A 57,671-nucleotide genomic window follows, 5' to 3' on the forward strand; every position below is an offset into this window, starting at 1 on the left:
GTACTCTTCTTTGACAACATCCGCATCGGAACTGCAGGAGCCACCCTCGCAGACATGACATCCGAAGCAACCGAACATAGCTGTTTGGATGTGGTAGGGAAGCAATCTCACTACTTTATGCAGAGCCTAGTTAAGAAGCTATAAGCATTAGTATGAATAATCAATACAAAAGGAATAGAAGCTAAAAAATCACTTTGACTTTCATAATTTATTTAACTATTCGCCTAATTTCTTAATCATTAAGTATATATATTTTCCTTTTGTAAACTATCGTCTTTTTTACACTAGTTATGCAGGCACTTTATATAACATCTCTATAATTTAAAGCTCTACCATTATTTTTATGAACATAACCTATATATCAGATTACGATGCATCAGATGTGAACAACTGGTCAGGACTAGGACATTTCATTTCAAAAGCCTTATCCAATCAGGAAGCAAAACTGGATTTCATCAATCAGCATAAGAGGAATCTAGGTTTTATGATAAATTCAAGGAAATTAATATATAAGGTATTAGGTAAAAGTTTAGACCTGTCGAGAGAGCCAGAGGTCGTTAAAAAAGTATCAGCGCAAACAAGCAAACTGATAAAGCCTAATACAAATGTCATATTTTCACCTAGTTCAATTCCGGTTGCACTCCTGGAAACAACTAAACCAAAAGTTTTTTACACAGACGCAACTTTTGCCGGAATGATTGGATTCTATGAAGGTTTTTCAAAATTAGATCCTAAAGCCGTCGTAAAGGCAAATTTCCTTGAGCAACAGGCAATGGATTCTGCTCAATTAATTATTTATTCATCTGATTGGGCTGCACAATCTGCAATCCAACATTATAATGTGAATCCTTCCAAAATTAAGATTGTCCCGTTTGGGGCTAACATTGATAGCGAGAGGAGTTGGGAAGATGTAAAAGCAATAACTAATAGTAAGAACCGTACAGAGTGTAATTTATTATTTATTGGTGTAGATTGGAAGCGCAAGGGTGGTGATGTAGCAATAAAAATTACAGAACTATTGAATAATATGGGTTTAAAAACAAGGCTGCATCTAGTTGGCAACAATAATATTCCTGAGCAGAGTTTACCCGAGTATATAACTAATCACGGCTTCATTAGTAAAGCTTCAGAGATTGGGAGAGATAAATTAACTGAGTTATTCATAAATAGCCATTTTCTGCTTTTACCTACAAAGGCTGATTGCACGCCTATTGTTTTCTCAGAGGCAAACTCATTTGGTTTACCAGTCATTTCTACAACTGTGGGAGGAATTCCTACAATTATCACAGAAAATGTTAATGGTAAGACGTTCTCACCTAATTCTGGTACACAAGAATGGAGCAACTACATCTATTCTTCCTTTAATAATCACACAAGATATAACGATTTATGCTTATCCTCTTATGGTGAATACCAAAAGAGACTAAACTGGAAAAAGGCTGGGAAAGAAATAATGGGTTATCTAAAACTATTATAGGTAATTGATAATCCTGTTTATATAGCGTCGTTAAGAATATATTTTTATCTTATTCAAGATCTAATTAGCTTCTTGATAGACACAAATATCTTTACTTTCCTCACTATACTTACAGCTATACCAATAACTAACAATGAAAACAAGAAGGCTGATAGTATGTGGTAATATAATGTCTATACCATAAAAAGAGGTTAACACAAGGGCTATAATATACAGAAATCCCACCTTGCAATATTCGTACTTCCTCATCAAATAAAATTTAGTAGCAAATCCTAGATAGAAAAGAAATACAGCAAGCGTACCAATTATACCAAAATGTACGACAAATATTGACCAAGATATATCTGAAGTGCTAACTTGAGCGATCTCTCCATACTCGCTAGCAACACCAATATTAAAGGATAGTTCGTGCACTAACCATGAATCTTCTGTAAGAAAGCCAAATCCGAACAGAGATTTATCAGTACTCTCTAAAGCGTAATAAAAGCGCTCAAGGAAATGAAGTCTCCTAAATTCAGTAGTAGAGATGTCTGAAGAGCTAATCGAATATAAGTAGCTTGGTGTGATATCTTTTGGAGGCTCTAAAAGTTCCAATAGACCTTCTGAAAATCGATTATCAAAATAGACATCAATACCAAAGGACAAGGAAAATAAGCTCAACCCATACAACGCAAAGCTTTTAAGCCTGAGCTTGTTTGATATTAAAAGATATATAAAGTAACAACACACCAGCGTAAGCAAGAGATTCCTATGCTGTGACAATATGATTACTAAAATATTTACCCCAAGCAGGATGTTGTGAAACCTTAAATTTAATTGAGATTTACAAAGTAGTAGTAAAAAAATTGACGGCACAACAAAAAAAGGGAGATTGTAAAAACGGAGAAGCCCTACCGCTTCAACAGTCCCCTCAACAGGGGCTCCATTCAATAAAGTGCGGCCAAGGAAGGGCTGTAGACAATATAACACCGAAGCTAAAGTAGTAAAATAGACAAGTAACCTTATTACTTTAGAAAAATCAGTTTTCGGCAGTTGCAAAAAAGGGAACAGAAGGATGAAGAACAGATAGTTCCTTAAAACCCTTATCGTTACTTGACGTTCTACCCCAACATAATGAATGCTATATAAGGCTAGAAAGACCAAAATAAAAGTAAATACAACTACCTCCTTATTTCTCTCCCAATATTTCTTAGTGATATAAATCTGGGGTGCAATTATAATGAGTGATATTGCATATATGAGAGCCCAATCATAGGTTTTAGATATACCCAAAGCAGGAAGAACCATGTAATTTTCAGGGATGATCTGAAAACCACCAGTAACAAGGCAAAAAACTAACAAAAATGATAAATATCTTTTTGAGGATTCCCAATAAAAATATATTGCTAATAATGTAGAGATAAGGCCTATCATGCTACAGTTATTTTGTTTCAGAAGTTATTATCATCATTAAGTAAATTTTCTTGGTTCCTTATACTTTTAATATAGCTAACAGCTCCGCTGAAACTCTCGTTTACCTTTGCAAATAGGATGCTTAATGTGATATTTTCCTTTTTAAGGAAATACATGAAAAGAAACGCTATAAGTAATTCCGTTAAAAAGTAAGTGAAAGATATACCTACAGTTCCGCCAAGATAGCCTCCAAGGAAATTCATCGCAATGCCGATCAAAGCACCGGAGAAAATCACTTTTTTAAAAATTAGGTCCATATTCAAATTTACCATTATATGTATACCTAAGAATTGGCTAAAAACTATCACGAAGGGTACGAATGACAACACTCTAAGTATATTAATTGCTTCGCTAAATTGTTTGCCAAATATAATACCTACCAAAACTGGCGCCAGTAAACAACCTAGTAAACAAGCGATGAATGCCAAAGTCAGCACAATTGGCATAGTAAATTGTACAACTCTCAAGCCTTCATCCTTAGAAACCCTAAATCTTTGACCAATGAAGGGAAATAAAGCCTGCGAAAAAGGCATACTTATACATGCTTGAATAAGTACCATAATTTTTAATGCTGCTGAAAGTTGCCCAACCGCCTCTTCATCCTCAAGAAATCCTATAATCAATATATTTGATGTGGAGTACAAGCTGATGATAACAAATGATATAAAGATTGCTTGACTACTTTTTATCCTTTCTTTGATTTTATCGAATGTAACTCTTATAATTTTTATTTGGTACCTATGATGTATCTGATAAAAGGCTACACAACCGATAATTATTTGAGAGAGGCTCAGAAACAAAGGGTACAATACATAATCGGCCTTTACTTTAACCATTGATAATATGGCAATGGTGAATATAATTTTAGAAGCAATATTGTAATAAGCGAGTAAATGGTTATCCTGGAAACCTTGGTACAGCCAAGATGGTATAAGTACAACCGAAAAACATAGTAATACGGAAGATATACTAACAAATAGTTCTTGTCTCATTTGAGGTACAAAGTAAACTAGCACTCCATAAGCAACCAGACTTATGGCAAGAAGCAGAACTTTACTATAAAAGACTTCCGAACATAGTTGATTTAGCAGTTTTGGATCATCTTTGACTTGGACAACGTCTCTTGTCGCCGATGTATCGAACCCGAAACTAGTTAACAACATACAATACCCTACAAAAGCACCAACAAAATTTATTATGCCAAACTTTTCAGGACCTACAATTCGTGTAAAGAAAGGAATACTTATTAAGGGCAATGCGTAATTAGAAATCTGAACAACTAGTAGAGATACTATGTTACTACCGAGCTTTTTAATAGATTCATTGGTCGAACTTTTTGTTGTTATCACGTTATATAGCTCTTTACTAATCCTGATTTATAATTTAATTCCTCACACAAAAAACTGGATGTTAATGGATTAGCGTTATCCCATTATTTCTAACGTTGACGGTCAGGGTTTAAGCCCTTTATAACAGATATTCTTCAACCATTACTTTTTAGAATATTAGAGCTGCTAACAAAAATGAAATATAATAGCTCTTTGGAATGCGCTATTCTGAACATTCATCAGGATCGCCTATGAGCATAATTGTTTTTATATTTACCTTCAACAGAATAGCCGTATCCATAACCATAACTCTCCTTAAAAAATCCTCTTACTTTGACGCCATTAAAAACAATTGCTAAGTTTTTTATAGGCTGAGTTCTAGTAACCAGTTCTAGACGCTGAACAATGCTTTTAGGCGTATAGGCATGCCTGACAATGAAAAGAGTTATATCGCAAAACTCCGCAAGTAAATAAGCGTCTGTTACCAGACTAGCGGGTGGAGAGTCTAAAATGATGTAATCGAACTCGGCCTCAAGTAAGTCAAACAGAGTCTCCAATCTCCCGTTCAATAATAGTTCGGAGTTATCCCCAATATTCGTTCCTGCAGGAATCAAAATTAAATTAGCGAGATCTGTTTCTTTAATAATTTTAGCTATTTCTATTTCGCTATTTAAATAGTCTGTTATTCCTTCCTCATTAAGAGAATCAAATAATGTAGTGGCATTTGGATTTCTAAGATCCATATCCAATAGCGCTACTCTTTTACCTGATAAAGCTAGACTATATGCCAAATTGGAACTTACATAGCTCTTACCTTCACCAGGAATACTGGAAGTAACCAATATTTTCTTCTTGCTGAAGGTCCTTCCATAAAGCCCCAAAGTTGTTCTCATATGCCTAAACTGCTCAATAACATAGGCATCAGGTTTCTCAAAAACCTTAGATTTTCGTTTACTTATATTAGACAATTCAGCTACTATAGGAGCCTTGATAAAATTTTCAACTTCCGACCTATATAATATTTTACCTGACAGTAATTCTTTTCCAGTAATTAAGACCACCCCAGTTAGGATTGCCATACCAAAAGCAATAATATATACCAAATTTGGCTTTGGACTTACTGGCCAAAGAGAAGATTCTGCTACATCGATTACCCTACTATCAGTAGTGATAGGAGCAAAAGACAAGGCTGTTTCTTCTCTCTTTTGGAGTAGGAAAGTATACACACTATTCTTGATTTCTAATTGCCTGGTTATATCTAAGAGTTCTCTCTCATTTTCAGGAATAATCTGTAACGCAGTGTTATATTTACTTCTCGTATTCAATAAGTTCGAACGTGTCGCTAACAAATTTTCCCGCTGACTTTGGATGTTCTCTAAAATACTTGGCCGAATTTTCTCAATTTCATCATAGATTGAGACTACTAGTGGATTGTTTTCACCTGTTGTTTTCCTCAGTCGCTGATACTGTATTTCAGAGTCATATAGCTTCTGAAGCAATTGAGATAGAACTGGATCATTGATGCCCAGTGTTGCTGGAACAATACTTGACGTATTGTTTTTGGAAATAACATAGTCCTCTACTTTATTCAGTACTGCTAGCTGAATAGTAATGTCTTCCATCTTGCGAGCATTATCGCCTACATTTTGCAAAAAGACTTTCCCCTGCTCACTCAGGTCCACAATACCCTTTGTGGACTTATATTTCTGTACATGACTTTCTAAGAGTCCTAGTTCTTTCTCCACAACCTTGATTCTTTCTTCAATGAATTTCAATGTATTTAAAGCCAATGTATTCCTATCTGTTACTGCAGTTTGATGATATATATAAATTAACTGATTAAGGATATTTTCGCCACGCTGAGGCACATTATCCTTTATGGTTAAATTGACTACAGTAGACAGTTTGCTGGCTGGGGAAACACTGAGATTATGAAGTATGGCATCAGTTACTAATTGCGGGTGCAAAAGCTGAACATATAATATGTTTGAAGTCTTATACTGTTGATTTGGGTTCATCAAAAACTGCATCTCTCCATAAGGAGTCTGGACCCATTTATTAATTGGATAGACTTCTTTATCTAGTGTTACTTTATTAGATTTATGATTAAAACCTAAAGAAATTTTTGAGGGTTGATCGGCATTTACAGGTAATTTATAAGGGTTCTTAAGCTTGATGCTAACTGGTGATGATAAGTAGGCAGATATAGGTTTTATATTGCCTTCTTCATACATAACCGCATATAAACCCAGATCCTCTACAACCTTCTTCATTAGGGCTCGGGACTGAATAACCTCGATCTCATTCTCCACAATTTTCTTAGAGGTGAACATATTGATGGATTCGGTCATGCGTGGATCATCAACACCTTTATTCTCATCTTTAATGATCAGAGAAGCCGTTGACTCGTACATTGGCGAAGTGTACCTTAAATATCCATAAGCTAATAGTAGAGAAATGACAAGTAAAGCAACAAATACGGGCCAATATGGGAGATACCGATGCTTTAACTCAACTATTAAATTTCTTCCGTTATCATGTAGCTGGTTATCCATATTTGAAACAGAATATTAAAATTATCTGGTTAAGCGGTCGAGTGCAATAACCCCAAAAGACAGAGCGCTAAATACAATAGGCAGCCATTGTGTTGTCCAACTGGCACTGGCAACCTTTGTCTTGTTCGGTTCTACATAAATTATGTCATTTGACTTAAGGTAGTAGTGTGGGGAGGTAAATAATTCGTTTGAGGTAAGATCGATTCGAGTTATTTTCTTCTTACCATTTTCTTCTCTGATAAGTAAAACGTTGTCACGTTTAGCGTATACTGTTAGATCTCCAGCTAGCCCCAATGCTTCGAGTAGTGTTACTTTCTCATTTGGTATGTTTATTACAGATGGTCTTGCAACCTCACCTAATACCGATATTCTATAATTCAAATAACGAATATTTACAATAGGGTCAACAAGCAGCTGTTGCTTGGAAAGTTCAGCTGTTATAAATTCTTTAAGCTCTTTTTTAGACAAACCAGCTGCCCTAATATTCCCCAAGAATGGAAATTGTATAAAGCCATCTTCGTCTACTAAATACCCAGAAGCTTGTGCCATACTGCCAGACACAGTCGAAGCCTGTGTAACTAGCATATTTGGGCTATTAAATATTAAGGTAGCCTCAGGATTACGACTATTAACTGAAATACTTAGTAAATCCCCTTGCTGTACTATAGACTCTAAATTCCCGGTTGCCAAGGCAAATTCAGAGGCTGTTAAGTCATTGAAGTAAACTGCACCTCGGGTACTTACACACGATTGGGAAAGCACTAAGACACTAATTAGCGATATTAGTGTCAGCATTGCAGGGTGTTTCATAATATATGTTGTAAAATAGAGGCTCGTAAAAATCAGTAGGTAATTAAGAAAGAGAATTCATGAGAATATAGGTGTAAATAATCTTTTTTTATATCCACTTTTACTAAATAAATATCATAAATGTTTTAATAAAAATAAGAATCATTAAAAACATAGATATTAATTCTCCCTGGTTTCAAGAACTAGTAATGTATCTACAACATAGTCATTTCATCGACGAAAGGAGTTTGAAAGAAGATTTGGGCGGGTGTCAGATTTCTAAATAATCTTACATGAATTGTGCAGGCATACAAATTCAGTTTATCACAGCATACTGCCCAATTAGTTTACGGTATTCATGCAAATAATTATTGACACAGGAGTTTAGAGAATATTCTGTTTGATTTAAGTCTACAGTTCGAGATATAAATTCTTGAATTTTATTCGCCTTGTACATATTAAATATCCGAATGATGGCATCAACGCAACTCTGCACATCTCCACTTGTAAATAGCAGGCCCCCGGCTGTTTTACGTATAATCTCTTCTGGTCCATCAATATCTGATGTAAGAACAGGTATACCTGCTGCTAATCCTTCCAATATAGTCAGTCCAAAACCCTCGTACCTTGAAGGCTGCACTAATAAATGATAATCTGACAAATTGGAATATAACCACTCTCTCTTTTTTTCCCCATTGAAATTTACACTTTTTTGTATACCTAATTCCTGACAAAGTCCCTTCAAGTATGATAAGGATTCTCCTTTTCCTATAAAATCAACTGACAAATTGATTTTATGCTCTTTTCGTAGCTTCGATACGGCATGTAATAATATGTCCTGCCCTTTATTCTGATAATTGAGGCGACTAACTTGAACTAACTTAAAAGGTCCATCATCTGCTAGAATATAACTTATCCTGCGTCTAAACGCCTGGAAATTTATGCCATTATAAATTGTTTTAATTGATCCTGAACATTTAGCTATAACATCATTGTAGACAGCATCCGAAATAGCTACCACAAGATCATAATGGTGATAAAAATCCACCGGAATTCCCATTGCATGAATTGTATATATAATCTTCGGTCCCTTTACTTTTATCAATTTCCCCATTTTAGAATCGTGACAATGAACAATATCAGGCTTTAACTTGTAAAGTAAGATATTCAGACTCAATAGGTATAAGGGATTATGACTTCCAATCGGGCGCTGAATTAAATAAAGTTTTATCTTCGGATTTATAAGTTTTAATATCTCATTATTCCAGTCGTTATTAACTATTATTAACACAACATCATTATTAACACACATTCTATTTACTAATTCTAAAGTAAGAATCTCAGCGCCACCAGTTTGCAAACCAAAAATACAATGGGCTATCTTCATAATAATCTAGTTTAAGAATAACATGCTAATATTATAAATTATATAGCAACACAGTTTATCATTAAACCGGAGCTAGCAAAGTAAAAGCAGAACTAGTCTCACTAAAACTAAATAAGTGGCTTAGTATTTCTTTTACTCAAAAAAGTAAGTGAATATTGTCCTGAATACTTACGCAAAGTCCTTATAGACTTCTGAGCTAGGTGTTTTGGCAATCTTATTATTGAGAAGAACAGTAGCGGCAAATTCTTCACCTTTTTAATGGACTGAGTATGACTCCATTCTTCAACGGGATGATATTTCCCAAACCACTTATAATTAAAAACCTTGATTTGATCAAGACTAAGGAGATGTGTTAAAAAAATAAGATCATAATTACTATACCTTAGATGTAATGCTGTCCTTTCTACTTCCTGTAAACTGAAATTACTGCTAAGATTACCAGCTGTTCCTTCTAGATAGTATCCAAGATGCTTATTCAACTTTAAAAGTTGAAATTTCTGAGCAGATCTTATTTGAAAATCCAAATCTGCTACAAGTTTAAACTGTTCATCGAAATACCCTATTGAATCATGCAGGTTTCTCCGCCACATTGGAAATGGGCCAATATGATGATTACGAAAAAATGATTTATCATAACGACTAAACCTTGGCGCAGTCACCCTAAGACCTGTTGTCGAACCGTATTCATTAACAACGGTAAAATCACCGTACACTATTGCTGCTTCCTTGTTATTATCTAAGGCTACTTTCTGATCTTCAATAGCAGTTGGGAGCCGAACATCATCTACATTCCATATCGTTAAGAATTCACCCTTAGATTTATGTATTGCCCTATTCCAAGAGCTATAAAGAGGTTCTCTCGTTACTTTTATATGCTCAATTTCAATTCCGGGGTTTCTGAAATTCGCTAGGATGTTTAACTCCGCTTCAGATGGATCATTGTGGACTAATATTATTTCACATTCCTCTACATTACTTATTCTCTCCAAGTGATTCAGGAAGGCAACCAAATATTTTTCACATCTGAATAATGATGTGATTATAGAGACTTTAACTTTATGCATAATCAAGGACTTATTATATAGTAAAAATCAACAGATAAGAGTTACCAGGCTAACGGAATTATATCTCAAATTAAATCAAAGGATATATTCAATTTTATTGCAGAGCATAAAATCGACATACGATTTTATTATACTTCTACAGCCGTAAAAAGTTTAAAAAATAATTATAATTATCCTAAATTTTAAATTTCTGTTTACTTCTCTTATATGGGGCTCCATCAGTAATATTATTAAACCTCAATAGTTATCAGTATTCAATTTTAAATCTTAAACACAAGTTGTATGAGAGGAACAGATATGATACTATAAAAACTAATCCTATTTCTAGACAATTGTTTATCAAACTATCAAACAAATCAAATAAAAATAAGTATAATACAATATATTTTATATTAACCAGGCTTTGTTATAGACTGCTCTATATATATCGTATTGAAACGAACACTATACGATACCAATATATGACTACGCCATTATTTACTATATAGAAATTTATATATAATAAAGCTGTATTAATTTAACATTTATATATATAGAATAATTAATGAAGAATATAATCTGTTCGAATATCGAAAATGTTAGTAAAGCTAGGGAAATTAAGAATTTATAGGCATTCAATATAAGAATATCTAAATGATAAGCATCATAATTCCAACCTATAACCGAATAGACGCACTAAAAAGATGCGTTAATAGTTTGAGAAACCAGTTATATGATGGCATGGAAGTCGTTATTATAGATGATTTCTCACAAGATTCCACAAAAACTTATCTGAAATCATTAAAAGACCATTCAAACTTCATAAAAATCATTTTTAATAAAGAAAACCGGGGTGTAAATTTTAGTAGGAATAGAGGCATAGAAGCTGCAAGCAAAAAATTTATCCTATTTCTAGATAGTGATGATGAATTGGTACCTGGTGGACTATCTTTAATAGCCGAGAGTATTAACAGCTTTAAAGAAGTTAATCATTTCCTGTTTTTAGTATCATATCGTAGTCAGGAATATAAAACTATGATAGAGCCTACTTATGTTGAGTATAGAGATTGGATTACTGGAGAGCTAAAGGGAGACTTTACTCATGTTGTCCGAAGTGAGATAATGAAGCAATACCTGTTTTATGAAAGGTTCAGAATGTTTGAATTTTTGAATTGGTACAGAGTTTTCAGGACTACATCACCTCAATTAATTATACCACATGTAACTACAAAAATAGAATTGAATAGAAGTGATAGTCTTACTTCGAATACTCAATTAACAAATAAATCCATAATAAGCAATACTTTTGATGCACAAAGCTTGTATTATCAGCTCTATCGATTTGATATACAACATTATAACCCGGGCATGCTAACGTATGGTCTATTAAAAACAATTCTACTTGGTATTGCTTCTAATAAGAAAGAGGAGTGCAATACCCTTATCTCTTACGCTGAGAAGGCACATATAAAACTGTTAGGGCAGTTCCTTACGCTATTACCTTCCTTTTTAATAAGAAGATCAATAATCACATATTCACAAATTAAAAAGTCTATCGCTTTTTCTACTACATTTTAGAGATGCTTCAAGTTAGAACTGTCTGTCATTGGTTAATGACAGACAGTTCTAACTTCTCCCCTACTAGGTGGTATGGAAAGGCCCTTTGTTGATGAAAGAGGAGGTCAAAAGCAATTACAATACCTCACGCTTGGTTTTCTAAAGTATCTTTAGACGGTATTCTAAAATTTCTTCAGCCTATGCAGGTTAAGTAAGCATGGGGTCTTGACACCACTGAATTTGGTCAACCGGGATGAAAGGCATAGGTCCCCCACATAGATGCTCACCACCTTGCCCTGCTTTCACCTAGTCATAGAACTCTGTTAGGCAGTCTTCAGCAACCCAGGCTAAGCCAGCAACAGAACGAGAAAGCGGTGCTGTCAGATCTTCATATTGCTTTAATGCATCCAACTAATACTATTCAACTTTTAAAACGCACTATAGCTAGCCTGCATGCTCGTGTTTGAATTTAATTTATTAAAATCTTTTATTAACAAATCAACTTACTTAGAACCATCTAATCACATAAATTAGTAATAAATATTATAAAAATAGTCAAACATTAATCAATAAAACCAGTATAATTATCTAAAGTAAATATATGTTAAGAGTGATGTATAAATTCCTTTCTGAATCGAATGAGCGGTTTTAAAAAAAAAATTTATGATAAATAAATTTGCTTGTGCATTAAAATATGTCGTAGCTAATATTTTAATGCTTTTAGGCTACGTTGAGAGGGCTAAGATAAAGGCGCTTCGCGGCGATCATATACTTTCTCTATACTTTCATAAGCCATCTAAGGAAGAATTTGAGAAATGCCTGAAATGGCTTAGAAAGAATGGGTTTCAGTTCTTGAGTACAACTGATCTTAAGAAGATAATTGATAGAGAATCATCTTTCCCCAAAGGAGCTGTCGTTCTGACTGTGGACGATGGGTGGCTTAGCAACGTGGATAACATAGTGAAAACAGCTGAAACGTATCAAGTGCCTGTAACAATATTCGTATCGACAGAACCAATTGAAAATGGAGCCTACTGGTGGTCTTACTTACAGGAAGCTCACAGGCAAAAACTAACTGATTTGCCTATAAAAACACTCAAACAATTACCAAATATTGAGCGCTTGTCTCTAATTAACGAGTTTAAAAAAAAAACTCATCTTCAGAGAGAGGCAATGACAATAGCACAAATCCAAAAAATCTCATCTTCACCATGGATTACTATTGGAGGACATACCGTATCACATCCTATACTAACTAATTGTAGTTATGAACAAGTATACAATGAGTTAATGATCTCTAAGGAGAAACTTGAGTCTTGGACCGGAAAAAATATTGATTACTTCGCATACCCTAATGGGAATTACTCCGAACGTGAGATTCATATTTTACAGTTGCAGGGCTATAAAATGGCATTTACCGTAAATCCTAAACACTTAACCCCACACAGGTTGCACAAAGAATTTGAACTTCCTCGGATCGAAGTGATTGAAAGTGCTTCATTCCCTGAAACAATCTGTCGAATGATGGGTGTATGGGAACCACTTATGCAAAGATTAAGAAGAGTAGTTATAGGACAACCTCAAAATTACCAGAAACCGGTGAAGTCGTTTTAATAAACACTCGTTTATAATTGCGCGTAAACATAATAACTCTATCAATTATAAAGCTAATTCTTTACAAGGCGAACTAAAGGGGCACAGCGAACTCTAGCCTCTAAGACTATCTCTAAAGAACAGTCCGAATCCCATATCTTAAAAGGACCATGATAATTCCAGAATATACGCAGGAAAAATCAAAATTAGATTGTTTACAATCCAATGAAATTGGCAGTATAGATCTTCTGGTAGGTAATGATGTCATGCTCCTCTTGGCAAACGTAAATTTTATCGCTGAATGGAATCAGTTATACTCAGTCTGCCCGTGGGCTACAATATTTCAAACATATGATTTCGTGGCTTCTTGGTACAAGCATTATTCGGATAGACATACTCCTATTGTGGTGTTGTCACGCTATCGGGGCAGGTTGACTGGACTTTTGCCCTTAGCTCAAGGTGTAAATGAGCTTGGCATAGCTGGTGCTGGCGGTCACGATGCTTACTATCATTTGTGGCTTTCTACACCCTTACATGGAGAGATATTTATTCAAGCTGCTTTAAAGACATTGCTTAATCGTTTCCCTAACCAAGATATCACACTCAAATATATACCGCAAAATGTGCCAATGGGTTGGATAGAGAAGTCTGATTATTGGAAAAAGAACAGTGTAATAAGAAACTTTAGACGCCCCCTTCTGAATCTAATAAATCTAGATAGGGGGCAGGTTCTTAGCAAAAGGAGCTTCAAAGAAAGGTATAATCGTCTTAAGAAGCTTGGAGAAGTTAAGTTTGAACTGATTAAGGACCCTGATGTATTGGATGTGGTTATGGATCAATTAGCAGATCAATTTGATATCAGAAAGGCTGCTACGCTAAATATTATGCCTTTCAAAGATGACCCAGCAAAAAAAAAATTCTTGCTGGATCTTATTAAAAAAAATGTCTTAATAGCAGCTGTACTAAAATTAAATGGAAACATTATTTCAGGTATAACAGCTACAACAAGTCGCGCTGGATGGTCGCACGGTGCAGGTATAAACACCTATTCACCTGCTTATGGTCGCTATTCCCCGGCATACGTGATTTTGAAGTTACTTAGCATTGCGCTCAAAGACGCTGGTGTAACTATGTTTGATATAACTCCAGGGGGACATACCTATAAGGAGGCGCATGCCGATGAGTATGACACATTGATCGAACTCCGTCTGACTAGCAAGTATAAGGCACTATATTTGAAAAACTTTTATAAAATCAAAGCATTGGTTAAATCTGTAATCGAAAAGAATGGGTTAGATGCGAGGCAACTTAGAAATACTATGAGCACTAAATATATAATGAAGAAAGAGAGCCTCTTACTCTTCCTAAATATAAGCTCACTAAGCAAGTCTGCAATACCCCATGCAGCCAAAGTAACCCAAATTGTCCTTGATGAGCACTTACTCCCAACAAATTTGGGAGTTAAACAAGATTGCTTAAAAGACATTTTACTCTTTAACCCGAATGGATCTGACATAACCCGTTGGGAATTCATGAAAAAAGTCATGAAACATTACGAGGCAGGATTTATATCATATACTTATTGCGAAAACAATCAACTTCTGTGTCTAGTCTGGCTCGCACCACAACATTTAAGAAGTAGAGAGATTAATGATGAAGTAGAAATCAAAAGCTTGCCATCTGATTCTGCTATACTTTGTAATATCTATTGTCATTCTAAGGTAACTGAGAAGCTTGCTCCCTTTATTAAGAAAGTAGCTGATAAGATCTTGACATCATCACCTAATAAAACCATCTATTTATTGGAGAACCTTGACATTCACCCAAAATAGCAAAGGGGTAAAATTATATTCTGCACCATAAACACCTCGATACTTATGATTCAAACACAAACCCATGAAAATCTAAGTACAGTATCAACTCCATTTCAGAAGATGGTATATACACCAGAAGAGTGTAGCCAAACTGACATTGAAATATTGGTAGGAACAGTAGCATTAGATGCATTAGAAGATGTGTGCTTTACTGCACAATGGGAGCAACTATGTAATGATTGTGAATGGGGAACCGTCTTTCAGAGTAAAGGTTTCGTGTCAGTATGGTATACCCTGTACCAAAATCAATATATTCCGATTATTTTAAGATCTTTTCAAGATGGCAAGCTGACAGGATTGCTAACTGTGACAAAAAAAAAAGGCTGCAACACGATTCATGTCGCTGGGGTAAGGGATGCGCATTATCAAGTATGGTTAGCAGATAAAGACTTTGGAGACGCATTTATCAAAAATGCTATTAAAGCTTTGCGCCGTGAATTTCCTTCCCACGAAATAACTTTTTACAACACTCCTCCTCAAACTCCGCTTAAGTGGGCCACACAAGATCCTGCCTGGAGGTGCCACTGTACTATCCGTGCATTTAGACGCCCTTTGATGGACTTTCGTGATCCTAGTATTATGAACGTTATCAATTCAAAGCGCTTTAGAAAAAGGTATAACCAACTCAAAAAAACTGGCAATTTTGAATTCGAGCATGTAACTACAATCGAAAGGTTTTCTCAGGTGCTCGATGTATTGGCAGATCAGTTTGATTTTAGAAAAGCTGCCAAATACAACTGGCTGGAGTTCAGAGTAGACCCCTTTAAGAAAAAGTTTTTACTCAAATTGTTCGAGTTAGGAATTTTGCATGTAACGCTCTTAACTCTAAATGGAAATATTATCGCATCGATTATTGATACAATTGGTAATAACAAGTGGATCCATGGAAGTGAAATTGCTACTCACTGTTGCAGACATGCAAAATATTCCCCAGGAATTTTAAACTTCTTACTGCTAGGACAAGAGCTTCTACGTAAGGGTTATCACATTTATGACCTTACACCTGGGAATGATCCTTATAAAGAGAGGCTATCTAACGCTTACGATTATGTGCATGAACTAAAAATCACAGGGGCATGGCAAACTTATTTTAATAATAAAATTGTTTTACCGCTTAGAGCAATTACAAAGAATACATTAATTAGAAGCAATCTATCGTCCAAAGAAATTAGGGACAAAGCACGTCTTCTGCATTACCACTTAAAAACTGTAAAACCTAAGGCCCTCGTATCAGAAGTATTTTCTAATATAGTTTCAGTAAGTGCGGGTGCAATTACTATACCTGATTACAAAACCCATCTCCTGCCAGAAATAAAATCTAATAATTTAAGCGACTTACTTAATTACGAGCCCAGTAAAGGTGAAAAAAGCAGGTGGGCTTTTATAGCTGATGCCATGCATAGATTTGAAAAAGAAGAAATTTCTTTCACCCTTAGCCGCAACGGGAAACTTTTATTTTGCTGTTGGTTATCCAAGCATCATACTCTTCAAAATTTTGAACTACCTGATGGGAGTGCCGTTTTAAGTGGCTTATACTATAAGAATACAGTGACAATGGAGCTTAAAGAGATACTAGGTAATGTAGCGAGCCTTATAGTTGACCCAACAAAAACCCATACCGTATTTTTGGCTACAAAATAATCCTAACTATCATGGTTGAAGAAAAAATATAAAGTCCTTATTTCACACCAATGTCGGATGAATATTTGAGTATGTGTAAATTTATTGTTTAACCTCGCAGTATCTTTTCGTTATCATCATACCTTAGGACAACTCCCTAAGTCTTCTCTTTATTCTCCTAACTACTCAATAGTTATCCTCCTCATTCTAAGTGGATATAATTCTATAAAGATATAGAAGATTATTGTACATATAAAATATTATATATCTTACAAAATACACTACTCACTAATAAATTCAATACGTTTACCATATTTTTATAAAATATTAAAACAACTAATAATTTTATAATTTAACAAATATTTTTTTTGATAATAACACACTTTTTTCACCACCCTAATATTATACTTTTCGTATTAAAAATATAAATAGTACTAAACTTTCCATTCTTTAGTAACTGTATAATTTTTAGGCTATGGCAAATAAATACATTACCCTTTTTAAGGGTGTTAACCTTGTCGGAGATTACCTTTTACTTAACCTAATTTTGTATGGGTGCTTATACATGGCATACCCCAATACCATACTATTTCAGGATCATGATTTCAGAGTAATAGTCCTCTTGCTTAACCTTTCGTGGTTCTTCTGTTCTAATGTATTTGGGGTTTATGACAATATTCTAAAACGTGATGCACTCCCTACCATTACAGCTAATGTGGCCACTATTGGGCTGAATGCTACTATCGTATTATCTATTAAACTGGTGCTCCCGAACCTTGAAATACCCTTTCTCATATTAGTCAGCTTTTTGATCATCTTCTCGGTTGCTGCCATGGCTTGGCGGACATCATTTCTGATGCTGCGCAAGTACAGCCGTAAGTTCTGGATCAAACAAAGCAAAATGATCATTATTGGTGCCAGTCCATCCGGTATTGATCTCTACAACTATATAGTTGACAATCCCCAAATGGGATATGATATCCAAGGCATTTTCGATGATGAGGCTCCGGCAAATGCACCCCATCTAAATTACTTGGGTGCCATAGATTATTCTGTAGAGTACTGCCGTGCTAATGGCATACAAGAAATATATTGTGCCCTGCCGCCACAGCAAAAGACAACCATTGAATGGCTCCTTGAGCAGGCAGACAAGCATATGTTCCGTTTCAGGATTGTTCCAGACCTGAGTGGGCCTTTCTCAAAAAATCTCCAGGTGCAACTCTATGGCTATACCCCAGTTCTTATCCACCGACAGGAACCGCTCGATGATGTTGCCAACGAAGTTGTAAAAAGGGCCTTTGATATTCTGTTCTCCTCATTGGTGGTCATTTTCCTGCTTAGTTGGTTAGTGCCGCTTATGACCATCATTATAAAGCTTGATTCAAAGGGACCTGTATTCTTTAAGCAACTTCGCTCCGGGCGGAATAATAAGCCATTCTATTGTTATAAGTTTAGAAGTATGGCACCGAACAAGGACTCTGATTTAATGCAGGCGAGCAAAAATGACATGCGTATCACCCGAGTAGGCAAGTTTATACGGCGCACCAGTATAGATGAACTGCCGCAGTTCTTCAATGTATTGTTGGGCGACATGTCAGTTGTAGGTCCTCGTCCTCATATGCTCAAGCATACCGAAGATTACTCCCTGCTAATCAACAATTACATGGTGCGGCATTTCCTGACACCTGGTATTACCGGCTGGGCTCAAGTCAACGGCCATAGGGGCGAGACGAAAGAAACTGCTTCTATGATTAATCGTGTACAAGCAGACCTTTGGTATCTTGAGCACTGGAGTTTGCTACTGGATCTTAAAATAGTTTATCTTACCCTCTGGAAGATGATTAACAAAGACGAAAACGCTTATTGATTAAACCACTACTACACCTCCCGCTATAGTTTTAAGTCCTACTTAATTCCCTCATTCCCGTATTACCCCATGTGAATACAAGGGTACTATGAGCATTCCGGAAACAAACGGCATTTTTGCGGCGCATTACTTACTGAAAGAACAACTAAGTTCGGGGAGAATTGAAGAGGTCTGGAAGGCAGAAGACTGGACGGCGGAGGGGGCTCCTGTAACGCTGAGACTGTATGCACCTCATATCCGGCTCGATCATCATAGCCTGGAGCTGCTGCAGCGGGAACAGGAAGAGCGGGCTTCACTGCAACACCCGCATTTGCTTATTCCTTCGCATTTCGGCGTACACCAAGGTATACCTTTTGATGCCGCACCGCTGCAGACACAGCACACCCTGTCGCAGGCTGCTCCGCTACCGGAGAGAGAAGTTGCCCGACTGATTTACCAGGTGGGCAGTGCTTTGGAGTACCTGCACACGAGGCAGCCCGCTTTGCCACACCGACAGATCAACCCGGCCAATATTATGGTGGATGCTCAGGGGAATTATCTCCTGGCTGTACCGGCCTTTAGCAGCCAGTTGCGCACTCTCCTGCACCGCGCTACCGGTACGCCGCTGGCCCAGGGCACCGCCTATGCCGCACCGGAGATGTTTGGTCCCCACCCGAAGCACTCTGCTGCGAGTGATATTTTTGCACTCGGCGTGAGTTTGTACGAGCTGTGCACCGGTGAAACGCCCTGGCTGGGCAACGGCGGTCTAAGCCTAAGCCAGGGAGCGGAAATTCCGATCATTTCAGCGCCCTATTCCCGCATACTGAGCAACCTGGTGCGCGCCTGCCTGCATCCTGACCCTGAGAAAAGGCCTACGGCAAAGGTACTCGTTGAAGAGGCGAATTATTTTCTGGAACACGGCGACTGGAAGTCCTACGGCACTTTTGGCAATGTGACGGCAGAGTCGATCGTTTATAAACAAAGGACCTGGCTATGGCCGACCATACTTTTCCTGCTGCTGATAACTGCGCTGGGCGCCGCCTATTACTTCTTAGTATGGAATAAACCCGGTAAGGACCTAGCTGCTGATACTGATGTAACTACCAGTCTACCAGTCATGCCCGCCATTACTGATTCGTCAGTAGCTGATAGTACGCCAGCAGCGGCCGGCAGCATACCGAAAGAGGTAAGGCCGGACACACTAACCAGGAGGCAGCCCAGCCAGCAGCCACAAACTAATCCGCCTCAGGCCAGTTCGCCCAAAACACGAGCTCCTTCAGCCATAAAACCCGCTCCGTCACGCCCGGTACGGCCTGCCTACCCGCAGCCAACCAGCCTGGAAGGTTACCTGAACGGCTTGCTTAACCAGGAAATACCGCTGGAGGTGCGTGACAGGTGGCGAACGCCCATTAAAAAATACTTCTCTCCGGATGCCATCATCTACGCCCGTATGCACGACGCTCCTTTAGGTAGCTTTGGTGTCGGTGAGTTTATTGACATTCTTTTGAGCACAGAAGAGGGAAACAGTATTGTCATTGACAAGATCATCTACGATCCAGAGGAAGAAGGCGCAATAGACGAGATCAATGTGAGCATCATGGCTACTCAATAATTTCTTATACTAAGGTGCAAGGCCTTTGGCTTTTTAAGGATTTTTTATAATATTTAAAAAGCCATATATTTTGTGTCTTATGTTTGGAACTCTCCTCAACCTGCAATGGAAGCAGGCCCGCCGGTCGCCGGCTTACGAGAAAAGCCTGGTAGTTAAGATTATACTCGGGTTTTTCATCATCTATTTTGCGCTCATCTTCATTGCGCTTGGCTTTTTTAGCCATAAAATACTCGCCGAGGTTTACCCGGACCAAAGCCCTGTTGCCTCCTTTAACAGCTTCCTGCTCTTTTACTTTTTAATAGACCTGGTTTCGCGCTTCATGCTGCAAGATCTGCCGGTGCTGGCCATTCAGCCATTCCTGCACCTGCCCGTGAAACGGAACAAGCTGGTGCATTTCGTGCTGCTGCGCTCTATACCCAGTGTGTTCAATCTGCTCATGCTGCTGGTTTTCGTACCGTTCATGCTGCGTGCAGTGGTGCCCGTGCACGGCATAGGTATAGCGCTGGTCTGGCTGGCTTCCCTCCTTCTACTCACGTTCATCAACAATTTCATACTCATCTACTTCAAGCGGCAGCTTACCTCAAACCCGAAGATCACGCTACTGCTTGCATTAGTAGTTGGTGGCCTCATGCTGCTCGACTACTTGCAGGTGCTGTCACTGCGTCAGGTTTCTATGGTGGCCTTTGGTGCCTTGCTGCAGCAACCCTGGCTCATAATCCTGCCTTTGCTGATGCTGGTGGGCGTATACCTGCTTAACTACCGGTTTCTGATGCAGCACCTTTATCCGGAAGAGATCTATGTCAAAAGAGTAGCCACGGTGGAAGGCAGTGACATGGCGTTCCTGAACAAGTTTGGCGATACCGGAAAGTTGATCGCACTGGAGTTGAAACTGATCTGGCGCCACAAACGGCCGAAGTCCATGGTGATGATATCGGCCTTCCTGCTGTTTTACGGTCTTATTTTCTATACCAACAAGGTATACCTCGAGGGCTGGGGCATGCTTATCTTTGTGGGTATTTTCGTGACGGGCGCCCCGATGTTCAACTACGGCCAGTTTGTGCCGGCCTGGCAAAGCGCCCACTACGACGCCCTGCTCACCAGACCGATTTCAACTTACCAGTATGTGAAAGCAAAGTACCTCATGTTTGTGCCTTCTATCCTGCTGGTGACCGTCCTTACGCTCCCCTATGCCTTGTTCGGCACGAAAGTGCTTCTCATTAACCTGGCCAGCTGCGTGTTCAACATTGGCGTGAACTCTATTGTCGTGCTATACTTTGCAGCGCTTAACAAGGAGCGACTCGACCTGAGCAATGGTTCTGCCTTTAACTGGCAAGGCGTGGGAGCCTCCAAGTTTGTGATGATGCTGCCGATGGTCCTGGGACCGGTTGCGATCTTCCTGCCTTTCTCTTTTATGGACATCCCGCAGTGGGGTATTTTCGCGCTTGCCTTTACTGGTGCGTTGGGAATCGTTTTCCACCGCCAGCTGCTTCGCAAGATGGCCAAACGACTCGAAGACAGAAAGTATACCCTGGCTGCAGGCTACAGACAGCATTAACCAGCTCCACAATCAAAAGACGAAAACATCAGCTATACCTGAAAAGAAATGAATATGATAATTGAAGTAAAAGATCTTGTAAAGGCCTACAGCGACACCACGGTCGTGAACATACAATCCTTGCACGTGGCAGCCGGCGAAACCATTGGTTTGGTAGGGAACAACGGGGCCGGCAAAACCACCCTGTTCCGGATGCTGCTGGACCTGGTGCGCCCCACTGACGGCGTTGTTACCTCAAAAAGTATACCTGTAGCCCACAACGATGCCTGGAAATACTATACTGGTTCGCACCTCGACGAGGGATTTCTGATAGACTACCTGACGCCGGAAGAATACTTTAAATTTATCGGCGACCTGCACGGCCTGTCCACCGGCGACATTCAGGAGCGTTTGCAGCCGTTTATGGATCTGTTTAATGGGGAGATACTGCAGCAGCGCAAGTACATCCGCGACTTCTCGAAGGGAAACCAGAAAAAAGTAGGTATAGCCGCGGCCGCACTCTCGCATCCCGAGCTCCTGATCCTCGACGAGCCCTTTGCCAACCTCGACCCCAGCTCCCAGATCAGGCTCAAAAACCTGCTGCGCAGTCTCCACGAACAGCACGGCATGACCCTGCTTATCTCCAGTCACGACCTCAGCCACGTCACCGAGGTATGCGAGCGCATCGTCATTCTGGAGAAAGGCCAGATCGTGCAGGATATGCAAACGACCCAAGACACCCTGCAGGCTTTGGAAGCCTACTTCACGGTATAGCTATACCGCATCACCTCAGGTATAAAAGCCACCAGTTTAGTTTCTGGTGGCTTTTGCTTTTTAAAACAAGCTGATCCGGAAGCTTATCGCCCTAATAGAAAACTTTACGATTAAGCTTACAGTACTATAACGCAGGTAAGTTTTAGTTTAACTAACCAGGTATACCTAAGCGATCTTCTTCCATGAAAGCGTACCTTCTTGTTCTCTTTCTCTTGTTGAGCTTATTCCCTGCCCTGGCGCAGCAGCCTGTCAATTCCCGCGAACGGGAGGTGGTGTTCCGCTCTGTGAATCTAATCCCGATGGACAAAGAACAGGTGCTCGAGAACCAGACGGTGGTCGTGAAAGACGGCAAGATAAGCGCCATTGGCAGCAATGGCAAAGTGAAGCACAGCAAGAATGCACTGATCGTGGACGGCAGAGGGAAGTACCTGATGCCCGGTCTGGCCGAAATGCACGCGCACGTCCCTCCTGTCGATGACCTGGAGCCGATGAAGGAAGTGTTGCAACTGTTCGCGCTGCACGGCATCACCACGATCCGGGGGATGCTCGGGCACCCGCGCCACCTGGAACTGCGCAGCAAACTGCAATCAGGCGAGTTGATCGGTCCCCGTTTCTATACCTCTGGTCCGTCGCTAAATGGCAACAGCGTCAAAACTCCCGAAGCGGGTACCGCGATGGTCAGGCAGCAGAAGCAGGCGGGCTACGATTTCCTGAAGCTTCACCCCGGCCTCAACAACGAGACATTTGCCGCCATCGCCCGCACCGCCAACCAGGAAAAGATGCCCTTTGCCGGCCACGTATCCTATGATGTTGGGGTTTGGCGGGCCATTGAGGCGGGATATGCGTCCATCGACCATATGGATGGTTTCATTGAAAGCCTGGTACCGGAACTGGACGCTATACCTGAGCAGGAGGCCGGACTCTTTGCCATGTACATCAGCGACCAGGCAGATACCACCCGTATACCGAAACTAATGGCTGCTTTGCGCGAAAAGAACATCTGGATAGTACCTACACAGGCACTTGCCGAGCGCTGGATGTCGCCGGCTGAGTCGCCTGAGACTTTGGGTAGCAAACCGGAAATGCGATACATGAACCCCAAAACAGTACAAAACTGGATTGCCTCCAAACAGAAACTAATGGCCGACCCGCGCTACGACGCCGAGTCCATGGGCAGGTATGTGGACCTCCGCCGCAAGCTCATCAAAGCCTGCAACGACAACGGGGTGGGACTGCTGCTGGGCTGCGACGCCCCACAGGTGTTCAATGTGCCCGGCATCTCCACGCATCAGGAGCTGGAATACCTGGTAGCGGCAGGGCTCAGCCCCTACGAGGCCCTCCGGACAGGAACTGTCAACGTGGGCAAATACTTTAAGCGCGACGATATAGGCGTGCTGAAAGTGGGGGCTGCGGCGGACCTGTTGCTGCTCCACGGCAATCCGCTCAAGGATATTTCCCAAACCCAGCGTATAGCAGGTATCGTGATCGGACAAACCTATCTGCCAGAAGCCTACATTAAACAGGAACTGAAGAAAATGGAGAAAGCAAAATAAAGAACGGCGCTATAACCAAATGCCTCCTGACCTGTTAGGAATCCGATACTTTAAAAAAATTCTAACCACATTATTAACCGCAAACCTATGAAATTAAAATCCATACTTATGCTGGCAGGCCTGCTGCTGATGCTATCAGCGCAAGCCCAGCAAACGAAGAGCACTGACCGCATTGAAACCGAAAAAGGACCGCTCACCATACAGCCTGTCCTGCATGGCACGCTGGCGCTTACATGGGGCGGGAAAACGATTTACGTTGATCCCTACGGCGGAGCGGAAGTATTTAAAGGTATAGCAGCCCCCGACCTGATCCTGATCACCGACATCCACCCAGACCACCTCGACCTGAAAACGCTGGAGGCGATCAACACGGACAAAGCCACCTTTGTAGTGCCGCAGGCCGTGGCCGATAAGCTGCCTGACAACCTGAAGAAGCGGGTTGTGGTGATCGGCAACAACGACCATACCGAGCAGCACGGCATTTCCATTGCAGCGCTGCCCATGTACAACCTGCCCGAAACCGAAGACTCCCGCCACCCCAAAGGTCGTGGCAACGGCTATGTGCTGGAATTCGCTGACAAAACCGTATACCTGTCAGGAGACACGGAAGACATCCCGGAGATGCGTGCGCTCCGCAACATCGATGTGGCCTTCGTTTGCATGAACCTGCCCTATACCATGGACATTGACCAGGCTGCCGCTGCGGTGCTAGAATTCAAGCCGACCATCGTATACCCTTACCATTACCGGGGTCAGGACGGACTGAGCGATGTGGAAGCTTTTAAGCGAAAGGTGAACGAAGGAGATAAAAACATTGAGGTACGCCTGCGCAACTGGTACCCGGAGAACAATAAGAAATAGACCAAAGCGACTGTATACCCTACATGCACGACTTCAGGCTGTACATTGAATACATTGCCCGTGCCATCGAAGCGATTGGCGTCCTGATCATTGCGATCGGGGCGGCCATTGCGCTCTTTCATTTCATATTTCCGCTGCAGCACAACTCCCGACGCTCGTACAAAGTGCTCCGCCACGAGCTCGGCAAGTCCATCCTGCTCGGGCTGGAGATTTTGGTTGCCGCCGATATCATCGCGACCGTGGTCACAGAGGCCACCATGGAACGCGTTCTCACGCTTGCATTGATCGTGCTGATCCGTACTTTTCTGAGCCTGTCGCTGCAGGTAGAACTCGAAGGCCGCTTTCCCTGGCAGCACAGAAAGCCTGAAGCAGAACCTCCCTTGAGCACCCCACAAAATACCCCTTAACCATACCTGGTATACCTGTTAAAATAGGGCTGAGCTTTCACAACGGTTCCCGTCGCTCTGACCCACCACGTGGCTCCATTCCCTCGATCTTTGCTCTTTGCATGGCAAACCGGTAACGGGCCACATGACAAAATCAGACAAAATCGCTCTTCTTATACCTGGGAGGATGATCCTCTAACTCAGCTCTGATCATCAGGATTGACCAACGCAGCAAGCCGGATTTCGGAAGATACTCTGCATAGAAGCGACGGTATCAAATCGTCATCACCACTTTATCGGGCGTGTCTTAAAGAGCTTCCTGTTACGCTTTCACCACTAGCACTCAGAACTTTAACCCGTTGGCGTATGTTACCCGTGCATGAAAAGCCAATGCGCCTGCCCGATTGGCAGCGCAACAGGCAGCACCTTTGAGAGCTGTTTTGGCAATAAAAAATAAACTTTTGAAGTTAGTGTAAAAAGGTTTGTGGATTTACAGCATAAAATCAACTATTCGACTTTCTCAAAAAAATATTATTTTTATATTTACCGCAATTCAACTTTTACCATTATTCCAAAAAACATGAAAGCATTCTTTCTTTCCTTATTGATTGTGCTGACCACAGCGGCACCAGCAGTGCAGGCACAGGGAACGGCTAAAAATGAGAACAAGTCGGCCACCCCGCTAACCGGCCAGTTTAACGATCTCAAAAGCAAGTCCAACTCCTACATGGAAGGCAACAGAGAGTATAAAGTGGTGAATGTCGCCCTGCTTAACTCATTCTGGCAAAGCGTGCAGGCTACGATCAAAGACGTGGAGCAGAAGCAGATCAAAGACCTGAACGCAACCCGTCAGGATCTGGAAACGGCGCAGGCACGCATCACGGAGCAGGAAAAGGAAATTGAGGCCCTCAAGCTGGACAACGCTCAAAAAGACGCTGCCGTGCAGCAAAGCGAAGACGCGGTGAACAACCTGCATGTGCTGGGCATTCCGATCCACAAACAGATTTATGTGATCATCAATACGGCCATTATCGCCCTGCTCCTGATTGCGCTCGGCGTGGTGTACACGCAGTTTAAGAGCAGCAAGAAGGTGACAGACCAGAAGAAGAAAGAGTTTGACGATATCGACCGCGAGTTTGCTGAGTTCAAGAAGAATGCCCGTGAGCGCGAGATCAAGATCAAGCGTGAGCTGCAAACGGAGATGAACCTGGTGGCGGAACTGAACGACCAGGTTGCCGCCCTGCAAAAGAAAGCACACGTGTAAGCGAATTCTTAAAACCACCAATACGCATAACAGGCTGCCCTGACCACGGGGCGGCCTGTTTTTTTATGGCCATAGGTGATCGTAGAACTTCTTTCTGCGCTTAGGTTTTCTATCCCTGCCATACATGTAGTACACAAAGTAACCCACACCATAAAGGATGAGCACGCATGCAATGATAATGACCTCCATGCCCTTTATACGAAACGATCAGGAAAGTCGGCTATCTGTTCTTAGTACCAAAGCAGCTATCACGGCTATCCTCTTCTGCGGCAGTTGCAGGTTTTACAAATCGGTACTGCACCAATAGGTGCTTAAATAGCCTAGGCCCATTGCCAGCCAACCCACCCAGCTGCCAAAATTGATCGGGTTTACCCTAAACCATGCAGTTAGCAGCATATTTTGTGCTCAATACTCTCCCATTTCTGCAGACTCAACGTATATAAGACAAATTTTTTTTTATATACTCCAATAACCCGATTTAGCTAACCAGGCGCTTGCTTATGTTCAGTGTCAGTCCACCATTTTTTGACAACAGCAGGCATAGGTCCCGGTTGGCTATACCTTACAGTGCAGGGTAAGCCAGCTGCGTATGCTCCTCGGCTACCCGAGTTACTGAATACCTGATTGTCATTGCGCTTTAAATAAATTCTGTGATTCACTAATTGAGATCATTATGAAGAACACCTTTACACTCATCTTATTCATGCTATTCGTGCTTGGCGCCACAGGTGCCTGGGCGCAGCAGCGACAAGTCAGCGGACGGGTAACCGCCTCCGACACAGGCCAGGGACTGCCCGGCGTCAGTGTGACCATAAAAGGCACCACCACCGGCACGCCAACCGACGCTGAAGGCAACTACCAGATCCAGGTGCCGGACAACAATGCTGTCCTCGTTTTTCGCTTTCTGGGCTACCAGACAAGAGAAGTGCCCGTGGGTAGTCAGGCTACCGTTAATGTGACACTGAATCTCGATGCACAGGAACTAGGCGAAGTGATGGTGACAGCGCTGGGTATCACCCGCGAGAAAAAGGCGCTGGGCTATGCCGCGCAGCAGGTGCAGGCGGAGGAGTTGACGCAGCACCGACAGCCCAATGTGCTCAACGCCATGCAGGGCAAGGTGGCAGGTGCCGTCATTTCCAGTACAGGTGGCGCACCAGGTCAGGGCACCAACATCCAGATTCGCGGCATCAACTCCATTGACCCCACACGGCCCAGCCAACCGCTCTTCGTCATTGACGGCGTGCTGATGGACAACTCCACCTCCACTTTCGGGCAAGGCGCCGAGCTCCGGGGCATGAGCAACCGCCTGGCCGACATCAACCCGGACGACATCGCGAGTATCAACGTGCTGAAGGGCGGCGCAGCCACAGCGCTCTACGGCCTTCGCGGCGCGAACGGCGTCGTGGTCATCACCACGAAACGAGGGGAGGCGGGTGCCTTGCGGGTGAGTTTGACCAGCACGGCCGGCATAGAGGAAGTAAACAAATTCCCGAAGACGCAGGACACCTATACCCAGGGCTACACCGGCGTATACGACCCTACCAGCTTCTGGCCCTCATGGGGACCAACAGTGGAAGAGGCAAGGCGCTTAGACCCGACACACCCCGAGAAACTCTACAAACATTTTGAGGACGCCTATGAAAGGGGCCACCAGTTCCGGAACTCGCTGTCTTTCTCAGGCGGCAACGAGACCATCACCTACCTCTCCTCCCTCTCCCACCTGAAGCACGAAGGCGTGCTGCCTTTCACGGATTTCGAAAACTTCTCCGCCCGTCTGAACACCGATGTGAAGCTGAGCGACAAAGTGCGGACAGGCGCCAACTTCAGCTTCTCTAAGTCCGGTGGCATGCGCTACAATGCCGACCGCTTCAATGAGATGCTCAGTTACTGGTCGCCGCGCTGGGACGTGGAGGATTACAAAAAGCCGGACGGCACTATGCAGAGCTACGGCAACGACAACGCGATTTATGCGGCCTCCACTAACCAGATGGAAGACGACGTGAACCGTTTCATCGGCAGCGTGCACCTGGGCTATGCCCCTCTCAAATGGCTGGACCTGAGCTACCGCATCGGGCTGGACAGCTATACCGATGACCGCACCCGCACCGCACCGGGAGAACGCGGTTTTCCCGACGAACGGGTGCTGGAAGACAACGGATTGGGTTTCGTGTATGAGTATACCACCAAATTCCGGTCCATCAACTCCAACTTCATCGCCACCGCGACAACTGGCTTTGGAGAAAATTTCAATGCGACGTTCCGCCTGGGCCACGAGCTCTACGATGAGCAGGTGAGAAGCTTTGGGGTAGAGGGCGATGAGCTGACCGTGTTCGACTTTTTTGACCTGCGCAACGCGCGTGCGCTCACACCCAGGGACGACCAGTCAGAGTATAGACTAATGGGCGTTTTCGGGGAGGCCTCTATTGATTACCGGGACTTCCTCTTCCTGACGCTGACAGGCCGAAACGACATCACCTCGACACTTAGCAAGTCCAACAACTCCTTCTTCTATCCTTCTGCCAGTCTGAGCTACGTGTTCTCGGAGCATTTTGAATTGCCGGCCTTCATCAACCAGAGCAAGCTGCGGGTGTCCTATGCCCAGATCGGCAAGGATGCACCCCGCTACTCCACCTCATCCGGTTTCTCACCCTACACAGGGTTCCCGACGGGCTTCACCGGCTATACGCGCAGTGCGCTGCTCGGCAACGTAGACCTAAAGCCCGAATTCACGAACACATTCGAGACTGGTCTTGAAATGGCCTTTCTGGACAACCGCCTCGGCTTCGACTTCACGTACTACTACTCGCTGAGCAAAGACCAGATCCTGCCGATCGATGTGGCCGCCTCCACGGGCTTCGTGCGGGCCGCTGTGAACTCCGGGAAAATGCGCAACAAAGGGGTAGAGATTGTGCTGAACGCGACTCCTGTCAGGTCGAATGACTTCAGTTGGGACACCAAAGTGATTTTCTCTGCCAACCGTAACAAGATCCTGAGCATACGTGAGGGCTTGGAGGAGATTCCGTACGCCTCCCAGTTCGGTTACCTGAGTTCTACCGTTACCATGAAACTGATACCCGGGCAGCCCTACGGCAACATTTACGGATCCAGCTGGCAGCGCTACTACGGCCCCGGAGAAGAGGAAGATCCCCTGTTCATTGACGAGGACAGACCCTTGCTGATAGGTCCGGATGGCTTTCCGGTGCGGGCACCGCTCTCCAAGCAGAAGATCCTGGGTAACTCCCAGCCTGACTGGATCGGTGGCTTCACCAACACCTTCACCTACAAAGGCCTGAGCCTGACAGCCCTGCTGGATGCCCGCGTGGGACACGAGAAGTACAACCAGATGGGTAACTTCTTCTCTGCCTTCGGCATTGCCGACTATACCGAGAACCGCAACGAGACCAAGGTGTTTGAGGGTGTGCTGGCCGACGGCACGCCCAACACCAAGCAGGTATGGCTGGGCCAGGGTATAGGTCCGGATGGCGTCAACTACGGCGATGGCTACTACCGACGCTTCCACCGGGGCGTGTCAGAGGAGTTCGTGGAAGATGCCTCGTGGGTTCGCCTGCGCTCTCTGACGCTCAGCTACGCCCTGCCCGGCCAGTGGTTTGAGGATATCTTCATCCGCAACGCCTCCGTCTCCCTGACTGGCAACAACCTGTGGCTATCCACAGACTACTCAGGATTTGACCCGGAAAACAGCTCCAACCCGAGCGGCAGTAACGTGGACGGGTTCGCTGGTTTCACCTATCCGGCCGTGAGAAGCTACCTGTTCACCCTGAACCTTGGGTTCTAAAAAGAGAAAGACATTATGAAAAAGATAGTTAGATACGCACTCGCCTTTACCATGCTGGGCGCTGCGATGGGTTTACAAAGCTGTGAAGACTACTTTGATCTGAATGATAACCCGAACCTGGTTCCTGTTGCGCCACTCAGTGCGCTGCTCTCCACCACCACCCACAAGACTGGCCTGAACAGCCAGCGGGTGGCTGCCACTACCTCCTTCTTTGTGCAGTATCTGGCCAGCCCCACAGCAGGCAGTGGTACCGACACTTACCAGGTAACGGACTATACCGGCACCTGGGATGCGCTATACCTGGCCATGGCCGACATCTACGACATGAGGCAGAAAGGAATAGAGGAAGGCGCCTCGGACTATGTGGGCGTGGCCAACGTCCTGATGTCCTATCACCTGAGTTTGGTGAGTGATCTTTGGGGAGATGCCCCATATTCAGAGGGCTTCGACAATAGTACCCTGACGCCTGGTTTCGACACGGAGGAAGAGCTGTATGCCGAGGCGCTGCGTCTGCTCGACGAAGGTATAGCCGAACTCCAGAAAACCGATTCCAAGGTGGTGCTCGACGATGACAACGACCTGATCCATGGCGGCGACAAGGATGCGTGGATCAAGACAGCCAATGCCTTGAAAGCCAGACTGCTCAACAAGGTAAGCAAGCAACCGTCCTACAACCCGGCCGCTGTGCTGAGCGCGGTGGAGAACTCCTACAAATCCAACGCTGACGATGCCGAAATGGCCGTGTTCGCACTTCGCAACCCCTGGGCTGAAGTGGCACGAAGCAATGCCTCTCTCATACTGGGCGGTTGGCTTTCAGAGCAGCTCGTCGACCATCTCAACGGCAAAACCTATGGCGTGGTGGACCCCCGCATCTCCCGCATCACCGACCGTACGGTAACTGGCACCTACGTGGGTACTCCGAACGGCGTAGGCAACGTGGGCCCGGCTAACAACACGATAAAGGACGAGGTATACATTTCGCGTAACTCCCCTTTGACCGGCGAAGCATCTCCACTAACCATTGTCTCCTATGCTGAAATGAAATTCGTTGAGGCGGAGGCTGCATTCCGCGCCGGTGACAGACAGCGAGCCTATACCGCCTACCTGGAAGGTATACGTGCCCACATGGACAAGCTCGAAGTGCCGGTCGCTGAACGGGACGCTTACCTGAGCAACCCCGCGGTGGGTGTGGGCGCCGCCAACCTAACGCTTGACCTGATCTTTAAAGAGAAGTATGTGGTGACGTACCTCAACCCCGAGGCCTGGAACGATGCCAGACGCTACAATTACCAGTACGCTAACTTCACGCTACCTGCCAACGCGGCGCTGCCTACCTATATCCGCAGGCTGGCCTACCCGCAGGGAGAGACCAGCAAGAACCCAAATACCCCGGATTCGCCTGTCTTGTCGGAACCACTCTGGTGGGACCAGTAGAGTTTAGGAGTTTGAGAATTTAGAAGTGATTAAACTTTCTGACTGTAGTAGTAACAAAAGCAGCAGCTGATCGGGGTGGATCGGCTGCTGCTTTTTTTGCTAGTTAACCGAAGAGACCTGAATGACTATGCAATGCAGGTATAATAGGTAGTGTGCTTGCTGTATGAAATATTTTAATAGCCACTTCCTAAGTCATAGAGCAACAATTACATACAAAATCTCTATATTTAGTGGCTATACCGCTATAGGTATAGCAGCAACTTACCTTCCACTCTTATACCTGAATAATGAGCAAATACGGTCTGCACGGAAAACTAGAAGCAACAGTCGGTAACGGCTCGCAACTTGCCGAGATCCTCTTAGGAGCTTCTAGACTGGTTTCAAAGGCGAAAGGCTGCCGGCTATACCTGGTAAGCCAGGAAAGTACCGGCTCTGATGCCGTATGGGTAACCGAGGTTTGGGACAGCAAAGAAGACCACGACAATTCCCTGCAGGTGCCCGGTGTGAAAGAGTTGATCGCGCAGGCCATGCCCCTGCTGGCCGGCAGACCCGAGAAAGGACAGGAACTGGAAGTGCTGGGTGGATTTGTTTCTAAGTAAACCTTGCCAATAGTTCATGAAATTATTTCTACTGTCACTTATCCTTAATCTCATACTAGCAGGCTTTTGCACTGCCCAGGTTAAACCAACCGCTACCGTTTATACAGGTGTTGGCTTGAAGGGCGGCTCCAGTGCCTCATGGTTCAGTTTCGACCCTTCTCAGAACCAAGGTTGGGCAACCGGATACACAGCAGGCCTGATATTGAAGCATGCGGTACGGGTGAACGAGAATGAGCCCATGATGGGGGTACAGGTGGAGCTAAATTGGGTGCAGCGTGGTTGGTCAGATAAAATCGACTCTACCACCAAGTATACCCGGAGACTCCATTACCTCGAGCTACCTTTTATGACGCATGCCATGTGGGGGCATAAAAACACCAAAATAATAGCCAACCTTGGCCCGTCCATCAGTTACCTTGTCTCGAGCCGCGACAGCATACAATCGATCTCAGACTTGGAGCATAATAGCTATTATCAAAAAGAGATTGAAAAGCCCTGGCTTGCGGGCCTCGCTTTGGGGGTGGGTCTGCAGCGTACCACCGCAATCGGCACTTTTCAATTGGAAGCAAGAATTACCCAGAGCCTGAACAGCATTATGACGAAGAGACAACAGGTGCTCTCCGCCTCCAATACCAATATCACAGTCACCGCGGCCTATTTGCTGGAGCTCCGCCCCAAATAAGGGAGCATTTAATTTCTCAATGGATGGTTTGACTGTCATATACCAACCATACCCAGCACATACACCAAGCTCGGTTGTGCCTTGCTCACCTCATGTACAAGCCCGTTGACGGTAATGTAAATTATAGATGATTGACATTAACCTTGAATCCAAAGTCATCCAAAGGTTTATTGTAACTAATAAACAGGACAGGTACTTAACCTTTATAAAGAAAGAAAAGACACGGCATAAGTTTGTTAATGAACTAGCTCATTTCAGCTCCCAGCTTAAAGACTTTGAAGAAATTAAAGGAAATGAATGGAAAGCGATAGAGAACGCTTTAGCCAATTTAGGAAACCCTAATGACTGTTATGTCATCTCAGAAAGCAGCAGAATGGACGGTAAAAGAATGAGTATAAAAGAAGCTCCCACTGAGGTAATTGGAAATGGAATGGGAACATTATTAGTATTCGGTGACGCAAGCCAAGTATACTATGAAGGAGAAGGACCTGGCGATAGATGGATTAGCAAAAAGAAACTGTAAAACCACTTCTGGCAAAAAGGTATAAAAATCAAACTCCGCTTTTATACTAACCATTAATACCTTTAAAAAATCAAGCTATACCTAACAATCTGTACTATGGAGAAAATATCGAAAAAGACCATCCTGATAAGTTTGGTTTATAGCTGCTTGTAGCTAATTGGAAGTGCCTTATTATACCACGAGAACAATGGCAAAATCATTATCACCATCTCCGCGGTGGTTGTGATTGCCAGGATCAGTTCTCAGATAAATAAAGACGGAAAGGAAAGTTCTGGATCATGTGAGCGGTAGTAAGGAAAAGCTAGTCCCAAGAGGGCTGCCAGTTTGGAAGCACGCTGTGTCCATGTTGGAAGAACAGGTATTCCCAAGTGAACCTCATAACAACCACTCCTTATCAGACAAGCCATATTCAGTACCTCCGAACTGGCTTTAGTCCGTAGCAGCGCATCCCTGCCAGCGCATAAGTTGCAAAAATTGCGGCAGCGCTTGCAACCTATGTTACAGAAATTGAATCCTCTTGATAACAGCTATACCTAAACTGGGTTAGCTGCCTCAAACTTCAAGAGACTCAATCGATGCCAAAAAGCAAATTGACCCGGCTGCTCATCACGTTTTTCTTCCTGCTCACATGCAGCGTCTCCTTCGGACAAGGTCTTCAGATAAGCGGCACTGTCAGAAGCGCTGCCCGGCATGAGGCTATACCTTACGTGAACATCGGTATCAAGAAGAAAAACATCGGCACTGCTACCAGGCCGGACGGCAGCTTCAAAATCACGCTGAAAGAGGAGAACCGGCAGGACACGCTCACCTTTTCGGCCATTGGCTACAAGGAGCTTTCATTGCCTGTTGCCTCTATCCTCTCCGGCTCCATGACCGTGTTTGAACTCACGGAAAAACGACGGCACTGCGTGAAGTGGTCATCAGCAGCAAGGCGACTAAGATCAAAAAATTTGGTACCACATCGCGCAATCCGTTCCTGTACGGCTCCGCGGAAACGGTTCACTCGGACGATATTTCGGAACTAGGCAAGTTCATCCACCTCAACAATAAGACTTCCGAGATTCTTTCTGCCACGGTATACCTGCGCAGCATCAAGCGTGATTCGGCTTCCTTTCGCATCAATCTCTACAAAAACACAGCAGGTATGCCGGGAGAGCGCCTGATCGAAAAAAGCATCATTAGCCGACTGCCACTTACCCAGGGCTGGGTCACAATACCACTTGAGCACTATGGCCTGGTGGTGGACGAAGACTTCTTTTTAGGTATAGAATACCTTCCCCAATACAGCAACCACGAAAAGTATATTTTCAGTTACGGCGCTGCATTGGGCGGCAGCTTCTATTCCCGGAAGGCCAGCCTAGGAGACTGGGAGAAAGCCATCGGCGGCCGCCTGGCAGCCTATGTAACGGTGAGGCAATAACGGGTCCGGCTATACCTGCATCCCATGAAAAGAAACACCGTCCTCTTCGCTGCGATTTGCCTGTTATCACTGCTTTTAAGTAAACCAACGCTGGGGCAGCACTTGCCGGATCCAAACAGACAGGTGATTCAATTCTCGGGTATGGTCTATGCGAGTGACAGCCTGACGGCTTTGGAAGGCGTAGCGGTATATGTGGCGGGCACCACAAGAGGCACTTACACACGCAAAAGCGGTTATTTTTCGATGCCTGTCCTGACAGGCGATACGGTGGTATTTGGTGCCCTGGGTTACGAAAAGCTATACCTGACAGTACCTGCTGAGGCAGCGGAAAACCGGCTGACGCTCAAAATTGTGCTCCAAAGAAAAGAGAATAAACTGCCGACTGTGGACGTGATGCCCTGGGCAACGGAATATGATCTGAGGCAAGCCGTGCTGCGCACCAAACTCCCCGCGGAGCCCAAAGATCAACTCCCCGTTATACCTGAACCCTACGTTTACAAATCGGTCACGGAAATGCCGGCCATGGATGCTGACGCGAACTTCAGGTATGGGCAGAGTATACAGTTGCAGCAACGGGAGGCCCGGATTAGAGTGCCGGACATTTTGAAGGTTTTCTCTATCCCGATCAAATATTATTAGGCGCGTCTCTAACAGCTCTTAAACAAGAAACTCTCCCATAGCGGGAGAGTTTTCGTGGTCGTCAGCAAACGACAAATACATTTTAAAACTTTTCAGGTATAGCCTGGGCTTCCTGCTTCTCGAGGTTAAAGAGCGCGCTCAGGCCTTCCAGAAGGGCTTCGGACTCACCACGCTGACAGGCGGCTTTCAGCTCCAGGGCTGGCAGCTTCACAATCTTGTTGAGGATGTTTTTAGTGATCGCCTCTACCAGTTCTCGCTGGTCATCGCCCAGCTTTTTGGTATAGCGGGCAAGCTCCTGCTGCCGGATTTCCTCCAGGCGGCTCTTGAACTGCTGCAGGGCCGGCGACATCGCCATCTCGCGGGTCCAGGCGTTGAACTCAACCATGGCTTCCGCTATGATTTCCTTCACCTGCGGTATAGCAGCCATACGCATGGTTAGCGCCTCCGTGGCACGGTTACGGATATTGTCTACGTTGTATACCTTGGCGTTTGGCAGGGCCTCAATGGCAGCGTCAATGCTGCGTGGCATGGAAAGGTCCACAAAGAACTGGGGAGCATTTTCACCGAGCTGCGCAATATCCGCCTGCCCGATAAAGAAGCAGTCACCTGGCACGGACGAGATGACCACATCTGCGTTTGCCATTTCTTCCCACACATTCTCCCAGTAAATAGCACGGGCATTCGTTTTCTGGGCTAGCTCCAGCGCTTTGTGATGCGTACGGTTGGCGATGGTGATGTTGCTGATCTTCGACTTGCCGAAGTTGTCGCACACATTGGCGCCGATCTCCCCTACCCCGATCATCAGCACACGCGGATCAGCCATACCTCTGGTCAGCTCTTCTACCAGCTCCACTGTGGCGTATGATACAGAGGCAGCACCATCAAAAAAGGCGGTCTGGTTGAACACCTGTTTGTTGGTAAAGAAAATGGTATGCATCAGCCTGTGCAGAAAAGGGCCGGCCATGTTGGCATCAGCCGCCCACTGGTAGGCTTTCTTCACCTGGTTGAGTATCTGCATATCGCCCACCACCTGCGACTCCAAGCCCAGCGACACATAAAACAAGTGCTGTACTGCCTGCTGGTGGTCGGTGATGTGCTGGAAATAAGATGTGATCTCCTTTGTCGCGATGAAGCCTTTCTCAATCGCGATCAGTTTGATGATCGCGCGGGACAGGTCCTGCACAGCGGTATAGTATACCTCCGTGCGGTTGCAGGTAGAAAGCACCATCACATCCTGCGCGTCGGTGAACTCGCTTATCTTGTCGAGCAGGTTACGGCAGCCGATCTCGTTCAGCGATACGGCTTCCCGGATGGCAATAGGTGCTTGCTTGTAAGATAGTGTAAGGGCCTTAAACTGATTTTGCATGTCTTTCTCTCAGATACAATGCAAATTTCTTAAAAGCGGTGGTTGTAAAGTATGACATTCGTCACTTTCAGGCAGGAGAAATGTCAATGTTTCCACTAATTCCGCATTCGCTCCAGCTTCTGTGCGTTCAGGATCGTGATCTTACTGCCGCGGGTGTCGATCAGGTTTTCATCTTTGAAATCCGCCAAAGTACGGATCACAGTCTCTTTGGAGGCACCCACAATACTGGCCAGGTCCTCGCGGGTGATCGATACCTCTGACTTGTAGTTCGGATCTTCCTTGTACTGTTTCTCCACAAACAGCAGCGCCTCCGCCACACGCTTGCGCACTGAGTTATAAGCCAGCTTCAGCAGGCGCTCCTCCCGGTCGGCCAGGTTGTCAGACAGTATTTTGATGAACTTACCCGCCACGTCGCGGTTCTGATATAGCAAGGTGTAGAAGTCCTCGCGCGGAATGATGTATACCTCCGAGTCCTCCAGCGCCATCGCCGACTCGCGGTAAGCCTTCTCTTCCAGCAGATCCAGATAGCCTATAAAGTCGCCATCCTTATACAGGCTGGTGATGTATTCGCGGCCTTCTTCGTTCGCCTTGTAGGTCTTGATCTTTCCTTTGTTCAGGAAATAGAGGTTGCTTGGGTAGTTGCCCTCTGAGAACAGGTGCTGCTTTTTGCGGAAAATGGTAACACGACGGTTCTCAGAGATCAGCTTGTTAAGCTCCTCGTAGCCTTTCGCCTCCTGTATGAAATTGTCGAGCCCCTGCACGTTGCGTTGAAACTCCGCCTTCATGATCTCGTTTTTCTTCAGCCGCATCTCCACCACGTCCAGCAACTCCACATCATCGAAGGGCTTGGTCAGGTAATCGTCGGCACCCAGGTTCATGCCCTTGCGGAAGTCGTCTTTTTCAGATTTTGCCGTCAGGAAAACGAAGGGAATACTGGCCGTCTCAGGGTATTTGCTGAGCATATGCAGTACACCGTAGCCATCCAACTGGGGCATCATGATGTCGCAGATGATCAGGTCAGGGTGTTCTTTTTTGGCCAGGTCTACGCCCAGCCTGCCATTGGGCGCTTCGAGTACCTGGTAGTTGGCCAGCGTCAGGATTTCGGCTGTGTTCTCGCGTATCTCCTGGTTGTCTTCAATCAGCAATATCTTTTTCATATCTGTGCGGTATATGGCAAAGTGATGGTGAACGTGGTGCCGTGGCCCAGCTGGCTTTCATAGCGCAACTCGCCACCCATTATTTCTACATATTTTTTTACAATGTTCAATCCCAGACCCGTCCCCTGTATGTTAGTGACGTTCTGTGCCCTGAAGAAAGGCGTAAACAAGTGCGTCTTGTCATCGTCAGGTATACCGATGCCCTCGTCCCGCACTTCCAGCGTCACAACATCTCCCTGTATGGAGGTCATGAACCAGATCGTGCGGTTCTCCCCGGAGTATTTGCTGCCGTTGGAGAGCAGGTTAATCATGACGTTGCGCATGAGCTGCTTGTCCAAGTATACCGTCAGCTGTGCGCCTTCGTGCCGGTAGTCAATGCGCTGCCCCTCTTTCAGGAAGCCCTGCATTTCATCGACCACCTCCGCGGCGAAACTCTGCAGATCAAAGGTGCTCGGCACATTGTGTATCTTGCCCTCCTCCATTCTGCTGATGGACAGGAAGTCGTTCAGAATATTGGTCAGGTTGTGCACCGCCGACTTGATGCGACCCACGTGCTTCAGGCGCTTTTCATCGTCTTCGGCAGTCTTGTACTTGGTGATAAGCGATGCCGACGACAGTACCGTGCTGAGCGGCGTGCGGAACTCGTGCGAGGCGATGGTCACGAACCGCGATTTGAGTTCGTGCAGTTCCTTCTCTTTCTGCAGCGCCTTGTATATTTCGGTCTGTGCCTTCTTCAGGGTGCGGTTCGCCTTCTCCAGGTTCTGTATGGCCGCAGCCAGTTCCTGCGTGCGCTCCTCTACCCGTTGCTCCAGCTCGGTGTTCAGCTTCTGAATCTCGGCCAGACTCTTGGCGTGCTCAATGCTATACCTGATCGAGCGCTCCAGGTCGTAGGGATTGAAAGTGCCTTTCACCAGGTAATCCTGGGCGCCGGCCCGCATGGCTTTCTCATCAGTTTCGCGGTCGCTCTGGCCTGTGAGCAGAATGAACGGAGCCGCTATACCCTCGTTTACCGCCTGCTCAATCAACTCCAACCCATCATGCGCACCCAGCCTGAAATCGACCAGGTATACATGGTGCCGCTGTTCTCTGATGATGTCGATCGCCTCTTTAAAGGACGGCGCCCACTCTAGCAAGTAGTTACGCCCGGGAATATCGTCCATAATATCCCGCGCAATGATGAAGTCATCTTCATCATCATCCACCAGCAAAACACGAATTCTGTCAGGCATATTTTTAGTTAGAAAATCAGAAAGTTAAAAAGGCAGAAAGTCGGTTTGTACGAAGGTAACTTTCTACCTTTCTAACTTCCCAACTTTTTAACTTGCTACGGTTTCGGCAGTTCTACAATCTCAAACCAGTATTTGCTCAGGGTGCGCATTACGTCTACGAGCGAACTGAAGGTGACCGGCTTGGTGATGAAGGAGCTCACGCCCAGGTCGTAGGTGCGCAGGATGTCCTCTTCGGCCTTGGAGGTGGTGAGCACCACCACGGGCAGCACGCGCAGGTATTCATCGGCTTTTATTTCCTTCAGCGCCTCACGGCCGTCCTTTTTCGGCATGTTCAGGTCTAGCAGGATAAGGCCCGGCGTCTGATATTTTTCCTTGTCGGTAAAATTGCCGCGGTTGTGCAGGTAGTCCATCAGCTCTTCGCCGTTCTCCACAAACTGGATGGCATTGCTCAGCCGGTTCTCGTCCAGTGCCTCTTTTATGAGCATGCGGTCTTCGGCGTCGTCGTCAGCGATCAGTATCACGATAGGTCTATTCGATTTCATAGATGCTTATTCCTTCAGGTGAGTTTTTGCTAAAGTAACAATAAAATGCGTGCCCTCCCCCGGTTTACTTCTGGCTGTAATGTCGCCTCCGTGGCGGATCGCGATTTTACGGCAGATGGCCAGCCCTATACCGGAGCCCTCGTACTTCTGCCCCTCCAGCCGCTGGAAAATGTTGAAGATCCGGTCCAGGTACTTCTCTTCAAAGCCGATCCCGTTATCTTCCACATGCAGTTCCACCAATTCGTCGCCCGGGGTGGAGGTCATGTGGGCTTTCAGCTGTACTTCTTTGGCGTATACCTTTATCACAGGGTCTACATTCTCTTTGCGGAACTTGATGGCATTGCTGATCAGGTTTTGCAACAACTGGCGCAACTGGGTAGGCTCGGCCTGAATAACTGGCAGTTCCCCCACCTCCACTGTAGCGTGCGCGTTTTCGATGGCAATCTCCAGATCCGAGATCACGTCGTGCGCAATCTGGTTCAGGTCTGTGTCTACAAACGGCTTGGACTTGGAGGTAACCCTGGAAAAGGTCAACAGGTCGTTGATCAGGTTCTGCATCCGAACAGCAGCGTTGAGCATACGGTCCACGTAGTCCTTGCCCTGCTCGCTCAGGTTCTCGTACTCTTTTAGCTTGAGGCGGTCGCCGAAGGCCTGGATCTTGCGCAGGGGCTCCTGCAAGTCGTGCGATGACACGTAGGCGAAATCCTGCAGTTCGCGGTTGCTTCGCTCGAGTTCGGCGGCATAGCGGCGCAGGCGCTCTTCGGTTATTTTCTGGCGGGTGATGTCATGGATGAAGCCGGTGTATACCTTGCGGTCGGCCAGCTTCACTTCGCTGATGCTCAGGAATAGCGGGAAGATGGTACCGTCTTTTTTGAGTCCGGTTACCTCGCGGCCTATACCGATGATGCGCTTCTCGCCGGTCTCGTGGTAGTGGTGCATGTAGTTGTCATGCAGGCTGCGGTCAGGCTCTGGCATCAGCATGTTGATCTTCCGGCCAATCACCTCCGATTCGCCATAGCCGAACAGCCTGCAGGCGGAGGGATTGATCATCTCGATGACACCGCGCATGTCGATGGTGATGATGCCGTCTACAGCAGTCTGGATGATGGAGTTAATGCGGCTTTCGCTTTCGCGCAGCGCGACCTCCGTTTTTTTAAGATCGGTGATGTCGTGGATGATGCCCGTAAAGATCTGCTTGTCGTGCAGGTTCACCTCGCTGATGCTGAGCAGAAACGGAAACACGGTGCCGTTTTTCTTTTTGCCCAGTACTTCGCGTCCTTTGCCGATGATCTGCCCCACCCCCGTGCGGTGGTAGTTGTCCAGGTACTTATCGTGCAGGCTATGGTCGGGCTCCGGCATGAGCATGCTCACATTGTTGCCGATAATCTCGTCGGGCTGGTAGCCAAAAATATGCGCGGCCGCCGGGTTTACAGTCTCCACAACACCTCTGCGGTCGATGGTGATGATGCCGTCGATCGCCGTTTCGATGATGGCTTTCAGTCGCGACGCATTGTCTATCAGCTGATTTGATGAATTTTCGTACTCTTCCAAGTGTGTTTAATTTCCTAAATATAAGCAGTACGGCACTATTCTCAAAAAAGTGCTTGTATACCTGATTCAGGAGCATCCACTAAAATCGATTTGTATCGGCTCTGCTGCCCTTCATGTGCAGTTTCCATCACGAAATGCCCGCCCACACTTTCCCGCCTGGCCAGCGCGGCTTTCGTAATTAAGTCGGCTACAGTGAGCAGATTCTGCAGTTCCTGCACTTCCTGCTGTATACCTGTCATGTAGGCTATACCTTTCACCTTCCGTTGCAGGGCGTCTATTTTGGACTGGCAACTTGTAAGACCTTTTACGGATCGTACAATACCGGCCTGTTCCCAGAGTAGCTCTTGCAGTTTCGCACGGTTCCGTGCTATCTCAGCCCGCATACCCGGCCACAACACACCTACACAGTTTTTCTCCGTGGCCAGATCAGGTACAGTCTCCAATTGCTCTTGAAGTAATCCTGCCACATGCTCAGCAGCACTGTGTGCAAACACCACCCCCTCCAACAGCGAATTACTGGCGAGCCTATTTGCTCCATGCACGCCCGTACAAGCCACCTCCCCTATCGCGTAAAGCCTCTCAATGGAAGTTCGCCCCTGCAGATCCGTTTTAACGCCACCGCACTGGTAATGAGCCGCCGGCACAATGGGGATCAGCTGCTTTTCGACGTCAATGCCAATAGTGGTGCACTTATGATAAATAGAAGGAAAGTTCTCCCGCACCTTTCCGGCCGGCAGATGGCGCACGTCCAGGTATAGACAGGGACTGTGGTGGCGCTGCATTTCGGTAAGCACAGCGCGGGCCACAATGTCGCGTGGGGCCAGTGAGCCTAAGGGATGGTATAGGTGCATGAAGCGGCTGCCGTCGGGTAGGACCAGTTCTGCCCCCGCTCCCCGCAATGCCTCGCTGATCAGGAAGACCTCGCCGTTTGGTTGGTATAAGGCCGTCGGGTGAAACTGGAAGAACTCCATGTTCTGGATCTCGGCTCCCGCACGGGCCGCCATGGCCAGTCCGTCGCCGGTGGCTATACCTGGGTTGGTGGTGTACTGGTATACCTGTCCGGAGCCACCTGTGGCCAGCACCACCGCTTGTGCCCGTATAGACCGTACCTCCTGTGTGTGCAGATCCAGCACCTGTACGCCATAGCAAAACGTACCAGTGTTGCTGGTATCCGTGAGTAGTTCTATACCCATCTGATGTTCCTGCACGGAGATGTTCGGGTGGCGCCGCACAGCCTCTTCCAAAGCCTGCTGTATGCTGCGTCCCGTATGGTCTTTTACATGCACAATACGGTGGTGGCTGTGGCCGCCTTCCAGGCCAAGTGCCATTTCGCCAGATTCATTTTCGTCAAAACCCACGGCCATACCCTGCAGCCAGCGGATGGCAGCCGGGGCCTCCTGCACCAGTTGGCGGACAGCAGCTTCGTCGCAGAGCCCGGCGCCCGCCTCGAGTGTGTCCTGCACGTGCTGTTCAAAAGAGTCAGTCGGGTCGAGCACGGCGGCGATGCCCCCCTGCGCGTAGGCCGTGTTGGTTTCAGAAAAATTGACTTTGCAGAGCACGAGAACGCGGCCAAGGGCAGCGGCCTGCAAAGCAAACGTAAGCCCTGCAATGCCACTGCCCAACACCACGAAATCAAAATCTGGCACTTTCATTTCTAATGAATAGACAAAGGATATTTAGACAAAGGACAAAAGACTTCTTCACCATGTAGGCCAGCTATTTCATCTATCACCTTTACTTGTTTTCTGAACTTCTAATTTTATGAAAAGGCCAGCATCCGCTCGATTGGAAGCAGCGCTTTCTGACGAATTCCCTCTTCCAGGTCTACCGTATACAGTCGCTCCGATTCTGTACCAATAGCCCGCAGGGCCTGCAGCGTGCGCTGAATCGTGATCTGTTTCATGTGCGGACACTTGATGCAGGGCACGATGAACTCCTTCTCCGGATACAGGCCGCGCAGGGTCGCGCCCAGGTCACACTCTGAGCCCAAAATAAACTGACGCGACTTGCTTTCACCCACAAAGCGAAGGATGTCGGACGTGCTGCCTACTACACCACCGGCACCCGTCAGGGCATCGGCTACTGTATCGTCCGGCACTTCCCAGTGCACGAGCACCTGCGCCTCGGGGTACATCATTTTGAGTCCGTTGATGCGCTGCGGCGTGAACTGTTCGTGCACTTCGCACTTGCCCTCCCACAGGATCAGTTCCTTGCCGGTCTCCGCTTTGATGCGGGTCTGCAAGTTGCGGCCCATAAACAGGTCCGGCAGGAAGATCAGGCGATCCGAGTCAAAGGAACGGGCGATGTCCATGGCATTGCGGGAGGTGCAGCAGATGTCGGCTTCGGCTTTGGTCTCGGCGTAGGTGTTGATGTAGGCCACCACCGGCACGCCCGGATACTGCGCTTTGAGTTTGCGCACATCGGCACCTGTTATACTTTCGGCTAGGGAACAGCCTGCCTCAAAACTTGGCAGCAACACTTGCTTGGCGGGGTTCAGGATCTTGGCGGTTTCGGCCATGAACTTCACACCACAGAAAATGATATTGTCGGCTTCCACGCTCTTGGCGGCCACGCTCAGGCCAAGCGAATCACCCACAAAATCGGCGATGCCACCATCCTTGTGGTGCACCTGCAGCTCGGGCGACATGTAGAAGTGCGACAGGATCACCGCGTTCTTCTCTCGCTTCAGTTCCCGGATCTCTTCCACCACCTCCTGCAGGGCGGCAATCTCTTGGGTTTGGGCAAAAGGGTGCATGGCTCTGAATTTTTCAGAGAAGGCACCCTGTGTCAGGGTCGCTGTCATGGTATGTTTTAGAATGGTTTAAGCGATGCCGGGGACGGAGCCGTTCAGCATTTCTTCGGGTTGGTTTTTAATGAAATATTTTCCGGTTTTCACGTCGTCCACCAGACTCTGTATCGTTTTCTCGCGGAACACCTCCAGCAGATGGTTACGGTATACCTTGATTTCATCATGGAGCGGACAAGGGTGCTTATCAGAGCACTGTTTCATGCCCATGCCACATTTCCTGAAGGCCTCGAGCCCGTCGATGATGTTGATCACTTCCAGCAGGCTGATCTCGCTGGCCGGCCGGTGCAGGAAGAAACCGCCATGCGGACCTTTGATAGAGGCGATGACGCCTTTGCGCACCATGTCCTGCAGGATCTTGCCTATAAAATGGGTGGGCAGTTCCAGTTCGTTGGCTATCTCTTTTATGCCCACGCGCTTGCCTTCTTCATCCGCCATCGCGATGTACACGATGGAGCGCAGGGCGTATTCTGTTGTTTTCGAAAGCATAACCTTGTCTTAAATCGGGGTGCAAATCTATCAGGTATTTCCCAATTGTCGCATTCCTTCTTCACTTATCATCTCTGGCGTCCACGGCGGAAGCCATACCAATTCTACTTCAATCTCCAGATTCGGGAAGCGCTTGTCCAGCATTTGCCTGGCCGCTGTCGTGATAGTGCCACTCATCGGGCAGCCCGGCGTGGTTAACGTTAACTCAACATGCAGTTTCTCCTCCTCTTCCTTCAGGGTCACTTTATATACAAGCCCAAGATCGACAATGTTTATGCCGATTTCCGGGTCGATGATGTACTTGAGCGCTTCATACGCTTCGTTGACGATCTCCTGTTCCTGCGTTTTCATAATTTATAAAGCTCTGATTCCTGGGTCTCTGTTCATTTAATTGGCTCCCTTTGCTGCCTTTTCATAGCCGAAAGGCTTCAGGTCTTTCACCTTGTGCAGCAGCACTTTATACACGTTGCCCGCATACAGCACCGCCGCTATACTCAAAAGCACCGCCCCCAGCAAAATGACGGTCTGCTCGGCCAGTAGCACACCTGCCAGCAGGCTCACCAGCCCGACGATGTAGGCGATATTCTGCCAGCGTAGTAGCTTTACGCTATACATGTCCTTCGGCATGGGCGTCTTGAAGCGGCCCACGTAATCTTCATAGCTGTGCATCCATACGATAAAAGGGAGCGTCTTGAACGTCTGCCCCAGGATCAGCGCGGACACGAAGCCGAAGAAGATCGAGAGCCCGTACACCAGGTATAGCGCCGACAACAGGCGCTGCGGCAAACCGAACTGCAGCGTCACCACAAACACCAGCACAATCGGCAGGATCAGCAGCATCAGGGCTACGAAAGTTTGTTTCATACCCAGGTCCAGGTCCGGACGTTTACCAAGGCACTTGGCCTGGTACAGGAAGTAAAGGAAGCAGCCTATACCTGAAACGACCATGGCCGCATACACTGCATAGAAGCCGGTATGTACGAAAAGGTGGTCTGCCGCGAACAGCACGAGTCCACCGTTGATCAGGTAATAGCTCCAGTTCAGGCTCCGGGTATCTTCTGGGTGCGCCAGCAGGAACATCGGGATCAGTTTAGAGCCTACGCCTACGATCAGCAGCAGGAACCAGCCTGCCATACCAATGTGCGCGTGTAGTTGCAAATAATGCACATGGTCCTGCGGCAGAAACGGATACTGAAAGTTGAAGACCATCAGCACGCCGACCAGCCCGGTCGCTACCAGCCATACCACGGAAGTGACCATAAAATCGGCCTCTATTCCCCACTTCTTCACCTGCCTGGCTGTCTGCACCACGTTATAGGCAAAGAGCAGAAAAGATATAAAGAGCAGACAGGCCGCTATGTGCATAATCGTGCCCACCCAGAAATTCCAGAAAGAAACGGTGAGCAGCACCGTACCAGTCGACAGCAGCCCAAAAGCCCAGGTTCCGAGCTTCTCGCTGTAAAGCCGCACCTCCAGCACCACCGGCAGCAATTGATAGACCGATCCGAAAATGATCATCGTCGCCCAACCCAGCGCCGCTACGTGCGTTAGCGTGAGCAGCTTCGGGTGGAAGTAGTGTCCGCCAAATGCGTCGGTTGAAAAAACCAATAGCAGACACAGCACCACAAAAGACACCGCCGCGAAGGCGTAGTGCGGCAGCACAAGCCATTTAGAGGGTGAGTTGGATACTGTTGCGGCGCTCATGTGTTTGGTTGTTTATTGTTGGTTGTTTATTGTTGATTGTTAATTGTTGTTTGCCGGGGAAGGATTAACCCACCCCTGCCCTCCGAGGAGGGGATTACAGGAATGATCATCATCCCCCTGCCCCCTTCAAAGGGGGACATTCGCAGATGTAACTCTCTATTGAGTAAAATTTATGCAATTTAAAGATCAAAGAATCGACTACACTTATACCTGCCAATTGGCTATTACAGAAAAGTCCCCCTTTGAAGGGGGCAGGGGGATGACAATCGTTCCCTAAACTCCCTTCCTATTTGTAAAATTCCTTATTTCCTCCGCCAATCGAAATGACAAAAGTCATTCGAAAAGACAACATTGGTGCAGAATCTGCGCCCTCGCTCGTCTCTGGCGAGTGTGAGTTACTAGGCGGACTCTGGCCGCTAGTATCTGTGCCTGTCGGCACAAGTGGCGGGACGCCACCGGATAGCTCACACTCGCGGGACGCGAGCGAGGGCATTACTTGAATATCAACAAATACACCTCGTTCGGCCCTACTTCCTTTATGCTTACCTTAAATCCCCGCTCCATCAATTGCGGCAGCAGGAACTGCGGCACTTTGCGGTGCTGCACGTACAAAGCCTCCCCTTCTGGCAGCGTTTCCAGTGCACCGAGGATGGACACCATCGGCTGTGGCATCTCCATCTGGCGCACGTCTATTAGCTGCAGCTTACCGCTATACCTGGCCAGCAGTTCATCAAAGCTTTCCTCAGTAGAAGCTTCGGCTATTTCTACCCTTTTACCTACCGACTCCCTTTTAAAATAGGTCTTCACCAGGCTAGGCCCCAGCGTTTCGGTATAGTAGGCAAAGCCTTTGGGACGCACGATGGCGATCAGCGGAATCGGTTCGAAGGTGTTCACAATGCAGAGCACCTGTTCGGGACTCAGCTTGTTCACCGCATCCATGATCTGCAAGAACGGGTCGTCGCCTTTGGCGATCGTATCGCGCACGTCCAGCACGATGGTGTTTTCCTGATCCAGGTTCGCCATAAAGGCGGGTTTTTCAAGAACGTCGGCTTCCATAGGGATTGCCCTCTTGTTGTGGGTTGGTTTTGACGCGATGCTGAAGCCCAGCGGTTCCAGCTTTTCATAAAAATCCTCCACCCGGCACTTGCCTATGCGGGCGGCATCGGCGATGGTCACGCGCGACGCCAGCACCTTGCGCAGTACGGGGTTCCGCAGCTTCTCAAAGTGCTTGTTGATCGACACGATGGCCTCAATCGCCGCAGGGTTCTCCCGCAGAATAGTGGATATTCGGGTGGTGGCAGAAAGCTCCATGGTTAGGCTACTTTTTTATTTTCCCAAAAAGCAGGCAGAAACTCGTCTTTTGGCTCCTGCAGGTCATGCTCCAGCAATCTGCCCACATCGGCCAGTTCCTCCGGATCGGCCACGGTTTGCAGGTATGGGAACAGCTCACGTTCCTCCCAGCGGATGTGGTCGGTCAGGTCCTGTTGCAAAGTTGCGATAAGAGAGGTATTCAGGTTCTTTTGCTCGTTGATCAGCTCGATGATCGCCGCGATCAGTTGGTGCTCTTCGTGCAGCCTGATAGAGTTCACATCATCTTTGGGCAAAAGCCTTTTCACAATCACTTCCTCTTCCTGGCAATGCGCTTTCAGAATGTTTTTCCAGAAATAATCAATGTACTGGCGCATCAGCTCAAAGGAAGTGCCGTTGGCCATACCTTGCTTCAGTTTCCAGCAGAACAGCAGCCCGAAGTGGTGCTCCCGTGAGAGCGGTACCAGGCTTTTGTCGCGTTTCAATGGTTTTGGTTTTGTTGCAGTTGTCATAGTTGTGGTGTTTTACCTCCCCCCAACCCCCTCCTAAAAACAGGAGGGGGAGCTGAGAAGGGTTGTTGTTTTCATTGCTTTTATTCATCTGGGGTGTTTGCTCACTGATGTAAGCACACCCCTGCCCCTCCCAAGAGGGGAATCTTCGATCTCTAACTTTCTTCAGGTATAAGCGCTGTTGCTTTTGTATACCTGTGCACGATTGTCATCCCCCTGCCCCCTTCGAAGGGGGACTATTCTGCACGATAACTCCCCTCTTGGGAGGGGCAGGGGTGTGTCAATCGTCCCAAAACTCCCTCCCCTGTTTTTAGGGGAGGGCCGGGGTGGGGTTAATTCAGCACTTCTTTCTCCAATTCCACCGCTTTTACGAACAGCACGTTGTTCTCGAGGTGGATGTGGCGGTGCAGGTCTTCCTCGAACTCCTGTAGTTTCGAGAACATTACTCTATACGTAGCGCAGGCGTCGGCTGGCAGGGTATAGTCGTCGGTGAGTCTGCGGATGGCTTCCAGTTCACCGCCAGCTGCTTCGTGCTCCATCTCCATCATGTTGATCGGGTTCTGGATGCTGCCGAAGGCCGGACGGTCGATCTTCACGCCGTTTTTCTTGGCTTCTGCCATTTGCTTGATGAAGGGGAACAGCACACGCTCTTCTTTCGGCATGTGGGCCTCCAGCTCGTTGGCGATGTTCACAAAGTGCTTGGCCACTTCAATCACTTCCGGGTGACGGCTGCCGTGTACACGGGCTACTTTAGTGGTATATTCATAAAGCGTCGGGATGGCCTCACGCACATAGCTGTGGTGCATGTTCACGATGTAGTCGCCCAGGAAGCCCAGGTCCCACTTCTCGTATTCGTTGCCGCGTGCAGAGGCGCTGCCTGTCTCAGGTATAGCGTTGAGTTCGTTTTCTACTACTTCAGGGTTGATGCCTTTTTCTTCGCACACTTGCTTCAGCGATTTCTTGCCACCGCAGCAAAAGTCAATGCCGTATTTTTTGAACACCTGCGCTTTGCGGTAGTCTTTGGCTACCAGTTCGCCTACACTCTCTCCTTCTTCTTGTGTCAGTTTTTGAATCTTCACTTCCCAGATCTCCGGGCCTTGCAACAGGTACTCCCACTTAAAGGTATTGCCGCGCTCGCCCAGCAGTTGGTAGTACAGTGGCTTCGGGTCGTGGTCGTTGTGAATCACAAAAGCTTCGCCGCCATTCAGGTTGTCAAACCATTGGAAAATGGTCGGGTGCTTCATGCGTGGTTCCAGTACTGTTACGTCTAATTTTTCTATGGTTTCCATGGTGTTTTTTTTTGTAGATTAACGGTTGTAAATGATTGCCGATGTAAAAGTATACACTAGGAAAACAAAATAAAAGATAAAAAGGTCTTTTTTTCTTAAATATTTTTCTGATATATTTATGAAACCATTTATACAAGCTTCGCACAGGTATTAAACCACTGATAATCATATCATTAAATCAAAAGCCATTTTATGAAAAAAGAGAAAACAAAAAGCGGTGGCCTCCCCATCCCCCGTTATTTTACCCGGCAAGGTGAGAGCGCCTATACCTTGTTTGACTATGAAAAAAGGTCCTCCACCATCCGCGACCCTACCGGAGCGATCGTGGCTGAGATAAAGGACGTGGAAGTGCCTGCGAACTGGTCGCAGATCGCGACGGATATCCTGGCGCAGAAGTACCTGCGCAGGGCGGGCGTGCCGCAGCCGGATGGCAGTACGGGATCAGAAAAATCGGTGAAGCAGGTGGTGCACCGGCTGGCGGATTGCTGGAGAAGTTGGGGAGAAGGGAATGGCTACTTTAAGACAAAGGAAGACGCCCAGGCGTTCTATGACGAGCTGGTGTACATGCTCCTCGGGCAGTACGCCGCGCCCAACTCACCGCAGTGGTTCAACACGGGTCTCTACAACTCCTATAAACTAAAAGGCAAGGCGCAGGGACACTACTATGTAGATCACCTGACGGAAGAGCTAAAAGAGTCAACTTCGGCTTACGAGCGTCCGCAGCCGCATGCCTGTTTTATACTGGCCGTGGATGATGACCTCGTAAACAAAGGCGGCATCATGGACCTGTGGGTGCAGGAAGCCCGTATTTTCAAGTATGGCTCCGGTGTGGGCACCAATTTCTCCAACATACGCGGCAAAGACGAAGCGCTGGGCGGCGGCGGCAGTTCTTCCGGGCTGATGTCGTTCCTGAAGATTGGCGACCGCGCGGCTGGCGCGATTAAGTCAGGCGGTACGACAAGGCGGGCGGCCAAAATGGTGTGCCTTGACCTGGACCACCCCGAGATTGTGGATTTCATCAACTGGAAAAAAGAAGAAGAGAAAAAAGTAGCAGCCCTGATTGAGGCCGGCTACTCCTCGGACTACAACGGCGAAGCCTACCAGACCGTGTCGGGGCAGAACTCGAACAACTCGGTGCGCGTGCCAAATAACTTCTTCAAGGCGCTCCATAATAATGAACCGTGGCACCTGCATGCCCGCTCCACCGGCAAGGTGATGAAGTCTATACCTGCCAGTGAGTTGTGGAACCAGATAGCCGACGCCGCCTGGTCATGCGCCGACCCGGGACTGCAATTCGACACGACTATTAACGAGTGGCATACCTGTCCCGCCGAAGGGCCTATTCGCGCCTCAAACCCGTGCTCGGAGTACATGTTCCTCGACAACACGGCCTGCAACCTCGCCTCGCTCAACCTGATTCGCTTTTTTGATGCTTCCACGCAGACCTTTGATGTAACCGCTTACCGCCACGCCTGCCGTCTCTGGACCATGGTGCTGGAGATTTCGGTGCTGATGGCGCAGTTCCCTTCCGAAGAAGTGGCGCAACGCTCCTACGACTACCGCACCATCGGGCTCGGCTATGCCAACCTCGGCGCTTTGCTGATGGTACAGGGACTGGCCTACGACAGTGACGAAGCCCGCACGGTGGCCGCCGCGCTCACCGCGATTATGACGGGTACCTCCTACGCGACTTCTGCCGAGATGGCCGCCGAACTGGGCGCTTTTCCGAAGTATAAGCCTAACGCAGAAGCCATGCTGCGCGTCATCCGCAATCACCGGGCGGCCGCGCACAACACCCCCGAAGCCTACGAGGGTCTATCTATACCTGCGCAGCCGCTCGACCCTGCCCTTTGTCCCGATTACCTGCTCCAGGCCGCCTGCGCCGCGTGGGACGAAGCCCTTGAACTGGGACAAAAGCACGGCTACCGCAACGCACAGGCCACGGTCATCGCTCCGACGGGCACCATTGGTTTGCTGATGGACTGCGACACGACGGGCGTAGAGCCGGACTTTGCGCTGGTGAAGTACAAGAAGCTGGCTGGTGGCGGTTATTTCAAAATCATCAACCAGTCTATACCTGCCGCGCTGCGCAAACTGGGCTATACCGAAGCCGAAATGCAGGCCATCGTGAACTACGCCAAAGGCCACGCCACATTCAAAGGCGCTCCGCACATCAACGAGACCTCACTGGCTGCTGCCGGTTTCACGCCAGAAGAAATACAGCAACTGGAAGCGGGCCTGTTGACGGCCTACGACGTGGCCTCGCTGTTCAGTGTCTATAACCTGGGAGAAGCTTGTCTGCAGCGGCTGGGTTTTGTGCCAGAGCTCTACAATCTGCCTGATTTCAACCTGTTGCGCGCCCTGGGCTATACCTACCAACAGATAGAAGAAGCCAGTGACTACATCTGCGGCACCATGACCACCGAAGGCGCACCCTACCTGCGCCAAGAACATTACCCGGTGTTTGACTGCGCAAACCGTTGCGGGCACAAGGGCAAGCGTTTCATCAAGCCCGAAGGACACATCCAGATGATGGCCGCCGTGCAGCCGTTCATTTCGGGGGCCATCTCCAAGACCATCAACCTGCCCAACGAAACCACCCGCGAAGAAGTGGCCCGTTGCTACCACCTGTCCTGGGAACTGGGGCTGAAGGCCTGTTCGATTTACCGCGACGGCAGCAAGCTCTCGCAGCCGCTCTCGTCGGGCAGCAAGAAGGCCGAAACCGACAAAGCAACAGACATGGAAGCACCGCAGACCGACAACAGCATTAGCGCCGAACAGGTGTTGCAGGCGGCCAAGGCCATTCTGGAAGACGCCGCCAACGAGCCGTTCCGCAAGCAACTGGCCCACATGGTGGAGCGCCGCAAACTGCCGGACAAGCGCACCGGTTTCACCCAGAAAGCCAAGATTGACGGCCATACCGTGTACATCCGCACGGGCGAGTACCCGAACGGTGAGTTGGGCGAAGTGTTCATCGACATGTACAAGGAAGGCGCTTCGTTCCGCTCCATCCTCAACTGTTTCGCCATTGCGGTGTCGCTGGGGCTGCAGTACGGCGTGCCGCTGGAGGAGTTCGTGAACCGCTTCACCTTCACCCGCTTCGAGCCGGCGGGCCGCGTGGAGCACCCCAACATCAAGTCTGCCACCTCGGTCTTCGACTATCTCTTCCGCCTCCTCGGCTACGAGTACCTAAAGCGCGAAGACCTCGTGCATGTGCCAAGTGAGAAGAACCAGGAACCTGCCCCGCCCTTGGCCCCTGCTATACCTGCCGTCGCCACGCCAGCGGCCCAGCCCGAGCCAGCCACCGACGTGAAAGCCAATGGCTATACCCTGGTGAAGCAGAGCCGAACCGTGCTGATGGAACAGACCCAGCAAGTGCTGGCCAGCATGATGGGCGACGCCCCCATCTGCAACGTCTGCGGCCACATCACCATCCGCTCGGGCACGTGCTACAAATGCCTGAACTGTGGGAATAGTTTGGGGTGTAGTTGATTGAGTTAAATGGAAATAAAACAGGAGCGTCTAGGTATAGGCGCTCCTGTTTCATTTGTTTTGATGTTTGAACTTGGCAATTATAGAAAAAGGGCTATATTAGCTTCTTTTAATACAGATGGGATGAAACAGAGAGATTAAAAAAAATTGTTAGTTTAGATAAAGCGACCTTTAGTATATCCCATATAAGTACCATAGTGATTTTTACATTATTGTTAGCCTAAATATTATAATATGAATTTAAAATTTACATTAATCTTGATCATATTCTTAAAATTTAGCACTGCATTCTCGCAAGAGAAGATAAGTGTCGCAATTGTGGGTTCTGATACATATATCGAAACTTATAGCAAGTCTTATTATAATAGCGAACTGTCACTTGATAAAGCATATAGATTAGGGCCAGGAGCATTATCTACACTTAAACAGGGTATCAAAAAAGCTATTGAATGGAGCACGCTAAATGAAACCCATCAAAAAGGTTTTGAAAAAGAGATTTGTCGTTTTAAAGTCATGAAAAAAGAGTTGTATAAGTTTCATGGTTACGTCGACGGTTTTACTTCTGAAATGACTTTATTATTTAAAGGATATGAAGATGGGTCTTTTGACCTAGTTATTAGACCATATAATTCGAGCTTTGATAAATTTATTGAATTTAACGATAAAGGAATGGTTAAGAAATTTAACAATCTTTTACATGGAAAATCGGCGAATAAGGAAATAGATGATATTTTTAATTAAAAATAAACAATATAATTAAAATTATATCAAACTGATTTCCAGTCACATAAATCATCAAAAGCCAATAACAAAAATATAAAATGGAAACAATAATCTTTTTAGCAATAAACATTGGAGTTTGCTATCTAATAGCAAAATCTGGAGAAAAGCGAAAAATTGGATTCGGCTGGAGTTTCTTCATAAGTTTATTTTTATCACCAATTGTCGGTGGGATAATTACCTTATTAAGCTCTAAATTAGAAACCAATATTCTGTAAAATGAAAAAATCATTTGGTTACATCTTTATAGCCATAGCAGTATTAAATGTTATTGGTTTTACTTACTTAGTGATTTCGAATCCTAACAAATTATCAAATAACTTAGAATACTTCTTAAAGAAAATATTCTTTGCTATCGGTGTTGGGGGATTGGGATTATGGTTAATACAGTCATCAAATAAAAGGGATAAAGACAAACTGTCTATAACCAATAAAAACATCGAAAATGCCACCCATACCAAGGTTCAATAATATTCTATTTTATCTTTGGGTTTGGCTCTATAAAACTAATGTGAGTATTGTTATAAGATTTATATAATGAAGATATCATTATCACAAATTAAAAACGATAGGACTACTAATATAGCTACTCGATGCCCTCATTGTGGACACTTTGGCACATTTACTCCTGTAGCTGGCAGTGACGTACGCACATATCATAATGAACATAACAGGGGAGAAGTCACAACTAATTTCTTAGGTATAAGAAGATGTCCAAATGAAAGGTGTCATGGACACCTATTTTTCATTGCTGGCAATAACCGAGATGTGCTTTTAACATCTCCTAGCGAAACTATTCCTTTTGACAAGGAAAACATTCCAGAAAAAGTTTTGAATGCTTTTGAAGAAGCAATCAAATGTCATTCTAATTCTTGCTTCATTGCTTCAGCAATAATGATTAGAAAAACATTAGAAGAAATTTGTATTGATAGAGGTGCAACTGGGAAAAATTTATATCTAAAGCTCCAAGACCTTGGGGGTAAAATTTTAATACCTCAAGAGCTTTTGGCAGGCATGAACGAGTTAAGATTATTGGGAAATGATGCTGCTCATATTGAAGCACAAACTTTTAGCGATATTGGAAAAGAAGAAATTGAAGTCTCTTTAGAGTTTGCCAAGGAGATTTTGAAAGCAGTATATCAGTATGATAACTTACTTAAACGGCTTAAAAAACTGAAAGAGAAAAATAACACTGTCTCATAATACAGCCTAGAAAAAAGCTTCTTCACGATATATCCAAATCTGATAGCATTTTAATAATTAAAGAATTAGAGTGCACGCTAAGGGCAACGTAATACTTTAGCCACCGAATTTATAAATCCTGAGAATCTTTAAATCCTGTAAATCCTGATTCAGACAACCTCCCCACCCCACTCACCTTCAACCCCCGCTGCCCCAGAAAGAACACCCCCAAGCCCAGCGGCATAGGCACACTCGCCCAGAACATCAGCCAGCTGAAACTCGGCAAAGCCATCAGCCCCAGCCAGAGGAAAGTACCTTGTCCGAACATCAGCAATTCCGTGGCGAAGAAGCCGGCCAGAAAAAGCGTCAGGCCGACACCGCCATACCTTCCGAGTCGGCAGAGCCCTTGCTGCAAGAGGAAACCCAGCACAAACAGCGACACAAAGCCGAGTAGCGACAGGTGCAGGTAACCGATGATGAAGTAGCGCAGTTTATAGGCCAGGTCCGCCATGTAAGGGAAAGCAGAAACTGTCTGCAGCACCAGTTTCAGCACGAAAAACACGAGCGCTATACCTACCAGGCCGCACACCCACGGCTTGAGAAGGCCCACCACTTTCCCCCATACCTGCTGCACTACTTTTATTAGGTATAGCAGACCCGCTAGTTGCATCGCTACAGCCACATAGCCTATGGCGTATACCCAGTCGGCCGGTTGAGTCCACAGCACCGAGAGTGCATAGGCAGGTAGACAGGCCAGTGCCAGTAGCCAGAAAGCTCGCATGGCCCAGCTTCGGTTGAAGTATACCTGGTGGTGCTCCAGAAACCAGAACAAAAGCCCGAGCACCGCAAAGGTGAACCAACCGTTGTACTGGAAATGCAGGTAGAAATAGATGGCCGAGTAATAGAGTTCACCGCCAATCGTGCCCTTCGCCATAATCGGCCCCATTGCCCACGGACCGATAGACGACACCACCATAAATAGCAAGGCCGCCCCGATGTACTTCAGGGAAGTGGCATGCGTGCCGGTGTCGACGTTACCCTGCACATGCTTCCAGTAGCTGCGGGCAAACCAGTAGCTAAGCAAAATATGCATCGTCGAAAAGATAATGGAAAACAGCGCATAGCCCTGCACCGGAAAAGTGAACAGCATGCCCAGCACCGATACCTGCGTCAGGAAAAACTGCCGCCGGAAAGAGGTGCGTGCCTCTGCTGTCACAGCCGGAAAAATGTAAAGCAAGGCCGCAAAAAAAGCGCAGTAGAGCCAGCCCAGCAAAGCCACATGCGAGTGCGCATGCAGGAAGTTTTTGTAGTTGACGCCATCTATTGGCGACACCATCAGCCAGCGCAGAAAAAGGCCCAACATGGCCACCAGCACTAAATACCCCAGCGCGATGCGAGCCCGCATCAAGGTATCCTGTCCTGTCTGTGGCAATTGCCGCAGCCTTTCCCTGACTTCTGTCATCGTTTACTCAAAGTACTGGTTGTATTCTTTTAGCCGCTCACTTACGCGCGCGAAAGCTGCTTCAGACTGGTGCTCGTCTTTCTCAGCCAACAGGTTCACGTCCTCCACCAGCGGCATCAGGTATACGTGCAGCATATCGTGGGCAGGGCCTTTCATGCGGCAGTCTTTGAAGAGCTGTTGCATTTCTGCTTTCATCGATGTGCCCAGATCGTTGTAAGCGGCCGCCGAATTGTTCTCCGCCTGCGCGTTGAACTCCTGCACCATACCTTGCAACTGGGCCATGTGGCGGTTGGTCGGCTCGTCGGCTTTCCAGCGCTCGGTGCCATTCAGGGCCAGGGTTTGCTCTTCGTGCACCACTTCGGTATGTTCTGTTTCCAGGTCACGCTCGGTTCCGCACATGGAGGTTAAACTGGCCAGGAAAATCGCAATGATAACTAGTTTCATGTTACTGATTGTTTTATTAGACAGTTGAAGTTATGGACAAAGGAATTTCTGGACAAAAGACAAAGTACACTAGTGTTTTTAAACAAAGGACAAAAGACTAATTGACAAATGAGGAATGCAAGTCATGCAGTTGAAGATAATTCATTTCTAAATCACGCGTCCTTTGTCTTTTGTCAAAATGTCCTTTGTCAAAATCATAAATCAAGACAGGACTTCCTGCTCTTCTCCTGTCACAGGTATAGCCTGCTGCACCAGCCGTAGCAGATCCTGCTGCAGCGACTGGCTGCGGTCTTTGGCATACAGAATATGCACCAGATTGTGAATGTCTTCTTTCGCCGCATTTGGGTGTTTCTCCTTAAACTGCAACACCTCCTCCAGTATCGCAAGCGGTCGCGGTCCCCAGGTAAAGAGTCGCTCGTTGGTTTCAGCGTTCAGGCAGATCAGCTTAGGTATAGCACGGCTGCCGTTGGTGAGGCAGGTGTCCATCCAGGCCGGGTTTTCGTCGCGCAGAATGATGGTCAGCTCGATCGTCGGCACCGCATCGGCGATGGCGGCCAAAGCCGGCAGCTGCTGCGCGCCGTCTCCGCACCACGACTCTACAAGCACCACCCAATGCCACTCCGGGCGCGGCTGTTGCAGGGCCGCCAACAGTTCCGGATCTAGTTTGAACTGTTTCTCCACACGCTTCATGCGCTGCAGATTGAGTTTGGTAAAAGCTATGCGCTCTTCGGTCTGCTCCGGACCTGAAGTCAGGTTATCAGCC

Annotated in this window: 48 protein-coding genes (1 of these 48 running past the window's edge); 26 read left to right on the plus strand and 22 right to left on the minus strand. The window is 46.6% G+C overall.

The genetic code is table 11. The features are described from left to right. The first annotated feature begins 343 nt into the window (after positions 1-343). The gene (locus IEV97_RS08145) at positions 344-1,477 is read left to right on the plus strand and encodes a glycosyltransferase family 4 protein (RefSeq protein WP_188501033.1); all 1,134 of its coding nucleotides are present in this window, start codon (positions 344-346) and stop codon (positions 1,475-1,477) included. Positions 1,478-1,537: 60 nt separating this feature from the next. Here IEV97_RS08145 and IEV97_RS08150 read toward each other — a convergent pair whose 3' ends face one another. The 6 genes from IEV97_RS08150 to IEV97_RS08175 form a co-directional block, all read right to left on the minus strand. Next, positions 1,538-2,890, minus strand: coding sequence for a hypothetical protein (locus tag IEV97_RS08150; protein WP_188501034.1), 1,353 nt, complete (start codon positions 2,888-2,890; stop codon positions 1,538-1,540). A gap of 17 nt (positions 2,891-2,907) precedes the next feature. Beyond that, positions 2,908-4,278, minus strand: coding sequence for an oligosaccharide flippase family protein (locus IEV97_RS08155; RefSeq protein ID WP_188501035.1), 1,371 nt, complete (start codon positions 4,276-4,278; stop codon positions 2,908-2,910). A 218-nt stretch (positions 4,279-4,496) separates the two neighbouring features. Continuing rightward, positions 4,497-6,812 carry a GumC family protein gene (locus IEV97_RS08160; protein WP_188501036.1) on the minus strand — a complete coding sequence of 772 codons (2,316 nt, stop codon included), beginning with the start codon at positions 6,810-6,812 and terminating at the stop codon, positions 4,497-4,499. A gap of 21 nt (positions 6,813-6,833) precedes the next feature. After that, entirely contained in the window at positions 6,834-7,622 is a 789-nt protein-coding gene (locus tag IEV97_RS08165) for a polysaccharide biosynthesis/export family protein (RefSeq protein ID WP_188501037.1), read from the minus strand. 295 nt (positions 7,623-7,917) lie between these two features. Further along, positions 7,918-8,988, minus strand: a complete 1,071-nt coding sequence (locus IEV97_RS08170) for a glycosyltransferase (protein WP_188501038.1) — start codon at positions 8,986-8,988, stop codon at positions 7,918-7,920. 107 nt (positions 8,989-9,095) lie between these two features. Further along, complete coding sequence (locus IEV97_RS08175) at positions 9,096-10,052, minus strand: glycosyltransferase (protein WP_188501039.1); 957 nt, start codon at positions 10,050-10,052, stop codon at positions 9,096-9,098. 633 nt (positions 10,053-10,685) lie between these two features. Here IEV97_RS08175 and IEV97_RS08180 point away from each other — a divergent pair. The 20 genes from IEV97_RS08180 to IEV97_RS08275 all read left to right on the plus strand — a co-directional run bounded on the left by IEV97_RS08180 (position 10,686) and on the right by IEV97_RS08275 (position 35,598). Continuing rightward, positions 10,686-11,609, plus strand: a complete 924-nt coding sequence (locus IEV97_RS08180; RefSeq protein ID WP_188501040.1) for a glycosyltransferase family 2 protein — start codon at positions 10,686-10,688, stop codon at positions 11,607-11,609. A 642-nt stretch (positions 11,610-12,251) separates the two neighbouring features. Further along, positions 12,252-13,202: a polysaccharide deacetylase family protein gene (locus IEV97_RS08185; protein ID WP_188501041.1), complete on the plus strand. Its 951-nt coding sequence runs from the start codon at positions 12,252-12,254 to the stop codon at positions 13,200-13,202. Between the two features lie 149 nt (positions 13,203-13,351). Further along, positions 13,352-15,013 carry a GNAT family N-acetyltransferase gene (locus IEV97_RS08190; RefSeq protein ID WP_188501042.1) on the plus strand — a complete coding sequence of 554 codons (1,662 nt, stop codon included), beginning with the start codon at positions 13,352-13,354 and terminating at the stop codon, positions 15,011-15,013. Positions 15,014-15,058: 45 nt separating this feature from the next. Beyond that, positions 15,059-16,696: a GNAT family N-acetyltransferase gene (locus tag IEV97_RS08195; RefSeq protein WP_188501043.1), complete on the plus strand. Its 1,638-nt coding sequence runs from the start codon at positions 15,059-15,061 to the stop codon at positions 16,694-16,696. Between the two features lie 454 nt (positions 16,697-17,150). After that, the gene (locus IEV97_RS08200; RefSeq protein ID WP_188501044.1) at positions 17,151-18,542 is read left to right on the plus strand and encodes an undecaprenyl-phosphate glucose phosphotransferase; all 1,392 of its coding nucleotides are present in this window, start codon (positions 17,151-17,153) and stop codon (positions 18,540-18,542) included. Positions 18,543-18,630: 88 nt separating this feature from the next. After that, positions 18,631-20,133, plus strand: coding sequence for a serine/threonine protein kinase (locus IEV97_RS08205; RefSeq protein WP_188501045.1), 1,503 nt, complete (start codon positions 18,631-18,633; stop codon positions 20,131-20,133). Between the two features lie 79 nt (positions 20,134-20,212). After that, entirely contained in the window at positions 20,213-21,688 is a 1,476-nt protein-coding gene (locus tag IEV97_RS08210; protein ID WP_229733860.1) for a DUF5687 family protein, read from the plus strand. A gap of 57 nt (positions 21,689-21,745) precedes the next feature. Next, positions 21,746-22,441, plus strand: coding sequence for an ABC transporter ATP-binding protein (locus IEV97_RS08215; RefSeq protein ID WP_229733892.1), 696 nt, complete (start codon positions 21,746-21,748; stop codon positions 22,439-22,441). A gap of 182 nt (positions 22,442-22,623) precedes the next feature. Beyond that, positions 22,624-23,994, plus strand: a complete 1,371-nt coding sequence (locus IEV97_RS08220) for an amidohydrolase family protein (RefSeq protein WP_188501046.1) — start codon at positions 22,624-22,626, stop codon at positions 23,992-23,994. An 87-nt stretch (positions 23,995-24,081) separates the two neighbouring features. Next, positions 24,082-24,855, plus strand: a complete 774-nt coding sequence (locus IEV97_RS08225; protein ID WP_188501047.1) for an MBL fold metallo-hydrolase — start codon at positions 24,082-24,084, stop codon at positions 24,853-24,855. A 23-nt stretch (positions 24,856-24,878) separates the two neighbouring features. Further along, positions 24,879-25,262, plus strand: coding sequence for a DUF1622 domain-containing protein (locus tag IEV97_RS08230; RefSeq protein WP_188501048.1), 384 nt, complete (start codon positions 24,879-24,881; stop codon positions 25,260-25,262). A gap of 559 nt (positions 25,263-25,821) precedes the next feature. Next, entirely contained in the window at positions 25,822-26,505 is a 684-nt protein-coding gene (locus tag IEV97_RS08235; RefSeq protein ID WP_188501049.1) for a hypothetical protein, read from the plus strand. A 673-nt stretch (positions 26,506-27,178) separates the two neighbouring features. After that, positions 27,179-30,301, plus strand: coding sequence for a SusC/RagA family TonB-linked outer membrane protein (locus IEV97_RS08240; protein WP_188501050.1), 3,123 nt, complete (start codon positions 27,179-27,181; stop codon positions 30,299-30,301). A gap of 15 nt (positions 30,302-30,316) precedes the next feature. Continuing rightward, positions 30,317-31,735: a SusD/RagB family nutrient-binding outer membrane lipoprotein gene (locus IEV97_RS08245; protein WP_188501051.1), complete on the plus strand. Its 1,419-nt coding sequence runs from the start codon at positions 30,317-30,319 to the stop codon at positions 31,733-31,735. A gap of 287 nt (positions 31,736-32,022) precedes the next feature. Next, complete coding sequence (locus tag IEV97_RS08250) at positions 32,023-32,334, plus strand: putative quinol monooxygenase (RefSeq protein ID WP_188501052.1); 312 nt, start codon at positions 32,023-32,025, stop codon at positions 32,332-32,334. Positions 32,335-32,350: 16 nt separating this feature from the next. Then, on the plus strand, positions 32,351-33,016 hold the full coding sequence (locus IEV97_RS08255; protein WP_188501053.1) for a porin family protein: 666 nt from the start codon (positions 32,351-32,353) through the stop codon (positions 33,014-33,016). A 127-nt stretch (positions 33,017-33,143) separates the two neighbouring features. Further along, positions 33,144-33,539, plus strand: coding sequence for a hypothetical protein (locus IEV97_RS08260; RefSeq protein WP_188501054.1), 396 nt, complete (start codon positions 33,144-33,146; stop codon positions 33,537-33,539). Between the two features lie 575 nt (positions 33,540-34,114). Then, a complete protein-coding gene (locus tag IEV97_RS08265) occupies positions 34,115-34,564 on the plus strand; it encodes a carboxypeptidase-like regulatory domain-containing protein (protein WP_188501055.1) in 450 nt (149 codons plus the stop codon). Next, positions 34,453-34,959, plus strand: coding sequence for a hypothetical protein (locus tag IEV97_RS08270; protein ID WP_188501056.1), 507 nt, complete (start codon positions 34,453-34,455; stop codon positions 34,957-34,959). Before IEV97_RS08265 ends, IEV97_RS08270 begins: the two co-directional genes overlap by 112 nt. 24 nt (positions 34,960-34,983) lie before the next feature. Next, a complete protein-coding gene (locus IEV97_RS08275; RefSeq protein ID WP_188501057.1) occupies positions 34,984-35,598 on the plus strand; it encodes a carboxypeptidase-like regulatory domain-containing protein in 615 nt (204 codons plus the stop codon). An 82-nt stretch (positions 35,599-35,680) separates the two neighbouring features. Here IEV97_RS08275 and hemA read toward each other — a convergent pair whose 3' ends face one another. From hemA to ric, 13 genes are all read right to left on the minus strand, one after another. Continuing rightward, positions 35,681-36,964 (minus strand): glutamyl-tRNA reductase, encoded by a 1,284-nt coding sequence (gene hemA, locus IEV97_RS08280; protein WP_188501058.1) that lies wholly within the window; start codon positions 36,962-36,964, stop codon positions 35,681-35,683. Positions 36,965-37,059: 95 nt separating this feature from the next. After that, positions 37,060-38,121 (minus strand): response regulator, encoded by a 1,062-nt coding sequence (locus tag IEV97_RS08285; protein WP_188501059.1) that lies wholly within the window; start codon positions 38,119-38,121, stop codon positions 37,060-37,062. Then, the gene (locus tag IEV97_RS08290) at positions 38,118-39,350 is read right to left on the minus strand and encodes a hybrid sensor histidine kinase/response regulator (protein ID WP_188501060.1); all 1,233 of its coding nucleotides are present in this window, start codon (positions 39,348-39,350) and stop codon (positions 38,118-38,120) included. The genes IEV97_RS08285 and IEV97_RS08290 overlap by 4 nt, the downstream gene beginning before the upstream one ends. A gap of 95 nt (positions 39,351-39,445) precedes the next feature. Then, positions 39,446-39,892, minus strand: a complete 447-nt coding sequence (locus IEV97_RS08295; protein ID WP_188501061.1) for a response regulator — start codon at positions 39,890-39,892, stop codon at positions 39,446-39,448. 6 nt (positions 39,893-39,898) lie between these two features. Beyond that, a complete protein-coding gene (locus IEV97_RS08300) occupies positions 39,899-41,443 on the minus strand; it encodes a sensor histidine kinase (protein ID WP_188501062.1) in 1,545 nt (514 codons plus the stop codon). 41 nt (positions 41,444-41,484) lie between these two features. Continuing rightward, complete coding sequence (nadB, locus tag IEV97_RS08305) at positions 41,485-43,095, minus strand: L-aspartate oxidase (RefSeq protein WP_188501063.1); 1,611 nt, start codon at positions 43,093-43,095, stop codon at positions 41,485-41,487. Positions 43,096-43,202: 107 nt separating this feature from the next. After that, on the minus strand, positions 43,203-44,246 hold the full coding sequence (nadA, locus tag IEV97_RS08310) for a quinolinate synthase NadA (protein ID WP_188501064.1): 1,044 nt from the start codon (positions 44,244-44,246) through the stop codon (positions 43,203-43,205). A gap of 18 nt (positions 44,247-44,264) precedes the next feature. Continuing rightward, on the minus strand, positions 44,265-44,738 hold the full coding sequence (locus tag IEV97_RS08315) for an RrF2 family transcriptional regulator (protein WP_188501065.1): 474 nt from the start codon (positions 44,736-44,738) through the stop codon (positions 44,265-44,267). Between the two features lie 30 nt (positions 44,739-44,768). Then, the gene (locus IEV97_RS08320; protein WP_188501066.1) at positions 44,769-45,089 is read right to left on the minus strand and encodes a metal-sulfur cluster assembly factor; all 321 of its coding nucleotides are present in this window, start codon (positions 45,087-45,089) and stop codon (positions 44,769-44,771) included. Positions 45,090-45,125: 36 nt separating this feature from the next. Continuing rightward, a complete protein-coding gene (locus IEV97_RS08325; RefSeq protein ID WP_188501067.1) occupies positions 45,126-46,442 on the minus strand; it encodes a heme-copper oxidase family protein in 1,317 nt (438 codons plus the stop codon). Positions 46,443-46,934: 492 nt separating this feature from the next. Beyond that, positions 46,935-47,753 (minus strand): DUF2249 domain-containing protein, encoded by an 819-nt coding sequence (locus IEV97_RS08330; protein WP_188501068.1) that lies wholly within the window; start codon positions 47,751-47,753, stop codon positions 46,935-46,937. Positions 47,754-47,755: 2 nt separating this feature from the next. Further along, on the minus strand, positions 47,756-48,262 hold the full coding sequence (locus tag IEV97_RS08335; RefSeq protein WP_188501069.1) for a hemerythrin domain-containing protein: 507 nt from the start codon (positions 48,260-48,262) through the stop codon (positions 47,756-47,758). A gap of 329 nt (positions 48,263-48,591) precedes the next feature. Next, positions 48,592-49,548: an iron-sulfur cluster repair di-iron protein gene (gene ric / locus IEV97_RS08340; protein WP_188501070.1), complete on the minus strand. Its 957-nt coding sequence runs from the start codon at positions 49,546-49,548 to the stop codon at positions 48,592-48,594. A 192-nt stretch (positions 49,549-49,740) separates the two neighbouring features. Between ric and IEV97_RS08345 the strand changes: the two genes are divergently transcribed. From IEV97_RS08345 to IEV97_RS08365, 5 genes are all read left to right on the plus strand, one after another. Then, the gene (locus IEV97_RS08345; RefSeq protein WP_188501071.1) at positions 49,741-53,040 is read left to right on the plus strand and encodes a vitamin B12-dependent ribonucleotide reductase; all 3,300 of its coding nucleotides are present in this window, start codon (positions 49,741-49,743) and stop codon (positions 53,038-53,040) included. 234 nt (positions 53,041-53,274) lie between these two features. Continuing rightward, positions 53,275-53,781 (plus strand): hypothetical protein, encoded by a 507-nt coding sequence (locus IEV97_RS08350; RefSeq protein WP_188501072.1) that lies wholly within the window; start codon positions 53,275-53,277, stop codon positions 53,779-53,781. Positions 53,782-53,861: 80 nt separating this feature from the next. Further along, entirely contained in the window at positions 53,862-54,038 is a 177-nt protein-coding gene (locus IEV97_RS08355; RefSeq protein ID WP_188501073.1) for a hypothetical protein, read from the plus strand. Between the two features lies 1 nt (position 54,039). Beyond that, on the plus strand, positions 54,040-54,291 hold the full coding sequence (locus IEV97_RS08360; protein ID WP_188501074.1) for a hypothetical protein: 252 nt from the start codon (positions 54,040-54,042) through the stop codon (positions 54,289-54,291). Between the two features lie 66 nt (positions 54,292-54,357). After that, positions 54,358-55,023 carry a DUF4145 domain-containing protein gene (locus IEV97_RS08365; RefSeq protein WP_188501075.1) on the plus strand — a complete coding sequence of 222 codons (666 nt, stop codon included), beginning with the start codon at positions 54,358-54,360 and terminating at the stop codon, positions 55,021-55,023. 109 nt (positions 55,024-55,132) lie between these two features. On the opposite strand, the gene IEV97_RS08370 is transcribed toward IEV97_RS08365, so the two are convergent. From IEV97_RS08370 to IEV97_RS08380, 3 genes are all read right to left on the minus strand, one after another. Then, complete coding sequence (locus IEV97_RS08370; RefSeq protein WP_188501076.1) at positions 55,133-56,464, minus strand: hypothetical protein; 1,332 nt, start codon at positions 56,462-56,464, stop codon at positions 55,133-55,135. Positions 56,465-56,467: 3 nt separating this feature from the next. Next, positions 56,468-56,908 (minus strand): hypothetical protein, encoded by a 441-nt coding sequence (locus IEV97_RS08375; protein WP_188501077.1) that lies wholly within the window; start codon positions 56,906-56,908, stop codon positions 56,468-56,470. Between the two features lie 201 nt (positions 56,909-57,109). After that, a protein-coding gene (locus IEV97_RS08380) for a thioredoxin family protein (protein ID WP_188501078.1) crosses the window boundary here: on the minus strand, positions 57,110-57,671 show its 3' portion. It continues 83 nt past the right edge of the window; the window shows 562 of its 645 coding nt (coding positions 84-645); its start codon lies beyond the right edge, outside the window; its stop codon occupies positions 57,110-57,112.

It is taken from the genome of Pontibacter amylolyticus, assembly GCF_014638845.1.
Lineage (GTDB): Bacteria > Bacteroidota > Bacteroidia > Cytophagales > Hymenobacteraceae > Pontibacter > Pontibacter amylolyticus.

Bases quoted from the DNA above. Each gene is read 5' to 3' on its own strand.
- IEV97_RS08145 (WP_188501033.1), top strand. From the start codon at position 344: ATGAACATAACCTATATATCAGATTACGATGCATCAGATGTGAACAAC.
- IEV97_RS08150 (WP_188501034.1), bottom strand. From the start codon at position 2,890: ATGATAGGCCTTATCTCTACATTATTAGCAATATATTTTTATTGGGAA.
- IEV97_RS08160 (WP_188501036.1), bottom strand. From the start codon at position 6,812: ATGGATAACCAGCTACATGATAACGGAAGAAATTTAATAGTTGAGTTA.
- IEV97_RS08165 (WP_188501037.1), bottom strand. From the start codon at position 7,622: ATGAAACACCCTGCAATGCTGACACTAATATCGCTAATTAGTGTCTTA.
- IEV97_RS08170 (WP_188501038.1), bottom strand. From the start codon at position 8,988: ATGAAGATAGCCCATTGTATTTTTGGTTTGCAAACTGGTGGCGCTGAG.
- IEV97_RS08175 (WP_188501039.1), bottom strand. From the start codon at position 10,052: ATGCATAAAGTTAAAGTCTCTATAATCACATCATTATTCAGATGTGAA.
- IEV97_RS08180 (WP_188501040.1), top strand. From the start codon at position 10,686: ATGATAAGCATCATAATTCCAACCTATAACCGAATAGACGCACTAAAA.
- IEV97_RS08185 (WP_188501041.1), top strand. From the start codon at position 12,252: ATGATAAATAAATTTGCTTGTGCATTAAAATATGTCGTAGCTAATATT.
- IEV97_RS08190 (WP_188501042.1), top strand. From the start codon at position 13,352: ATGATAATTCCAGAATATACGCAGGAAAAATCAAAATTAGATTGTTTA.
- IEV97_RS08195 (WP_188501043.1), top strand. From the start codon at position 15,059: ATGATTCAAACACAAACCCATGAAAATCTAAGTACAGTATCAACTCCA.
- IEV97_RS08200 (WP_188501044.1), top strand. From the start codon at position 17,151: ATGGCAAATAAATACATTACCCTTTTTAAGGGTGTTAACCTTGTCGGA.
- IEV97_RS08205 (WP_188501045.1), top strand. From the start codon at position 18,631: ATGAGCATTCCGGAAACAAACGGCATTTTTGCGGCGCATTACTTACTG.
- IEV97_RS08210 (WP_229733860.1), top strand. From the start codon at position 20,213: ATGTTTGGAACTCTCCTCAACCTGCAATGGAAGCAGGCCCGCCGGTCG.
- IEV97_RS08220 (WP_188501046.1), top strand. From the start codon at position 22,624: ATGAAAGCGTACCTTCTTGTTCTCTTTCTCTTGTTGAGCTTATTCCCT.
- IEV97_RS08225 (WP_188501047.1), top strand. From the start codon at position 24,082: ATGAAATTAAAATCCATACTTATGCTGGCAGGCCTGCTGCTGATGCTA.
- IEV97_RS08230 (WP_188501048.1), top strand. From the start codon at position 24,879: ATGCACGACTTCAGGCTGTACATTGAATACATTGCCCGTGCCATCGAA.
- IEV97_RS08235 (WP_188501049.1), top strand. From the start codon at position 25,822: ATGAAAGCATTCTTTCTTTCCTTATTGATTGTGCTGACCACAGCGGCA.
- IEV97_RS08240 (WP_188501050.1), top strand. From the start codon at position 27,179: ATGAAGAACACCTTTACACTCATCTTATTCATGCTATTCGTGCTTGGC.
- IEV97_RS08245 (WP_188501051.1), top strand. From the start codon at position 30,317: ATGAAAAAGATAGTTAGATACGCACTCGCCTTTACCATGCTGGGCGCT.
- IEV97_RS08250 (WP_188501052.1), top strand. From the start codon at position 32,023: ATGAGCAAATACGGTCTGCACGGAAAACTAGAAGCAACAGTCGGTAAC.
- IEV97_RS08255 (WP_188501053.1), top strand. From the start codon at position 32,351: ATGAAATTATTTCTACTGTCACTTATCCTTAATCTCATACTAGCAGGC.
- IEV97_RS08260 (WP_188501054.1), top strand. From the start codon at position 33,144: ATGATTGACATTAACCTTGAATCCAAAGTCATCCAAAGGTTTATTGTA.
- IEV97_RS08265 (WP_188501055.1), top strand. From the start codon at position 34,115: ATGCCAAAAAGCAAATTGACCCGGCTGCTCATCACGTTTTTCTTCCTG.
- IEV97_RS08275 (WP_188501057.1), top strand. From the start codon at position 34,984: ATGAAAAGAAACACCGTCCTCTTCGCTGCGATTTGCCTGTTATCACTG.
- hemA (WP_188501058.1), bottom strand. From the start codon at position 36,964: ATGCAAAATCAGTTTAAGGCCCTTACACTATCTTACAAGCAAGCACCT.
- IEV97_RS08285 (WP_188501059.1), bottom strand. From the start codon at position 38,121: ATGAAAAAGATATTGCTGATTGAAGACAACCAGGAGATACGCGAGAAC.
- IEV97_RS08290 (WP_188501060.1), bottom strand. From the start codon at position 39,350: ATGCCTGACAGAATTCGTGTTTTGCTGGTGGATGATGATGAAGATGAC.
- IEV97_RS08295 (WP_188501061.1), bottom strand. From the start codon at position 39,892: ATGAAATCGAATAGACCTATCGTGATACTGATCGCTGACGACGACGCC.
- nadB (WP_188501063.1), bottom strand. From the start codon at position 43,095: ATGAAAGTGCCAGATTTTGATTTCGTGGTGTTGGGCAGTGGCATTGCA.
- nadA (WP_188501064.1), bottom strand. From the start codon at position 44,246: ATGACAGCGACCCTGACACAGGGTGCCTTCTCTGAAAAATTCAGAGCC.
- IEV97_RS08315 (WP_188501065.1), bottom strand. From the start codon at position 44,738: ATGCTTTCGAAAACAACAGAATACGCCCTGCGCTCCATCGTGTACATC.
- IEV97_RS08320 (WP_188501066.1), bottom strand. From the start codon at position 45,089: ATGAAAACGCAGGAACAGGAGATCGTCAACGAAGCGTATGAAGCGCTC.
- IEV97_RS08325 (WP_188501067.1), bottom strand. From the start codon at position 46,442: ATGAGCGCCGCAACAGTATCCAACTCACCCTCTAAATGGCTTGTGCTG.
- IEV97_RS08330 (WP_188501068.1), bottom strand. From the start codon at position 47,753: ATGGAGCTTTCTGCCACCACCCGAATATCCACTATTCTGCGGGAGAAC.
- IEV97_RS08335 (WP_188501069.1), bottom strand. From the start codon at position 48,262: ATGACAACTGCAACAAAACCAAAACCATTGAAACGCGACAAAAGCCTG.
- ric (WP_188501070.1), bottom strand. From the start codon at position 49,548: ATGGAAACCATAGAAAAATTAGACGTAACAGTACTGGAACCACGCATG.
- IEV97_RS08345 (WP_188501071.1), top strand. From the start codon at position 49,741: ATGAAAAAAGAGAAAACAAAAAGCGGTGGCCTCCCCATCCCCCGTTAT.
- IEV97_RS08350 (WP_188501072.1), top strand. From the start codon at position 53,275: ATGAATTTAAAATTTACATTAATCTTGATCATATTCTTAAAATTTAGC.
- IEV97_RS08355 (WP_188501073.1), top strand. From the start codon at position 53,862: ATGGAAACAATAATCTTTTTAGCAATAAACATTGGAGTTTGCTATCTA.
- IEV97_RS08360 (WP_188501074.1), top strand. From the start codon at position 54,040: ATGAAAAAATCATTTGGTTACATCTTTATAGCCATAGCAGTATTAAAT.
- IEV97_RS08365 (WP_188501075.1), top strand. From the start codon at position 54,358: ATGAAGATATCATTATCACAAATTAAAAACGATAGGACTACTAATATA.
- IEV97_RS08370 (WP_188501076.1), bottom strand. From the start codon at position 56,464: ATGACAGAAGTCAGGGAAAGGCTGCGGCAATTGCCACAGACAGGACAG.
- IEV97_RS08375 (WP_188501077.1), bottom strand. From the start codon at position 56,908: ATGAAACTAGTTATCATTGCGATTTTCCTGGCCAGTTTAACCTCCATG.